Source organism: Xanthomonas sp. DAR33341 (genome assembly GCF_003992815.1).
Classification (GTDB): domain Bacteria; phylum Pseudomonadota; class Gammaproteobacteria; order Xanthomonadales; family Xanthomonadaceae; genus Xanthomonas; species Xanthomonas cissicola.
The window spans coordinates 115343-173013 of the sequence record NZ_QEYV01000034.1 but is presented as its reverse complement, the minus strand read 5'-3'; the positions used below and the strand labels follow the sequence as shown (position 1 = coordinate 173013).

The following is a 57671-nucleotide window of genomic DNA, read 5'->3' as shown; positions in this document are numbered from 1 at the left end:
GATTTCGATCGGATGACAGAATGCGGCGGCAATGTGTCAGTTCGAAGAAACCGATGACACAGACCGACACACGGCGCCACACGACAAAATGCGAACGCCCGCCATGCAATGCACAGCGGGCGTTTGCGGCACCTGGCACCTGCAGCCCAGATCAGAAGCGCGCTGTCACACTGATGTCATAGCTGATACCGGGCTGGTAGGTGTATAGGTCGACCCGGTTGCTCGCCACCTTCTGATACTCCTGGTACTTGGTCTTGAGCAGGTTGCGCGCGGCAAAATTCACCGACACCGTATCGCCCGACCACGTCAGTCCCTTCTTGATCACCAAATCCAGTGAGGTGCCCGGCCTGTCGATGTAATCCGGCTGCCCGGGGCGACCACGCGCGGACACCCGCTCGCCCACGTAGTTGGCGATCAGTGTCGCCTGGCTATGGGTGCTTTCGCTTTCCACGCCGATCTGCAGGTTGGCGATGTCATCCGACTGGCCCTGCAATGCCGAGCCATCGCGAACGAACAAGGTCGCCTGCACCGGTGCGCTGAAGCCGAACGGCTGCACCGTATCGCCAGCGTTGGCACTTACCTTGGACTTGGTGCGCGTGTAATTGCCGGACACGAACAGGCGCTTGTCGCCCCACCAGTCGGCAGCGATCGGCAGCTCCAGATACTTCTTGGCCTCCAGCTCCACGCCGTACAGCGTGGCCTTGGGCGCATTGATGAAGCTCTGCACGATGCCGCCGCCGGGGGCGTCGTTGACGATGGCTTCGATCGGCTTGTCGATGTTCTTGTAGAACGCGCCGATGGTGACGTACTGGCCCGGTTCGAAGAACCATTCGTAGCGTGCATCCAGATTGACCAGCTCGCTATCGACCAAGAACGGGTTACCGAAGAACTGACGGTCGATGTCCGGGTCCAGATACTGCTGCGGCGCCATTTCTCGAAACTGCGGGCGCGCGATGGTCTTGGAAGCGCCAAAGCGCAGCTGCCGGTTCTCGGCAAAATTCCAGGTCACCGTGGCCGACGGCAGCGCATAGCTGTTGTGCAACGGCGCCACGCCGTCCTGGCGCGTGCCGCTGAAGATGTCGTACGGATGCACCGCCTGGGTGGCGTTTTCGTAACGTACGCCCGCCGTGGCGCGCAGAGTCGGCACGATCTCGCCCTCCGCCTGCAGATACGCTGCCTTGACCTTCAAGGTCGCCTCGTAGGCAGCCGCACCGAAACTGCCGGTGGTTTCGCGCAGGCGCAGCAGATCGTTGCTGAGGTTGTAATCGGAGAACAGATAATCCACGCGCTGATACTGGTTCAGGAACGGCAGCGGGCCGTCCAGCGCCAGGAAGCGGAATTCGCGGCTCCACGCGCTGCGGTCGTTGTCCAGATAGGCCAGCCCGCCCTTGACGGTGAGGTCGTGTTCCATCGGCAAGCGCCAGGTGACATCCACGCCGCCGCTGGCCACGGTGTCGTCGACCTTGCTGAAGCGCGTGTAGTTCTGCACCCGTGAGGCGTCGTGCGCCCAGTAGCCGTCCAGCCGCTCGTAACGAATGCCGGTTTCGTAAGGCACATCGCGGCTGGCGTTGGCCACTGCAGCGCGCCATTCGATCTTCAGGTCGTCGTATTCGCCGAACGCGTGCGTGCCGCGCAGCTGATTGTTGATCAACTGCCGCGCGTACCACTCGGTGTTGTCGTCGCGCACGTCGAAACCTGCCAGTTCGTCGCGTCCGGCGCGGCTGCGCGCCACCTTCAAGGTGTCGTGCACGTATAGCGTGGTCCAGCCGATGGTATGCCGGCCATATTCCCAGCCCAGCCCCAGCATGCCGTTGCTGCGCACGTTGTTGCGGGTGGTGGCGAAGTCGTAATTGGAATTGAACTCGACGCTGTCGCCGACGAAGATGCCGTCCTGCTGCTTGCCGGTACGCGTGCGCCATTCGTTGTCGTAGCTGGCCACCGCGATGATGCCCAGCTTGGCCTCGCCCACGTCCATGCTGTAGCCGGCGCTGCCGCCGACATTGACGTCCGGAGCGATGCTATCCTTTTCCTGCAGTAGATACAGGTTGGCATCGTTCAAGCTGCGCCCGATGCGACGGATGTCCTCGCGCGAAAAGCTGCCCAGATCGACCCGACGACCGGTCCTGATCGCATCGCGCAAGGCAGCAGGCTGCTTGCGGGTGCCATCATCAACGCCCCACTCGTCATCGTCGGAGCCGTAATAGGTCAGGCCTTTTTCGCCGGTGCTGACGCTGTTGGCGCCGCCACCCACGGTCAACGACAGGAACGGCTTGTCGGGGATCTCCATCGATTGCAGATCGATCACGCCGCCGCCGAATTCGCCCGGATAATCGGCCGAATAGGTCTTTTGCACGGTCACGCTGGCCAGCACGTCGCTGGGGAACAGGTCCAGCGGCACCACGCGCTGCATCGGCTCGGGGCTGGGCAGCGGCGAACCGTTGAACAACGCAGACGAATAGCGCTCGCCCAGGCCGCGCACATACACATACTTGCCGCGCGACAGGCTCAGCCCGGTGACACGCGTCAGCGCCACCGCGGCGCTGCTGTCGCCGGTGCGCTCCATGTCTTCGCGCGTCACGAACGAGGCAACTTCGGAGGTTTGCAGCATCGGCTCGGGAATGTAGTCGCCACGCACCACGACCTGGTCGAGTTGCTTGGGCACACTGGTACCGGCCGCGCTGGACGTACCGCTGCCGGTATCGGCGTCGCTGGCGGTCGACTGCGCCATGGCGGCGCCGGACATCAGCAAGGTAGAAATGGAAAGAGACAGGCCCGTCCGCGAAAGACGGGCAACAGCAGAGGTTCGCATCGTGGGAGCCCTGGCAACAGAAAGATGAAGCTGGACGCATCGCACGGCGACCGATGGCCGCCGTGCGATGCCATGCCTCAGCAGGGACGGTCGGCGGTCAGTCCGCAGGTCCAGCCCTGCCACCAGGTGTCGTTGGCATCGCGCACGCCACCGATGTAGTTCACCTGCTGGAAGAAGCTGCTCACCCCGTTCAAGCCCTGAAACGCCGGCACTGCGTTTTCATTGGCGCCATTGACGAAGGTGTTCTGCAAGGTGGACACGCCATTGGCGACATTGTTGGTACCGGCCGCAAACTGGCTGGCGGCACGCGCGTCGCTGCCGAAGGCCGTCGGGCAGGCGAAGAACACCGAGTTGAAGGTACCGAGCGTGTCGGTATCGGCCAGGTTGAAGCACACCAGGCCATCGCCGGTGCCGCCGGCAGGACGGGTCACCACCGAGTTGTAGAACGCGGCCTGCGTGCCCTGGTTGAGCATGATCGCCGCACCGGCGCGCGCATTGCCCACGTAGGTGAAATTGGCCACCTTCGGGCGCGAATACGGCTGGCGACGCAGGCTGCTCCACTCGTTCATGCGATCGCCGCCACTGGCACGCTGCACCACGATGCCGAACTGCAGTGCACCGCTCCAGCCAGCATCGGTATCCAGCGAATCGTCGTCGGCACCGGTGATGACCAGATGGCTACCGTTGACCGTACCGCCGAACCATTCGATGCCGTCGTCGGAGCTGTTGTGGATCTGCACATAATCCAGCTTGGTACCGCTACCCACACCAGCCAGCGTGATGCCCTGCAATTCGTTGTTGGGCGAAATTTCGAAGCCCGAATACATCACGCGCAGGTAGCGCATCGAACCGCTGTTGTCGGTGGCGTTGTTGCCGCCATAGAACGCGTTGGTCCCTTCGACCTGCGCCTGGCATTCCGGCGTACCGGACACGGTGGTGCCCGGGCAGTTGTTGATCGCCGCGCGCCCCAGCACCACGATGCCGCCCCACAGGCCAATGGTATTTGCACTGACCGTGCTCTCCAGCGCCTGACGCGCGGTGAAGACGATCGGCGCAGTCGCGCTGCCTTCGGCAAAGATCTGCGAACCGCGATTGATCACGATGTAGTCGCTCCCGGCCGACCCGAACAGGGTCACGCCCGGCTCGATGGTCAAAACACCCTGCGTACTGCCGGCGGCCGGTGCGGTGGCGTTGCCGCCGCGGTCGGTGCCGACATTGACGCGACCGCTGATCGAATACACGGTGCCCGCGCGCGCCGGCACCACCAGGTTGCCGTTGATGCTTTCCGGCAACTGGCAGGCGCGTAGCGTGTTGTTGGCGATGGTGCCGACGTTGGAAAAACCGCTCGGGCAATCGGCGGCCGGGCCGCTCGGTGCGGGTGCCGGCGTCGGCGCGGGCGTGGGCGCCGGCGTCGGTGTGGGGGCCGGTGCCGGCGGGAATGCGCCTTCCCCTGGCGAGGCGACACGGTCGGCTCCGCCACCACAGGCCGACAGCGCCAGTGCGGTACCAAACGTCATGAGAAGTGTCTTGCTGCTGTTGCGAAAGGCCATGCGGCTGATCTCCAGGTCAACGGGTCCGGTATGAAGAGGAGTCGTCAAGAATTGGTGGCGTTCCGCGCACTGCAGTGGCGAGCACGTTCAAGATCCCCGTCACTTTTATAGAGGGCATCTGTTTCATTTGTCTTACCGCGACACAATTGACATACGAATGCCACACGTCGACATGCACTGTAGAGCGATGACACATACAGATATCCCGACCCCGCTGGCCGACTGGATCGTGGCGCAAGCCGTGGCCGGCCATCCGCCCGAGCAAGCGCTACAGCCGCTCCTGGATCAGGGCTGGAACGAACAGGACGCCATCGATGCGGTCGAGGCACTCGTCCGTGCCCACATCCAACAACACGCGCAAGCAAACGGCTTGCCGATGCCGGTGCGCGTGCCCGCGTTGCAACAGGACACCGATGCATCGCTGCTTGCATTGGGCGACCGCGAGGTACGCGTCTTGGTCAGCCTGTTGCTGCCGCGCGTGGTAGTACTCGGCGGTTTTCTTTCCGACGGTGAATGCGATGCATTGATCGCCTTGGCCCGCCCGCGCCTGGCGCGTTCGCGCACCGTGGACAATGCGAACGGAGAGCACCTGGTGCATGCAGCACGCACCAGCGACAGCATGTGCCTGCGCGTGGGCCAGGATGCGCTGTGCCAACGTATCGAAGCGCGCATCGCGCGCCTGTTCGACTGGCCAGTCGATCACGGCGAAGGGTTGCAGGTACTGCGCTACGCGACCGGTGCCGAATACCGGCCGCACTACGATTACTTCGACCCGGACGCAGTCGGCACCCCGATATTGTTGCAGGCCGGCGGGCAACGCGTCGCCTCGCTGGTGATGTACCTCAATACGCCAGAACGCGGCGGCGCGACGCGTTTTCCTGACGCGCATCTGGATGTCGCTGCGGTCAAGGGCAATGCAGTGTTTTTCAGCTACGACCGCCCGCATCCGATGACGCGCAGCCTGCATGCCGGCGCGCCGGTATTGGCCGGCGAAAAGTGGGTGGCCACAAAGTGGTTACGCGAACGCGCAGTGCGCATGCCCACATAAGCACGGCAACAACGCGCCGGCGGGATCGGCCACGTCCACCGCCAGCGAGGAACGACGCGGCGCCTGCATCGCCTGCTGCGCTGTTGGCTGTTGGCTGTTGGCTGTTGGCTGTTGGCTGTTGGCTGTTGGCTGTTGGCCGTTATCCACGCTGCGAGCGCATCGCCAATACGCAAGCCGCCCACCACGCGTTGCGCCACGAGCTGCCTGCTGACCGCTTCCCAAGCCGCCCTAAAGCACCACACAAATTGAATTTGTCAGCAGATGTTATAACATGTCATTTCTGACACACTTCCACTGGCCCGCAGGTGTTGCCCGCTTCATGAAGATCCGTCCCCTCGTGGCGACTGTCGCCGCTCTGCTCTTTGCTGCCGACGCACGCGCGCAGTCCTCCGATTCGGCACTGACGCTCGGCAAGGTCGACGTCCATCAGCATCACGAAGGCCAGCTCAGTGCGCATCAGGTGCTGACGTCGGTAGATGTCCTGGGCGCCGACCAGATCGAGGACAAGAACGTGTCCTACAGCTGGGAATTGCTCGGGCAGATGCCCGGCATGCAGTTGACCGAAACCCGTCAGGGCGCCGAATCGGGCAAAGTCAGCTTCCGCGCCTTCAACGGCGAGGGCTATCTCAATGCAATCAAGACCCTGATCGACGGCATTCCCAGCAACGTCAACAGCGGCAACCAGCGTTTCATCGACATGCTGTTTCCGCTGGAAATCAGCTACATCGAGGTAGTGCGCGGCACCAACGATCCGCGCTATGGGCTGCACAACATCGGCGGCAACATCAACTTCGGCACCCGCCAGGGCGGCAGCTACACCGATGCCCGCGTTGCCTACGGCAGTTACGCCAGCCGCGATGCGCAGATCGCGATAGGGCGCGAGCACGACGGATTCGCGCAGAACTACTTCATCGGCGCACAGGCATCGGATGGCTATCGTGCGCACGATCGTTCCAGCAAGTATGTGTTGGGCGGCAAGTGGTTCTACGGCAATCTCGACGACGGCATGCGCATCGGCCTGACGGCACGCGCGTACCGCAACCAGGCCGACGAGCCGGGCTTCATGACCGCAGCAGAGCTGCAGACCGACCGTCGCAGCTCGGACCGCCGCAACCGCAATGATGGCGACGACCGCGACATGCAGCAGGCCGGCGTGCACCTGGACCTGAAACTGACCGACGCCCTGTTCCTGGGCAGCAAGCTTTACTACAACCGCTACGAGGACGACCGCCGGGTGACCTTCAGCGACCTGCCCATCGGCAATGCGCCGCGTCAGCGTCGGCGCTGGGACGAAACGCAGGTAGGCATGCTCAACACCCTGACCTGGCGCGCCAACGACTTGCTGACCCTGGAAGGCGGCATCAACTACGAACATCAAGACAATGCGTACCGACGCGAGCGCTTCAACTATGCCGAGCCCACCGACTTCACGGCAGCGCCAGCGCGCATCCAGAACGACGACCGCTATACGTTCGACAATTGGGGCGCCTACGTGCAGGCCATCTATCAGCCGGTCGAGGCACTGAAGCTGGTGCCGGCCTATCGCGTGGACCGCTTCGACGGCGACACACTGCTGCCGGGCGCGGTGCGCGCACCGCTGCAGCGTTACGGCAGCATCGGGCAGCCCAAACTCAGCGTGATCTACGCCCTGACCCCCACCACCAACGTGTATGCCAACTGGGGCCGTACCTTCCAGGTGTTGACCGGCTCCACCGCCCCGGCCTATCTCACCCCGGGGCAAGCCGGCATCCGCCCTTCCACCAACACCGGCGTCGAGCTGGGCATGAAGTTCAGCCCATTTGCAGGCAGCCAGGCGCGCATCGCCGTCTGGCAACAGGATGCGGAAAACGAGGTGTCGAACATGCCGGCCACCGGCACCACCGTCACCTTGGGCAAGACGCGTCGCCGCGGCGTGGATGCGCAGATCAGCGCACAGCTGGGCGATCGATGGACGCTCTGGGCATCGCATGCCTACCAGGAAGCCAGGATCACGCGCGACGACCGTGCCGCCGCGCTTTCGCTGCAAGGCAATGAAGTCATCGCCACGCCCCGCTACATCAGCAACATCGGCGTGGACTACCGCGCGACTGAGGCGTTGCAACTGGGTCTGCAGGGACGCGCCCAGGGCGATTACTACCTCGAGGAGCGCAACGTGGCAGGCAAGTACGGCGGCTTTGCGACGCTCGACCTCACGGCGCGCTATACGATCAACCCGAACTGGAGCGTGGACGTGCAGGTCCGCAATGCCACCGGTCGCGAGTATGCCTACGTGTGGTACGACAGCTTCTTCTGGGCACAGGCGCAGCCCATGTTCTCGCCAGCGGCCGGACGGCAGCTGTATCTCGGGCTGAGAATGAAGCTGTAACGGCAGCGGCAGCGGTGGCGAGGTGCGAATCGCTGGTCCGCAGCGTAGCGGCTGCACAAACCGTCATCGCCAAGCCGGTAACTGGCGCCCCGCCGCGGCCTCGGCATGCTGCCTGGCGCAAGCGGCCCTTGAGCGCGATGCTTTATACCGGTGCGGCAATATGCTGCCAGGTTGACCAGGGCCGCGTCGGCGCCGGGGTCCGTTTACGGCCGTGGGCAGGCGCCTGGCCTGCCGTGGCATCGTTCAATCACCGTCGCCGCCGTCCAAACAGGCGCTGATCGATCCGCAACATCACATATCGCAATGGCGTCCATGCCAGACAGAGCCCGGCGAGAATGCCCAAGGTATCGGCCAATGCATCGTATGGGTCGGCGCTGCGATTGGTGGTCAGCGCGCCTTGCGCGATTTCGATGCCGATGCCCAGCAGCACCAGCCCGAAGGCGGCAAACATCAGTGCGCGCCGGGTCGCAAACAATTGCACCGCTCCCCAGCACAACAACGCGAACGTGATGAAGTGCTCGGCCTTGTCGCTGTTGGACGGCAGCTCCGGAAACTCCGGCGGCGGCCCCAGGCACACGGCAATGACCACAACAATCGCAGCGATCCACAAGCCCACCCACAACCGCGGCCGGTGAAACGGCCGGAGTGCCGAACTCACAACCGCCATGTCAGATCGCCGGACAGGAATGCCGGGGCAAAATCGACATCGCGCGAGAAGCCCATCACCTGGAAGCGCTCGCCCATCTCGCTGGGCAGGGTCAGCCGCTTGATCTGTTCGCGTAGACGCATGCGCCCCACTTCATCGGTGCGCGTATCGGCCTGCGCCAACAATGCGTCCAGCCCATTGCCGAGCAGGAAGCTCGCTTGCGTGCAATACCCGGCCAGCTCGAAACCTGCGCCGGTGCCTGCCTCGGCCAACGCGGTGAAGTCCACCGATGCGGTCAGATCCTGCAAACCCGGCCAACGGTAGAGATCTTCATGCATGCGGTGCCGGTAAAACGCACGCAAGGTGCCGTCCTGGCGCTGCGCACGATAGAACTCGCCGCGCGGGTAACCGTAGTCGACGAACACCATCGCGCCACGCTTCAAGCCGCCGGCTACCGCCTGGATCCAGTACGGCAACTGCGGCAGCAACTCGGAGCGATAGCCATCGGCGAACGGCTGCTCCAGATAGCGCTCCAGGTGACGCACGGCCGCACTCAGCAACGCATCGGCCGGTTGCTCGCCGCGCGCGAAGTGCTGCTGGTCATCCAGCACCACGGTTTCTTCATACACCTGCCCATCGCGCAGTGCGAAGCGCGGCGTGGGCAATGCGTCGATGACTTCGTTGGCGAACAGCACGCCATCCCAATCGTCCGGGAACGGCGCATCCAGCCATTCCACCAGATCGAATACCGGCGGGATCAGACTGCGCCCCAACCGCTCGCGTTGACGCTCGCGCAGGTCGGCGCTGGGCTCCAGGATCGCGTAGCGCTCGGGCAGCGCGTCCAGCTCCAGCAGCCGCTTGAGCGTGACTTCGGCAAACGCACCGCTGCCGCCGCCCACTTCCAGCACCCGCGCCTGCTGCCCGAGCTGCTGCAATACCGGCGCCAACGCGCCGGAAACGGTGGCCGCAAACAACGGCCCCAATTCCGGGGCGGTGACGAAATCGCCGGCCTCGCCGAACTTGCTGGCGCCGGCGCTGTAATAGCCCAGGCCCGGCGCATACAGCGCCAGCTCCATGAAGCGCGAGAACGGAATCGCACCGCCGGCGGCCTGGATCTCGGCGCGCACATGCGCAGCCAGCCGGTCGCTGTGGGCCAGCGCGTCCGGATCGGGTGTGGGAAGGTCGGCGTGCATGCGGGCACCGGTTGCGGGGACAATGCACAGGATAGCCGAGCCCTCCGCAACGCCGAGCGAGTACGCCATGACAGACAGTTCCAAGGTGGTGTTGATCACCGGTGCAGCCCGCCGCATCGGCGCGCAGATCGCCACCACGCTGCACGCTGCCGGCTACTGCGTTGCGCTGCATGCACACCGCTCCGCCGAGATGCTGGACGCACGCGTGGCCGAACTGTGCCGGCAGCGTGCCGGCAGCGCGCACGCCTTGCACGCCGATCTGCGGCTGCCCGATGCACCTGCGCAATTGGTGGCCGGCTGCCTTGCCGCCTTCGGTCGTCTGGATGGCGTGGTCAACAACGCCTCGGCGTTCTACCCCACCGCCATCGGTGAGGCCACTGCGGCGCAGTGGGACGACTTGTTTGCGGTCAATGCACGCGCGCCGTTCTTCATCGCGCAAGCCGCCGCCGCACAGTTGCGCCAGCGGCGCGGGGCCATCGTCAACCTCACCGATCTGCACGCGCAGCAGCCGATGCGCAACCACCCGCTATACGGCGCCTCCAAGAGCGCGCTGGAAATGCTGACCCGTTCGCTGGCGCTGGAACTGGCGCCGCACGTGCGTGTCAACGCGGTCGCACCTGGCGCCATCCTGTGGCCGGAAGAAGGCAAATCCGCCGACGCCAAGCATGCGCTGCTCGCGCGCACGCCGCTGGCGCGCATCGGCACGCCGGAGGAAATCGCCGAAGCGGTGCGCTGGTTGCTGGACGACGCCAGCTTCGTCACCGGGCATACCCTGCACGTCGATGGCGGCCGCCAGCTCAGTTGAACGATGCGTCCGGGGCCTGCGCGCTTTCGCTGCGTGGCAACGATATCCCTGTCATGCACGTGAGCCCGGCTGCCGCCTCGGCGCGTGCGGCACTGCCAGACAGTCCGCACGCCGTCGCGCTAGGTGCATGTTTGCTCGGCCGCGTTCAACCGCGCTGCCAGAACAGCGCTATTGCGTGACGCTCAACTCCGGCGCAGCCGCATCCAGCTCCACCGTGGCAAACGCGCTGCCGTACTGCGGATGCGCCTGCCACAGGGTTGCCAATGTCTGCCCGCTCAGCGGGTCGATGAAGTCCGGCGCGATGTCGGCCAGCGGCTTGAGCACGAATGCATGTTTGAGTTCGGGCCGCGGGATGCGCAGATGCCCGGGGCCTTCGACGATACGGTCGCCGAAGAACACCACGTCCAGATCCAGGGTGCGGTCGCTGAAACGCGGGCCGCTGCGATCGCGCCCATGCGCATCTTCCAGCGCATGCAGCCAGTGATCCAGCGCGTCCAGATCCAGATCGGTCTGCAATACCGCCGCATTGTTGACGAAGTCCGGCCCATCGAAGCCCACCGCGGGCGTGCGGTACGCGGGTGACACGACAACCTGGCCGAAGCGCGCGCGCAGGGCGGCGACAGCCAAGCGCAGGTAGTGGGTCGGCTGGACGTTGCTGCCGAGGCTGAGAAGCACGGTGGTCATACGTTATTCGCGCATGCGGCCGGCGTGGACGTCAACTGTTGCAATCGCGTTGCACCGTCGACGCATGCGCCGGCTGCGCGCAAACGTGATCTCAGGCCACTTCCAGCGCATGCGAAACGGCGCGGAACACCCGGCGCATTTCCAGCGGCTTGCGCAGCACATGCACCGGCAGATCCGATGGGAAATGCGCACGCTGCAGCGGCGCACCGACATCTTCCAGCACGATCGCCGGGCCCTGGTACCCCAGCTCCTGCATGCTCAACAGCACGCTCACTGCCGAGAGCAGGATGATGTCGCTGTCGATGATCACCAGATCCGGCATCGCGTGCTGCTGCACCAGTTGCAGCGCCGCGGCGCCATCGCTGGCCAGCTGCGGCTGATAGCCCTGGCTGGAGAGCGCATTGCCCAGCAGCGATAGGCGCGTGGCCTCGCCATCCACCAGCAAAATGCGCTGCCCATGGCCAAGCGGCAGCGGCAGTTCGGCTTCCGTCACCGCCGTCGACACCGCACGCATCGGCACGATCATGTCAAAGCGCGTCCCTTCGCCCAGCCGGCTATCGACCACGATGCTGCCGCCATAGCTTTCGATGATGCGCTTGCACGAAATCAGTCCCAACCCGGTGCCATCGGCCTTGGTGGTGAAGAAAGGACTGAACAAGCGCGCGCGGGTTTCATCGCTCATGCCCACGCCGGTGTCGGCCACGCTCATGCGCACGCGCGAGGCATCGTAGCGATCGGCTGCCAGGATCAGTCTGCCGCCCTCGGGCATCGCCTGGATCGCGTTCAAGCCAAGGTTGAGCAGGCATTGCTGCAATTCGGTGTAGTTGGCCTCGATGGTCAGATCCGCGGCGATGGTGTCCATCTGCAGGCGTACCCCATCGGGGAGGCTGCTCTTGAGCAGCATCTGCACGGCCTGGAACAGATTGGCGATGGAGACCTGCTCGCGCGGCTTGTTGGAACCGCGCACGAACGAGAGCATCGACTCGGCCATCTCATGCCCGCGCCGGCCGCATTCGGCCACCACGTTGGCCAGCTGACGCAGCTGCGGGTCGTCGGTGCGCCCGGCCAGCAGGTCGGGCACGATCAACAACGGTTGCAGGATATTGCGCAGGTCGTGACTCAAACCGGCCGCGAGCATCGCCAGGCTTTCCAGACGTTGCGCGCGCATCAGCTCGCTTTCCACGCGCTGGCGTTCCAGATCCGCACGCGCCTCGCGGATCGCGCGGATCACCGCGCTCGGCAAGCGCGTCGGGTTGTGCTTGATGATGTAGTCGTTGGCGCCATCCTGCAGCGCCTTGACCGCGGTCTCCTCACCCATGGTGCCGGAGACGAAGATGAAGGGTGTGGCACCGTTCTGGCGCACCAGGCGCAGCGCCTGGTGTCCGGAAAAGCCCGGCATGCTCAGGTCCGACAGCACGATGTCCGGCTGGAAGTCGTCCAGCGCGGCGCGCAGCGACGGCTCGCTGTCCACGCGCTCGAATGCCGCATCCAGCCCGGCCTCGAGCAACTGATCGGACAACAGCTCGGCGTCTTCCGGTGAATCTTCCACCAGAAGGATCTTCAGCTGCTCCAGGTTGCCCCCCTCATGCGGCATGGTTCAGTCCAGCTCCGGTGCCTGGTTGATGACCGCCCAGAACGTGCCGAGCGTCTTGACCGCGTTGAAGAACTGATCCACATCCACCGGCTTGACCACATAGGCATTCACGCCCAGGTCCCAGCTGCGGGCCAGATCGCTTTCTTCGCGCGAGGACGACAGGATCACTACCGGCAGGCGCTTGAGCGTCTCGTCGCTGCGCACCTGCTTGAGCACTTCCAGCCCGTCCAGGCGCGGCATCTTGATGTCCAGCAGCAGCACGGCCGGCAGGCCTTCCTCGCGGTCGGCGAACATGCCACGGCGCAGCAGGTAGTCCATGGCTTCCACGCCGTCTTCGACGTGCACGATGGGATTGGCAAGGCGGGCTTCGCGCAAGGCGTCGACCGCCATCTCCGCATCGGCCGGGCTGTCTTCTGCCAGAAGAATGGTACGGATGGCGGTCATGCAGTGAACTCTTGGTTGGGCGCTTCAAGCGCAGGAGGTAACACGAAATAAAACGTGGCGCCTTCGTCGACGGCGCCTTCGGCCCATATCCGGCCGCCGTGACGGGTCAACACCCGCCGCACGCTGGCCAGGCCGATGCCGGTCCCAGCGTATTCGCTGGCCTTGTGCAAACGTTGGAACACGCCGAACAATTTTCCGCTGTATTCCATATCGAAACCGGCACCATTGTCGCGCACGCTGAACTGGTGGCCGCCGTCGGACATCGGCGTGTAGCTGACCTCGATTTTGGCCACCTCGCGCTTGGCGCTGTACTTGACTGCATTGCCAAGCAGGTTCATCCACAGCTGGCGCATCATGTTTTCGTCGGCAACCAGCACCGGCAGTGGTGCGATATGCCATTCCACCCGGTGGCCGGTGTTCTCGCTCTGCACGTTGGAATCCAGAATCGCACGCGTTTCGGCCACCAGCGATTGCATGTCCACCGCCTGCAGGCGCAGCGCACCGCGGCCCAGGCGCGAATACACCAGCAGATCGTCGATCAGCGAGGCCATGCGCCGCGCCGAGCTGCTGATCACTTCCATGTAATGGCGCGACTTCTCGTCGGCCGTATCGCCCAGATGACGCGCCAGCTTGTCGGAGAATCCGGCCACATGCCGCAACGGTGCGCGCAGATCGTGCGAGACCGAATAGCTGAAGGCTTCCAGTTCGCGGTTGACTTCCGAGACCTGCTCCACTTTGCCCTCCATCTGCCGGTTGAGCTCATGGATGCGCAACTGCGCGGTCTTCTGCAGGCTGATGTCGCTCACCGTCATCAGCACCACGTCTTCGTCGGTGGTGTCGGGCAGCGGCATGCGGCGTGCATTGATCAACATGGTGCGCAGCACGCCGTCGGCGGCGCGCTGCTCGTGTTCGTAATCCCACAACTCGCGTCCACGCAACAACACGTCCGCCAGACGCTGGTGGATCTGCGCATCGCGCCAGACGCCCCCGCCCACATCTTCCAGCGCCATCAATTCGTTGCCGCGCTCTTCCAGGCCATACAGGTCGGCGAAGGCAGGGTTATGCAACACGATGCGCTGGCTGGCATCCAGCAGCACGATCGGCTCGCGCACGGTTTGCAGCACCGAGCTGGCGCGGCCATTGGCGCGCAGGTATTCCTGCTCGGCCGCCAACCGGCGGCGGATCTGCCGCTGCAGCAGCCAGGTCACCGTGCCCAGCAACAGCAACTGCACCGCCAGCGCCGCCCAGCTCAACACCGCGTAATGCATGCGCTCGGTTTCGGCGCGCGCATTGCGCAGGTCAAGTAAGCGTCCCTCGGCGCTTTGCAGGTCATCGATCAGCACACGGATCGGGTTGTTCAGGGTCATGTCGTTGATCAGCGCGCGGATTTGCTCCGGCGCGGTGGTCACCGCAATGCGCTCGGCCAATAGCAGACGCCGTTCGATGGTGCTCTGGATGCGCCCCATGCGTACTTGCTGGGCGGGGTTGTCTTTGGTCAGAAAAATCAGCCGCTGCACCGCGGCCTGAGCCTCGCTACGCCCGCGCCGCATCCGTTCCAGCAGCGCCGGGCGCTCGACCCCGTGCGAGCGCATCAGCGCTGCCGATTCGGCGTTGCGCATTGCCGCTTCCAAGCGTTGCGCGTTTTCCAGCACTTGCTGGCTATGCGAGACCCAGGTCGCGGCCTGGTTGGCGTTGCGGGCCATCTGCTGCAGCAACAACGAGGGCACCACCACAATCAGGAACACGGCAACCGCCAATAGAGGCAGGCGCCAGCGATCCCATTTGTCTGCTTGGACCGTTGTTTGCATTGCTGGACCGAATTCGCTCGCTGCAGGGGGCCTAAGACTGATCGGCATTGTCTCCGATCACGCAGCTTGCCAGATTAATGATTCAGAGAAATCATGTCCGTCTGTGACATAGCTGAATGGGCATAGCATACGTATAGCATGCGTGAAAACGGCGCGAGCGCGTTGCCGACTATCGGCAGACTGGACGGTTCTTCGAAACGAAAAAGGCGCACTCCGTGGAGTGCGCCTGGTGCTCGGGTCGCCGCCTCGCCTCGGCGGCCCGGCATTCGCAGCAGCTGCGCTTACTTCTTCGCAGCGGTGACCTTCAGGCCGGTCGACTTGACGCTCTTGACGCCCTCGATGCCCTTGGCAACGGCAACGGCCTTGTCATGCTCGGCCTGGGTGGCGACCGCACCGGTCAGGGTCACGATGCCGTTCTTGGTCTCGACCTTCACGTCGGTACCGGAGACGTTGTCGGTGGCCAGCAGGTCGGCCTTGACCTTGGTAGTGATCCAGGTGTCGGTGACCGGCTTCTTGGACTCGTTCATGCCGGCAGCATGATCCTTGTGGTCGGCATGTTCCTGCGGTGCCGCAAATGCCTGCGACGCGCCGAGGGTCAGACCGAGCGACAGCGACAGAGCCAGCAACTTGCGCGCATGCGTCATGTTCTTCATACCAAGCACCTCCTGTTGAATGTGGGCGCAGCTTGCGGTGGCGCTCGTCGAGCAGACGTGACCGTTGCATGCAGAGGTTGTGAACCCTGCGCACACGGGCAGGTGCAATACCATGCCGGCTCCCTCCGTCGTTGCGATGAACCGTTTTCAATGCCCAAACTGTTCAATCTGGCCGTCGTCGGCTATGGCTATGTCGGCCGCACCTTTCATGCACCGCTGATCGCAAGCACCCCCGGCCTGCAGTTGCACAGCGTGGTGTCGTCCAAGCCGCAACAGCCACAGGCCGATTTCCCCGGCGTCACCGTGGTGGCCGACCTCGACAGTGCGCTGGCCGATCCCGCACTGGATGCCGTGGTGCTGGCTACCCCGAACCATACCCATGCGCCCTTCGCGCTGGAGGCCCTGGCCGCCGGCAAGCATGTGCTGGTGGACAAGCCGTTCGCGCTGGATGCGACGCAGGCGCAACAGATGGTCGATGCCGCCAACGCCGCGGGACGCATCATCAGCGTGTTCCAGAATCGCCGCTGGGATGCGGACTTTCTCACCGTGCGCCGGCTGATCGAAGAAGGCCAGCTGGGCGAGGTGGTGGAATTTCATTCGCACTTCGACCGCTATCGCCCGCAGGTACGCGACCGTTGGCGCGAGAGCGATAGCCCCGGTGCCGGACTGTGGTACGACCTGGGCCCGCATCTGCTCGATCAGGCGATGCAGTTGTTCGGTATGCCGCAGGGCATTGCCGCGGATCTGCAACGTCAGCGCGACCAGGCACGCAGCGTCGATTATTTCCATGTCACCCTGCACTACCCCCGGCTGCGCGTGATTCTGCACGCCGGGTCGCTGGTGGCCGATGGGAGCCTGCGCTTCGCCGTGCACGGCACGCGTGGCAGTTACCTCAAGCACGGCCTGGATACGCAAGAAGACCAGCTGCGCGCGGGCCGTCGGCCCGGCACGGTCGGTTGGGGCGTGGACCCCTTGCCAGGCACGCTCACCCGCGTCGATGACGAAGGCCGCGTCCACACCCATCAGCCCGATAACCTGCCGGGCGACTACCGGCAGTGCTACGCCGCCTTTCGCGACGCACTGGCAGGCACCGGCCCGGCGCCGGTCAGCAGCAGCGATGCGGTGCAGCTGATGCAGCTGGTGGACCTTGCGCAACGCGGCGCTGCGGACGGCCGAGTGCAGTGGCTGGATGCCGCGCGCGGCTGATCACGCTGAGACGGTTCTGTACTTCCAACAGTGCGCGCCGCGATCCGGCGCGCACAGCCATCGCATCCCAGCCCTTACGCGTCCTTGCTACCGATCGTCGGCGCTGCCGAGGTCGTGGTCATCACCGCGTGGCCGCCGAACTGATTGCGCATCGCCGCGAGCAGCTTGTCGGTAAACGAATCCTTATCGCGCGAGCGCAGCCGCTCCATCAGCGACAACGTGATGACCGGTGCAGAGACTTCCAGATCGATCGCTTCGGCAACCGTCCAGCGGCCTTCGCCAGAATCGGCCACGAACGGCGCGATGCCGGCCATGGTCGGGTTATGCGTCAACGCGTCGGCCGTCAGATCCAGCAACCACGAACGCACCACGCTGCCATCGCGCCAGATTTCGGCAACCTGGTGCAGATCCAACGCAAAATCGGCCTTGTGCTGCATCAGCGCGAAGCCTTCCGCGTAGGCCTGCATCATTCCGTATTCGATGCCGTTGTGGACCATCTTGGTGAAGTGGCCTGCACCGCTCGGGCCAACCCGTCCCCAGCCCTTGTCCGGCGCCGGCGCGAGCGTTGCCAGGATCGGATGCAACCCCGTCACCGCCGCTTCGTCGCCACCCACCATCAGGCTATAGCCTTCCTGCAGACCCCAGATGCCACCGCTGGTGCCGCAATCGACAAACGCGATGCCACTGGCCTGCAGCAATGCCGCACGCCGCTGCGAATCCTTGTAGTACGAATTGCCGCCATCGATGACGATGTCGCCGGCCTGCAGCAAGGGCAGCAGCTGCGCCAGCGTGTCATCGACGATCTTGCCGGCCGGCACCATCAACCACACCACGCGCGGGCGCGGCAGTGCGGACACCAGCGCTGCCAGCGCATCGGCGGTGACGATGCCCTTGGCTTGCGCGCTGGTGCGCGCGTTCGCGCCCGGATCGTAGCCATGCACGCGATGCCCACCATTGACCAAGCGCTCGGCCATGTTGGCGCCCATGCGGCCCAGTCCCACCATACCCAGTTCCATAATCGCTCCTCATGATCTGATCAGTGCAGGGTGCCACGCTCGGCGTACGCTGGCGTGGCGGAATTCTCAATGGATTGTTCCGCGACGGTGGCGGCGCTGCACTGCTGCAGCTGCCAGTCGATCCATCGCCAGTACAAGGTGGTGCGCACATTGTGCAACGTCAGGTCGATGGCGTACGGCGTGCGCGGGTTACGGTCGAGCAGGCGTGCCACGTGGTAGCCGATCGGCTTGGTGCCTTTTGGATGCACATAGACCAGAAAGCCTTGGTAGAACGGGTCATCCAGCAGCGTCTGCAGCTGCAGCAGCTGTGCCTGCTGCTGTGGGTCGAGCGTGGCGCGCAACGCTGCATCGCGCTCGTAAAGCAGGCGTTCGAAGCGGCGCTCGCCAGGCCCGCGCAACTGTTTGGCCAACTCCCAGATCTGCCGGTTGCGCGCGTCGTAGTACGCAAAGCCACCGTGCTGCGCCAGCGCCTGCGCGGCTGCATCGCTGACATCCACGACCACGAAATTTTCGGCCTGATTGTGGATGTCATCCAGGTAGGACTTATCGAACACATGCGCGATGAAGCCAGGTGCGCCGACGAACGCCTGCCGCCCGAGCTGAGAGGTTTTCACCGCCTTGCCGTCGGCGAAGAATTCGCCGGCATGCGCACCGAGCAGGATGCTGTCGGTGTTGTGCAAGGTCAGGAACGTGCCGATCGACAATTCGCCAGGCGTAAATACCTCATCGAACCCGGCATCGCCGAACAGCTCGCGCTGGGTAGCGAGCTGAGCCACCTGTCGGCCTACGCCGCACTCGGAACGCACCTGGCCACGGTAGAACGCATCCAACGCCTGCGCATTGCTGCCGCGCGGCTGATACCCGCGACCGAAACTGCGAAAACCGCTCCAGCCCTGCGCGGCTGCGCCACGCCAGCCGAATCCGACCCAGCCCAGCTGCAGCGCCGAGAAGCGGTAGCGCGGGTTGTTCTGCAATTGCGTTACCGCGCGGCGGGTGGCTGCACCGAGTTCGAACGCATAGGCGCAGTGCGTGGCTGCATCGTCCAGCACGGCGGTGAGCGCTGCGCCGCGCTGTTGCGTGTCCCAATCGGCCGGAAGCGTCAGCTGCAGATCGCCGGCGGCCTGCGCCTGCGCAAGCGTGCCGCGCACGCAAGGTGCGCCGCGCTGGACCAACGGCGCGCTCACCGCGGCGCGATGGATGGTCCATCCCAGCCGTCGCAGCAGGGCTTCCACGCAATCTGCGCTGGCGGCGCGGGCGGTCTGGCTCGGCGCAGCGTCGGCGACCTGCAGCAGCTGCCCCGCCAGCAAGCCGCTTGCACATACCAGCGCAGCAAGTCGGCGCAGGCGCGCATGCCGTGGCGGCATCGGCGCCGCTGGTGAGCGCGATGACGCACTGCGCTGCGCGCGGACAACCCTCATCGATGGCATAGGCAATGAATCGTCCGCACGACGCCACTCTCAAACGTAGAAAGCCCCGGCATGGCCGGGGCTCGCAGGATTCAATTCAGCTCAATCGCTGCACCAGACTCAGCGACGTTCGCAGACGCGCTCGACTTGGCGATTGCCGTTGGCCTGCTGGCGATTGCCCTGGATGGTGCGGCCTGCCGCACCGCCCGCCACGGCGCCTGCCACGGTCGCCAGCTTCTTGCCGTTACCGCCGCCAACCTGGTTGCCCAGCAGGCCACCGATTGCAGCGCCGGCCAGCGTGCCGCCGATGCGGTTCGGGTCGGTCGAGTTCTTTTGCACTTCGACATTGCGGCAGCGCACGCGGGTGCCGTCATTGAACCTGCGACCCTCGTCCGCTTCGGTATAGCGCTGCTGATGCGAATAGTTTTGAGCCTGTGCGAAGGTGCTCGTCGCCATCAGGCCGATCAGGGACATACCCAACAGGGAGGTGCGCATTTTCATCGTTGTTCTCCACGTTTCTCGCCCGCTCGGCGAGGCATGGGCCCACTCTGGCCGCTGGCTCGAGAACATAACGTGAAGCGCACACCTGGCTATTCAGGCTTTGGCGCGAAGCGTGAACACGCCATCACGGCTGCGTGGCGGGCTCGGTTTGCGGCACCTGCGCCGGTGCTGGTGGGGGGTCTTGCGCTTCGACCGGCAATGGCGCAACCGGCGGCTGCGCGACCGTTGTGGGAGCGGCTGCAGCGGGCGCAGGCGATGCGGGCGTCGAAGAGTTCGCTGCAGGCGTTGCGGGCACTGCGGCTGCCGGCGCTGGTATGGCCGCATGAGCAGGTGCGGGCGCAGGCGCTGCACTCACCGCAGCAGGTACGGCTTCGGTGACCTTGGGGAGATACGAATTCAGGCGTTCGAAAAAGCGCTTGTAGAACGCCGCATCCTGCACCGTGGTACTGGATACGCGCACCAGCGAATCGCCGCTGCTGCCGACCGGCAACGACAACGAGCCCAGCACGCCGACGCCCACGCTGGCCGAGGTGGAGCTCTTCTTCAGTGCGTAACGGTCCTGCAACGCACTGACGAACACCTGCGCCTTGCCGCCCTCCTGGCTGGCGCAGGAAATGCGCAGATTGAGTTGTTCGCTCTGGTCGGCTTCCTTGAGCTGGAAGTTCTTGCTGCCTTCCACCGCGGCGGCATCTGCGCGCGTGACCGCGTAGCCCTGACTCAACAGCACGCGCCGCGCCGCCTCGCAGGCTTGCGGCGAACTGGCCGCCACGCTGCGCGAATAGGTGTCGTCGGAATTGAACGACTCGCGCATCAGCATCGTGTCGCCCTTGCTGCCGCCGCAGCCAGCCAGGGTTGCCAGCGCGCCAAGCAGTGCGCCGCGCGCGATCAGGGAAGAACAAGACATAGAGAGATTCCGGCATCCAAAACCGGCACAGAGCATAGCGGCAACCCATGTGCGCGCGGCGTCGCGTTGCCGGGTCAGGGCAACGGCGGTTCATCCACTGGCAGTTGCAGGTCTATCTGCAGGCGGCGGCCATCGGCACCGATGCGCTCGGCGCGCAGGTAACGGTGCGCACGCACCACCGCCAGTGCCACCGGCGCACGGCACGGTTCGCCCCACAGGCTCAACGCGAAGCCCTGTTGCTGCAGCCAGAGGGTAAGGCGGTCCCACAGCGCTTGTTCGCCATGCAGCATCAGGTCCAGATCGGCCGGACCGTCGGGCACCAGGGTCGGCGACGCCAGCCAGCGCGCGTAGCTGCCATGCACCACCACCGGCAGGCCCTGTGCCTGCACCGCCTGCAGCAATTGCGCGGCCTGCTGCAGATCCAGCCGGGCACGACAATGCTGAAAGATCAGCGCGTATTCGTGGCTGCGATTGCTCTGTGTCTCGGCATGCGCCAGCGCGGCGGCCGGACGCCGATAGCACAGCACCCGCTCCTCGCGCAGGGTGAACAGGCTGGCCAGGATGCGGCCCAGATCCCAGGCCTGCGGGATCACGCGGCCGCCGACCACCACGTTCTGCACCATCGCCACGCCCACGCCGTCGGGCCGCATCTGCTTGCGCAGCGCATGGAAGACCGCACGCATGCCGGTCAGATAGCTGGCGTAATCGCTGCTTGCGTAAAGCTGCCCAGGCAGCACGTCGCCACGCCAGTGGCAGCCGAAATACGGCACGTTGGTCAGACACAGGTCGATCGGCCCTGCCGGCGCGTTAACGGCCAGGCTGCCGACCACCACCGGCGCCTCCACCGCATGCCGCTGCAGACGCGCACGTGCCAACTGCGCGCGTGCCGGATCGATTTCCATGCCATGCGCGTTGCGGCCTTCCAGCGCGGCCGCCAGCAAGCTGCTGCCAAAGCCACAGAACGGGTCGAACACCTGCTCGCCCGGCCGGCTGAAATGGCGCACAAACGGGCGCATCTGATTGACCCAACCACAATCGCGCCCGCCGAGCGGGTCGGCCGCGCGCAGATCGTCGGGCAGCGCCCAGGCGGCATCGTCCGGGACCGGCGTCCACCAACTGCGCTGATCGAACTCATCCATCGATGGGTTCCCACAAAACATCGGCATCCGGGTCCCAGCCCGCACAGAGACGGCCGTTGGCGAAGAACACCAGCTTGTACAGATCGCCGGTCGCGTGACGCGCATGCATCGCGGCGTAGTCGGCGCTTTCGAAGACCACCTGCAAGCCCGCCCGATCGCGCAGCCGCACATTCCAGAAGTAATAGCCTTCGGTGAGGCCATCGGGTTGCCAGCGCGACCACCAGGGCTGCTGCATGCACTCGGCCAGCAACGTGTCCACGCCGACGCGGTGCGCGCCGATGTAGCGCAGCGTGCCGTTGCTGCGATAGGCATCGTCCAACCGCGACAATTCCCGAAAGATCACCTGGCTGGCGCCACAGCTGCGCGCCCACGCGATGTACTGCGCAATGGCGTCGGCATTGTCCACGCCACCGCGCTGCACGATGCAGACCAAACGCAGCGGCAACCGTGCTGCCAGCCGCCGTGCCGTCTGCACGAAGGTCGCCACATCTGCGATTGGCTCATCCGGGCGGAAACGCATGATCGCGTCGTTGCGCTCCTGCAACGGATGATGACGCGACAGCTCGACCCACGACAGCCCGAAGGCAACCAACGCCTCGATCAACCGCGCACCGTCCGCACGCGCCAGCCCTGCGCCATTGCTGTACAGCACGCGCTGCTCGATGCGCGGGCCGTTCGGCGTGGTTGCCAGCGTCTGCAGCAAGGTCTGCAGCCACGCTGCATCGTCGGTCATTTCCAGACCCGACAACGAATACGACAGCGGCACATCGCGCAGCAACTGCAAGACAGCGCTCAACTGCTGGAAATACGCAGGCCCAGGTCGCAACGTCGCTGCCGCGCGACCGCCCCGGTGCTGCCGCAGATTTTCCGAACAGAACCCGCAGCGCGCCGAACACGGCCGCACCGAGGCATACGGGGTAAAGGTGATCGGCAGCGCCGCGCGATACGTGCGCCCGCCGATGCGCAGCGTATACCAGCGGCTGGCGTCGTCCTGCAGCGGCACACGCCGCTGCAGGTGGGGTGCTGCGGCGCGCAGACGCGCCAACAGCGCTGAAGCAGGCAACAAGGAGATGTCGTCGATGGAAGCGTGCATGGCGAGTCCTGCGCGCCGCGCGTCAGCGACGAGCAGCGTCGGCACGCGCGCGCACCTGCTCCAGCGTCCACTCCTGTTGCGACACGCCGTTTTCCCACACCGTGACCAGCGCGTCTTCGCTGTCCGGGTAGGTGTCGACCTCATCGAGCAACGCGCTGCGGTAGCTGCCATCTTGGCGATTGCGCAGCAAGGTCAGGCGACCGCGCTTGCTCTGCTTGCCCTGGTCGGTGATCGGGTCCTTGTAGACGTCGACCCACTGCCCGTCCACGCGCACCGCCGAGCACTTCAACGCAAACTTCTGCGTGTCGCGGTCCACCTTCTGCAGCAACGCACCGCCCATGCCGAAGGCAACGTTATCGGCGGCATAGCCGGCGGCGGTGATGCGTTCCAGGATCGCGCGCAGCGAGGTGGGGTTGATGCCATCGCCCTGGATCACCCGCACATGGTTGAGCACCTTGTAGCCCTTGCCATTGAGCTGATGGCCGAACGCTTCGTCCAGCAACAGCAGGCACTGCTCGACCACGTCCACCGGGTCGCCCGAATCCGGACGAATCACCACCGTCGCGCCGGAGGCGATCACTTCCTCGCGCAAGGTAGTGCCCCAATGTTCGCGAATGGCACGGTAGATGTCGTAGCTGTCCGACACCACCGCCACGATCGAACCCGGGCGCGCGAACTGCCGCAGCATGTTGCGATACGCATCCACCTCGCGCTCGCGGCCCCAGCTGGTGATGGTGCTGTGCTCGGCAGCGGGAATCGAATACCCGGCCACCGGCGTGTGGTAATGCGCACGCGCCAGCAGCAACGCCGACAAGGTGTCGGTACCGAGAAAATTCACCAGATGCGCGGCACCGCCCAATGCGGCCGAGCCAAGACTGGACACGCCACGCGCGCCAAAATCGTGCAGTTTGAAAGGCAGCTGTCCTTCCGGATCGTCGCTGGTGCGCTCCAGGTAGTCGCGCACGATCTGCTTCACCTGCCAGCTCACCGTGGCCACCGTCACCGGGTACCACACGCGCAGCAACAAGGTTTCCAGATACGACGGCACCCAGAACGCCTTGGCGTCGGTGGACTCGATGGTCATCAGCACGTTGTGCGTTGGCACCACGGCGCCCTCGGGCACCGCGCGGATGCGGATCGGCAACTGACCGCCAAGCCGGTCGACGATATCGCGCCAGCCTGCCTCGTTGAACGGCTCGCCATGCGCAACCAGCAAGTCTTTCGCATCGTCGATGTCGGCGTGCGTCACCGGCCGGTTGATCGCGTCCTTCAGGAGCGACTGCAGACCGAAGAACACGGTCTGCTCGTAGAGCCCACCGCGCGATTCGACGTAGAAAAACGACGCATCGGTGCCGGGCGGATATTGCAGCCAGTGGCTGGCCTTGTAGCTATCGGTGTTGAGCAGCAGGTTATCGAGGTAATGCATGACGGAAGCTCCTTCGCGTCGAATGAACCGGCGGTCTGTCCGCCGGCGGGAGGTCACGGTTCAAGCGGTCACGGCATGTGCGCCCCTGGTGGTATCGCGGCAGCACGTCGTCGTTTGCGCGCGTCAGCCACGGCCCAGGAAGAATTCAAGAATGTGCAGGTGGTCTTCGTACAGGCGCGGGCCCATCGCCATCACTTCGGCGATCGGAATCCAGCGCGCCTTGTCGGCATCGTCGCCGCCGCGCACCGCAGGCAACTCCCCGGCCGGAAACTCGAAATGGAACGCATGGGTAATGGTGCGTCCGCGCTGACTGCGCTCGGGATGATCGAAGACCTGCCTGCCACGCAACGAGCCCTTGAGCACCGGCACCGGCAACTTGAGCCGGGTTTCCTCGCGCAACTCGCGCAGGCAGCAATCCAGCAGCCCTTCCTCCTGGCCGACGAAACCGCCAGGCAACGCCCATAATCCCTTGCCCGGTTCGGCGCGACGCCGCACCAGCAGCACATGGCCCGAATGCACCACCACCGCATCGGTGGTCACGAATGTCGGCGGATATGGCGCGTCTTTCCACGCGGCGCGGTATTGCTCGATGAAGCGGTATTCGGCCACCAGCTGCGCGTAGCTGGGCGAGTTGCGCCGGAAGGCCTCCAGCATGTCGTAGACGGGCGCCGGCACATTGCCGCGCAGCATCAACAAGCCACCGTGGAAACCGATGTCGCCGGCTTCGAACAGATAGCGGCGCAATTCGGTGGCCGACAGCGTTGCGGTATGTTGCACGTCCTCCAGCGGCCACTGCGGAAACTCACGCAGGTAGTAGCTGCTGGCATCCTTGTCCATGCCGATCAGGCCGATGTTCGCATCCAGCGTGCCGCCATCGGCGTGCACCGCTTCGGCAACCTGCCGCTGCACTTCGGCGATCCACAGGCTTTCGTTGTACAGATGGTCGCGTAGCGGGCGCACGAGCAACCGCGCGGTTTCGCCCGGCAACGCAGATTCGATCATCACCGCACGTTCGGCGACAGTCCAAGGATTGCGAATGGTGCGGGGCGTGTCGGCCGAGCCGATCAGCACGATGAGCTTTTTCGCCTTGCCCAGCGCGTGGCGGGCGACGGCGGCGTGGCCGTTATGAAAGGGCTCGAAACGCCCGATAAACACGAGATAGTCGTACGGTGTTGCCATGAGAATCCCTCACGGTTGAGTGGTGAGCTGGCGGTCTGTCCGCCGGCTTGGTGAAATGCTACGCCGATGCACGACGGCGTCAAGCGGCCGCTTGCCTGTGCATCGGTGATCGTCGCCGTGACGCAGCGGTCATCATCTCTGGCTAGACTCGGCGCTCTTGCTTCTTCGAGGAATTTCCCTGCATGCCACGCTCCATCGCGCAGGTGCTGCGCTGCCTTCTGGCAATCGGTGCACTGTCGTGCATCGCCCTACCCGCGCTGGCTGGCACGCCGGTGGCACCACTGCGGGTCATGTCGTTCAACGTGCGCGTGCCGGCCGATACCGATGGCGACAAACGCTGGCAAGTGCGTCGCGCTGCCATGGTCGCCTTGATCAAACAGACGCATCCCGATGTGTTCGGCACGCAGGAACTGGTGAGCGAACAGGCGGCCTTTCTGGCCGAACAGTTGCCCGACTACCGCTGGTTCGGCCAGGGCCGGCGCGGCGATGACAGCGACGAGCACATGGGCGTGTTCTACGACGCGCGCGTCCTGGAGTTGGTGGAGTCGGGCGACTTCTGGCTGTCCGACACGCCCGAACGCGCCGGCAGCATCACCTGGGGCAATGTACTGCCACGCATGGCCACGTGGGCGCTGTTCGAGCGCCGCAGCGACAAACGCCGCTTTTACCTGTTCAATACGCACTTTCCGTATCGCGATGAGGACGAGCCCGCCCGCGAGCGCAGCGCGCGCCTGATCCTGTCGCGCATCGCGCAGTTGCCTGCCACGATCCCGGTGGTGCTGACCGGCGACTTCAACAGCGATCCGGACAAGATCACCTACCCCACGCTGACCGCAGTACTTCGCGATGCGCGCGCACAGGCCAGCAAGCGCAGCGGGCCGGAAAATACCTTCCAGGATTTCACCACGCACCCGACCCGGCGCATCGACTGGATCCTGTATCGCGGATTGCGTCCTTCCCGCTTTGCGACACTGGACGATCGTCCCGGCGGCATTCTGCCGTCGGACCATTACCCAGTGATGGCCGAGTTCGAGTGGCCACGCTGAAAACACGGACGTGCAAGAGCCGTTGGCCGGCAGCCAGGCGCGGGCCGGCTGTGACACGGCCACCCGATGCCCGCAGCGCTGCGGTCATCAAGCCGGATGAATGCCGGCATGCGTGGCGCTGGCCTGCAGCCATTCCAGCAAGGCCTGCAGGGTGACCGAGGGGGCGTCGCGCCAGATGATGGACAGCTCGCGCCGCGCCCAGGGTTCCTCCAGCGGCACCGCCGCCAGCTGCTGCCTGACACTGGAGCACGCCAGCGCCGCGTGCGGCACGATGGCCACGCCCACGCCGCGTGCCAGCATGCGGCACAGCGTTTCGAGACCCGGCACGCGCGCACGGATGCGCAGCTGTACGCCGGACCGGGCCAGATGCGTCCGCAGGTGGCGCTGCAAGGCGTTGTCGGCCGATAACGCCAGCAGCTGCATCGGCGCGATATCGGCCAGACGCAGGCTGCCTGCGCCGGCAAGCGGATGGCTGGCGGCCACCGCGACCACCAGGCGATCCTGTCGGAACGGACGCCGTTGCAGGCCGGTGAAGTCGGCATGCCCGGCCACTACGGCAAGGTCGGCACGTTCATCGCGCACGGCATCGGCAGCCTCCTCGCTGCCCCATTCGGCCAGGGTCAGGTCCACCCGCGGATGGGCCAGCAAAAAATCCGCAACGCACTCGGGTAGCCATTCGGAGAGTGCGGCGGTGTTCGCAGCCAATCGCAGGGTGACCTGTCCACCGAGTCCGTAATCGCCAAGCTCGCTGCGCATGGCCTGTTCCTGACGTGCCAATGCCCGTGCATGCCGCAGCAGGACCTGGCCGGCGGCGGTGAGCGTCACGCCTCGCCGACCACGCTCGAACAGGGCCGCGCCGATCTGCAGCTCCAGCGCGCGAATACGCGCACTGGTAGCCGCCAGCGACAGCGCCGCGCGGTCGGCGCCGGCAGTGATGCTGCCGGTGTCGGCCACCGCAACAAAGATCCGCAAGTCGGTGAATTCCACCTGCATCTGCACCTCCAGCCTTCGGCGTGGCCGAAGTCTGCCTCAAACAAAGACAGCTTGCCGGACACCGCTGCCGCACCGATCCTGACCGCCATGAATGAAGACGTTTCGCAACTTGGCATGGTCGCCGCTGTGTTCCTGCTTGCCGGCGCGGTCAAAGGCGTCGCCGGCATGGGGCTGCCAACCGTGGCAATGGGCCTGTTGGGACTGTGGCTGCCGCCCAGCCAAGCCGCCGCGCTGCTGGTGCTGCCTTCGTTGGTGACGAACCTGCAGCAGGCCTGGGGGCCAGCTGCGACCCTGCTGTTGCGACGTCTGTGGCCGGTGCTGGCCATGGTGGTGGTGGGCACCTGGTTGAGTGCCGGATTGATGATTGGCGGTCATCCGCGCTACCTGCGCGGCGCGCTTGGGGTCCTGCTGGTCGCCTATGCCCTGCTTGGGCTTGCCCGCCGGCAATGGACCCTGCCGCCACGTCACGAACGCTGGGGCAGCCCGCTGATCGGCCTGGTCGGTGGCCTGCTCAATGGCGCCACCGGCGTGCTGGTCCTCCCGGTGGTGCCGTACCTGTCTGCACTTGGCCTGCCACGCGACCTGTTGATCCGCGCACTGGCCGCGTGCTTCGGCACGGCAACGCTTGCGCTGGCGGCGGCGCTGGTCTGGCATGGTGGGGTGCCGCTCTCGGCCGGCCTGCCATCGCTGCTGGCGCTGCTGCCCACCGCACTGGGAGTGTGGGCCGGCACGAAGCTGCGACGCCGCATCTCTCCCGAGGCATTCCGCCGGATATTTTTCGGCACCTTGCTGCTGCTCGGCCTGCAGGCCCGCTGGCAGGCGGTCGCTTGAGACGCTGCCAGCAGCCACGGTATTGCCAACATGAAAACGCCACCGGCAAGCGGTGGCGTCCATGCAGTCGAACGGCAGCGTGGCTCAGTCTGCCCAACGTCCCGGGGAGGTCGACTTCGGCAGCACCTGCGCCGACAAGGGCTTGTCCTGCGACAGCAAGCCCAGCGCATCCGCAAGGATGGCCGCCGATTCATGCAGCAGCGGATCCGGGCGCTTTTCGGCCGCTTTTTCGCGTGCAGTGTCCTTGACGATGTCGCGCTCGTTACCGGTCAGGCCGTCGTCGCTGTCTTCGGCAAGCGGATCCAGCGGCAGGCCGAGTTGCTTGCGAATCTGCTGGCGATCCTTGCGCTGCTGATCCTGCTTCTGTCGCTCGGCAACGCGCTCGGCCTCATTCAACGAAATGTACTTCTTGGCCTTTTCGTCGCGGAACTGCTTGACGTCTTCTTCCCACCACTGGAACTCCTTGTCGCTGGCAATCCGCGCAGTGTGCAGAGCCTGCAACTTGGGCAGCAATGCCGCGAAGTTGCCGTACTGGGTATGCGGGGCAGCGGCGATACGCGTCCACGGCAATGCATTGTCGTAGGTGCTCTCACCGAACTCGGTGGCATCCACGCTTGCCGGGAAAGCGATATCCGGCACCACACCCTTGTGCTGGGTGCTGGAGCCGCTGACGCGGAAGAACTGCGCGATCGTCAGCTTGACCTGCCCATACCGCTGCCCTTCGGCAGCAGGCCAGCGATCCAGGTCGACGATGTTCTGCACGGTGCCCTTGCCGAAGCTGGTTTCGCCGATCACCAGACCGCGGCCGTAATCCTGTATCGCACCGGCAAAGATCTCCGATGCCGACGCCGAGCCGCGGTTGATCAAGACAGCCAGCGGGCCGTCCCAGGCGACCTTGGGGTCGCTGTCGCCATTGACGGTGACGCGGCCGCCGGATTCGCGGACCTGCACGACCGGCCCTTGCTCGATGAACAAGCCGGTCAGTTCGATCGCCTCGTCGAGCGAACCACCGCCGTTATTGCGCAGGTCCAGCACCACGCCATCGACCTTGTCGGTCTTGAAGCCGGCCAGCAGTTTGGCGACGTCGCGCGTGGCCGAGGCGTAGTCGGCTGCATTGCGACGGCGGCCTTCGAAATCCTGGTAGAAGCCCGGCAGCTTGATGATGCCGATGCGGCGCTGCGGCTCGCTGCCGGTGGCCGGCAAGGTGATGGTTTCGCCCTTGGCAGCCTGCTCGGCCAGACGCACCTTCTGACGGGTCAGGGTCACCGTGCGGTGCTTGCCATCGATGCCCGACTCGGCCGGGATGTACTCCAGGCGCACCTGGGTATCCTTGCTGCCGCGGATCTTGGCCACCACGTCGTCGATGCGCCAGCCGATCACATCTTCGATCGCGCCACTCTTGGCCTGCCCAACGCCGACGATGCGATCGCCCGGCTTGAGCGTGCCATCCACCGCCGCCGGACCGCCCGGGATCACCTCGCGGATCACCACCATGTCGTCCTGTTTCTGCAGCTGCGCGCCAATGCCTTCCAACGACAGCGACATCTGCTGGTTGAACGTCTCGGCAGTGCGCGGGGTGAAGTAATCGGTGTGCGGGTCGACGGCGTTGGTATAGGCGTTGACGAAGAACTGGAACACGTCTTCGCCCTTGAGCTGCTTGACCGAATCGGCCAGCGCCAGATACCGCTTGTCCAGCGTCTTGCGGATGTCGTCGGGCTTCTTGCCGGCCAGTTTCAGGCGCAGCCAATCGTTCATCACCGACTGGCGCCACAGCACGTCCAACTGCTTGTCGTCCGCAGCCCACGGCACGTCCTTGCGGTCGTACTCGAACTTGTCGTTACCGCTGAAATCGAAGTCCTGCTTGAGCAGGTCGCGCGCGTACTTGACGCGCTGATCGACGCGCTTCTTGTAGACCGAGAACACCTGGAACGCCGGCTCCAGGTTGCCGCCGCGCAACGCGTCGCCAACACCGGCCTGGAGGGGCGCGAAGCTGTCGATATCGGCCTGGGTGAAGAACTGTTTGCCGCCATCCAGCGTTTCCAGATAGCGCTTGAACACGTCCTTGGACATCGCCTCGTCCAGCGTGCGCGGCCGGTAGGCATAGCGGCTGTCGGAGAGCAGGCCGTACACGAGTTTGGTGGCCGTCGCCTGATCGGGCGTGGCAGCGGCCGGCAGCGCAGTGTCGGCGCGTGCGAGCAAAGCCATCGGAGTGGTCAACACCAGCGCCAGCAGGCCGGCCTTCATGCACGAAGAAACGTTGTAGGTCATCGAATGGCTCTCGGCACGGGGCCGATGAAAGAGAGGCGGTTAACGGATCAGACAGCATGACAGTGCCGAAAGTTGCTGGCGTTGTCATCCGCTGGCTGAATCAGCCTAGCGCCGGGCCCGTAGCGGATTGTGAACGAGACCGTAGCTTGCGGCTGCACGCCGCACGGGCCAGAGACGGCGACAGCCCCGCGCGATGCACGGGGCTGTCGTCGATCGGCATTGCGATGGCCGGCCGAAGAACGTCGCGACTTGTCGAGTCAGTGCTCTACTGGCAACACGCGAGACCGGCAGGCATTGAGCGCACCAGCATCGCGGTGCTGCTGCGGGCACCGGTGCCCACCCGCCGCGGCACTCGTCCGATCGCCTGTTGCCGACTCAGGCGGCGACGCCGGCGCCTGCGGCCTGACGATCGGCGTGGTACGAGGAACGCACCATCGGGCCGGAGGCAACATGACTGAAGCCCAGCGCATTGCCGTAGTCTTCCAGCGCCTTGTATTCCTCCGGCGTCCAGTAACGCATCACCGGATGATGGTGCGGCGTCGGCTGCAGATACTGACCGATGGTGATCATGTCCACATCGTGCGCGCGCAGGTCGCGCAGCGTAGCCTGCACCTGCTCCATCGTCTCGCCCAGGCCCAGCATGATGCCGGACTTGGTGGCGATGGACGGATGCTGCGCCTTGAAGCGCTGCAACAGCGTCAGCGACCACTGGTAGTCCGCGCCGGGGCGCACATTCGGGTAGAGGTCCGGCACGGTTTCGATGTTGTGGTTGAACACGTCCGGCGGGCTCAGCGCCAGGATCTCCAGCGCGCGGTCCATGCGGCCCTTGCCGCGGAAGTCCGGGGTCAGGATTTCGATACGCGTGTTGGGCGAGCTGGTCCGGATCGCCGAGATGCAGTCGACGAAATGCTGCGCGCCACCGTCGCGCAGGTCGTCACGATCCACGCTGGTCACCACCACGTACTTCAGGCCCATGTCGGCAACAGTGGCGGCCAGGCTGGCAGGTTCGCTCGCGTCGGGCGGCTTTGGCCGGCCATGCGCCACGTCGCAGAACGAGCAGCGCCGCGTGCACACCTCGCCCAAAATCATGAAGGTCGCGGTGCCGTGGCTGAAGCACTCGTGGATGTTCGGGCAGCTGGCTTCTTCGCACACCGTGACCAGGCGGTTTTCGCGCAGCTTGGCCTTGAGGTTCTGTACCGCATTGCCAGACGGAATCCGCACCCGGATCCACGACGGTTTCCGCAGCACCGGCGCATCCACAAACTGCACCGGCGAGCGGTTGATCTTGTCGCCACCGATCTGCTTGACGCCAGTCTGCAGCGGCGCAGGCGCGGCGGTGTCGCCGGAGACGACCTGCAAGGGAATGGAACGGGCGATAGGCTGGGTCATGACGATACGGGGGCGCTCAGGCCGGAAGCGAAAGGTCGGGCAATGCGGAAGTGGGCTGCAGCACGAGGCCGAACTGGCGCGCCAGCTGGTCGAGCAGCACCGCCTTGACGGCGTCCATCCCGGAGGGGCCGCCCAAGTCTAGCACCGAGGTCACCTGCAGACCCTGGTAGCCACACGGGTTGATGCGGTGGAACGGTTGCAGGTCCATCGCAACGTTGAACGACAACCCGTGGAAGGTGCAGCCACGCCGCACCCGGATCCCAAGCGCGGCGATCTTGGCCCCGCCCACATACACGCCAGGAGCACCGTCGCGGCGCTCGGCCACGATGTTCCACTCGTCCAGCGTATCGATCAGCGCCTGTTCGATCTTGCACACGTAGTCGCGCACGCCGATCTTCAGCCGGCGCAGGTCCAGCAACGGGTACACCACCAATTGGCCAGGGCCGTGATACGTGACCTGCCCGCCGCGGTCGACCTGTAGCACCGGGATCTCGCCCGGTGCCAGCACATGTTCGGGTTTGCCCGCCTGACCCAACGTAAATACCGGCGCATGCTCGACCACCCAGATCTCATCGGCGGTGTACTCTTCGCGCGCATCGGTGAAACGCTGCATTGCACGCCACACAGGCGCGTAGTCTTGCTGGCCGAGGTCGCGTAATTGCGCAGGCAGGCCAGCCATGGAGCTGCTCACAGGCTCGGCCGCTACAGCGTCCACTTCACTTCCGGATGATCGCGCAGCGCCTGGTGTGCGGCCTCGAACTGCTCGCGGCTTTGGGCACGGAAGCCAATCTTGACCGAAACATACTTTCCGCTGGAAGAATGCTTCCAGCTCACGCTCTCCTGCAGCAGCTCCACGCCGGTGGCGGCAAGCAGGCGCGGAAGCTCGGTTTCCAGCCCACGCTCAGCCGTGCCCATGGCGCTGAGCTCGAAGGTGCCGGGAAACTGAAAGCCGTGATCGGGGTTGTCGGTGCTGATATCCATCCGCCCATTATCGGGCCGGCGATGGGCAAACCCAAGCCCGCGCAACCGATCGACGCGCCTGGCTCGTCTGTGGTGCCATGCAATCGGCACCGAACCTTCCAAGAGGTAACGCAACTAGGCTGCTTAACCGAACTTGGCAACGCGGTCGCGAGCCGAAGCGGCAGAGGCTGCAGTCGCGACCAGACACTTCACACGGCGCAACACAAGACGCAGGCATTTTTCCGATTCCAGCTCCCCTCTCCAGGCCCTCCATGCTTCGACCGCGCGCGTTGTCTGCTGCCTTGCTGCTTTCTCTTTCCGGGCTGTCGCTGCCGGCCCTGGCGGCGGATCAGTGCGATTCCAGCCGCCTTGGGCGCACGCCGCCTGCGGTGAACTTCCGTGTCGATAACGACCTGTTCGGCGGCGAAGATCAGGACCAGGGGTATTCCAACGGTGCGGTGCTGACGCTGGTGTCGCCGAACCTGGTCGATTACACCGACGACCCGTGCCTGCCGCGGACTGCGCGGTGGGTCAACAGCTATCTGGAGCGGCTACACCCGGGCGAATTCGATCAGCAAAACATGGTGTTCTCGATCGGCCAGGCGATCTTCACCCCGACCGATTACACCCGCCGCGACGTCATCCCGGACGACCGCCCGTATGCGGGCATCCTGCTGGCGAGCTTCGGCTACAACGCGCGTAACGATGCGCACCTGCGCACCACGCAGCTGCAGGTCGGCATTGTCGGTCCGTGGGCGCTTGCGAAGGAAGCGCAGGATGCGATCCACGATGCGCTCGGGGACGAGAAATTCCAGGGCTGGGACAACCAGCTGCACAACGAGCCGCTGATCAACCTGGTGCACGAGCGCATGCATCGCTGGCCGGCCGATGCCAGCGGCAATGCCGGTGGATTCGGCTGGGACTTCATTTCGCATTGGGGCGGCGCGGTCGGCAACATGGCCACGCATTTGAATGCCGGCGGCGAGGCCCGCTTCGGCTGGAAACTGCCGGACGACTTCGGCAGCACCCCGACCCGCCCGGCGGGCGAAAACACCGCCCCCAGCCGGCTCGGGCGCGCCAGCGGTTGGTCCGGCCACCTGTTCGTCACCACCGACGCGCGCTGGGTAATCCGCGACATCACGCTGGACGGCAACACCTTCCGCAACAGCCACAGCGTGGACAAGCGCCCGTTCGTCGGCGATGTGGGCTACGGCCTGGCGGTGATGTACGGCCGCTGGAAATTCGCCCTTGCCCGCTACCACCGCACCCGCGAATTCGACACCCAGCGCGAAACGCCGGTGTATGGCAGTTTTACGATTAGCCGGATGCTTTGACGGCGAATCGGGAATCGGGAATCGCAAAAGCCAAGGCTGTGCCTGGCGTCTAACCATTCCCGACTCTCAATTCCCGATTCCAAAAAAAATGCCGGCTTTCGCCGGCATTTTCTTTACTCCGATTCCCACCACATCCAGAACGCGTCCCAGAGGCGCTTGAAGAATCCGCCCTCTTCAACGGCGTTGATGGCGACCAGCGGGGCCTGGGCGATGACCTTGCCGTCCAGGCTGACCTTCACGGTGCCAACCTGCTGGCCCTGCTTGATCGGCGCCTGCAGGTTCTTGGGCACTTCCATGCTGGGCTTGAGGTCGTTGTAGCGGCCGCGCTGCAGGCTGACCAGCAGCGGCTGTGCCACGCCGAGCTGCACTTCGTCCTGCTGCCCCTTCCAGACCTTCTGCTTGGTGACGACCTTGCCGGGCGCGTACAGGCTGTGGGTTTCGAAGAAGCGGAAGCCCCAGTTGAGCAGCGCCAGGCTATCGGTGGCACGCTGTTCTTCGGAGCTGTCGCCCATGACCACGGCGATCAAACGCTGATCGCCGCGCTTGGCCGAGCTCAGCAGGCAGTAGCCGGCTTCGGAAGTGTGGCCGGTCTTGATGCCGTCCACGGCCGGGTCGCGCCACAGCAGCCGGTTACGGTTGCTCTGCTTGATGGTGCCGACCTGAAATTCCTTGATCTTGTTGTAGGCGTAGGTTTCCGGGTAATCGCGCACCATCGCGCGGCCCAGCAGGGCCAGGTCGTAGGCGGTGGAGTGATGCCCTTCGGCGCTCAGGCCGTGCGCGTTGACGAAATACGAATCCTTCATGCCGATCTTGGCGGCGTAGCTGTTCATCAGCGAGGCGAAGGCTTCTTCGCTGCCGGCCACATGCTCGGCCAGCGCGATGGCGGCATCGTTGCCGGACTGGATCGCCATGCCCTTTTCCATGTCTTCCAGACGCGCCGTCTGGTTGACCGGGAAGCCGCTGTAGCTGCCGTCGGTGCCCGCACCGCCTTCGCGCCAGGCGCGTTCGCTCATCATGACCTGGTCGTCGCGCTTGACCTTGCCGTTCTTGATCTCGGCGGCGACCACGTAGGAGGTCATCACCTTGGTGATGCTGGCCGGCGCCAGTTGCTGGTGGATGTTTTCACCGGCCAGCACCTGCCCGGTGGCGTAGTCCATCAGGATCCAGGACTTGGACACGGCCGGTGCGGGCGCCGGCGGCACCGGCAAGGCGACCGGGGCGGCAGCCACGGCAGGAGTCGGCTGCGGCGCAGGTGTCTGGGCGCAGACCAGGCCGAAGGCGAACGTGGCCACGGCAGCGGCGGCGAAGCGGAATTTCATTGAAGAACGACTCCTGACGGGCCCGAACGCCGGGCAATGCGAAATTGTAAGACGCCACGGCGATCAGGGCGACGCGTTGCACGATGCGCGCGCTTGCGCAGTTCAGCGATGGCGGCCGTACGGACGCTTGTGGTGCCTCAGGCGAGCTGCCGGAAGCGGCATGCACAGGTGCAGGCATCGCTTGCAGCGTCCAACGAGGCGACGCTGGTGCGCAGGCGCTGGCTGGATGCAGACGACGCGAGGGGCCGCGACGCGCATGCCGAAGCCGACCTCGGCCGCATCCGCCTTGCAGATGCGCGATATTGGCCGCCAATTGGGGGGCTCAGCCGTTCCCGGTAACGCCGATGCAGCCAACGCGCAAGCAGCGGGTGCGCTCACGCTCGATCAGCGACGCGGTGACCGACCCGTGCGCATTAATTGGCCACGATCTGCGGACGACCAAAACCGAGTCCGGCGATACGCTGGGCAATCTCCGACGCATTTGCATGGTCGCGCGCATTCACGCGTAGCCGCCACAGCGTGCGCCCGCCACTGACGATGTCGCTGACGCTGGCACCGGCAATCCCCGCCGAGGCCAGTTGCGACAGTGCGCGATTGGCGTTTTCGCGGCTGGCGAAACTGGCGACCTGCAGCAGGATGTCGCCGAGTGCGGCTTCGGCCACGCTGGGTGCCTTGGCGGGCGCTGGCTCGGCCTTGAGCGGGCGCGAGGCAGTGCTTTCGGACGGCTTGACCGCCGCAACCGCGACTGGCGGCGCCGCGGCGGGTACGGCGGCAGACACTGACGCGGCCGGTCGCGGGGCCGCAGCGGCCGGCTTGCCGGTGGCCACACGCACGCCCTGCGCCTTCATCCAGGCATCGAAGTTGTCGGCATTGCCGGGTTGGCGCGAGTCGGCGACGCGGTAACGCCAACGCTCGCCAGCCGCAGCGACCGGCGCGCTGCCAGTGGGAGCTGTGGTGGACGCAATCACCGCGGTGCCGGTGCCGGCACCGGTGGCGACCGCACGCGGCGGCACGGTGCGCGTGGGCAAGCGCTGCACCAGGCCATCGATCTGACTGGCGCCGGCAGCCGGCCGCGCCGTGGCCACGGCGGTATTCACCGGTGCCTGGCCACTGCGGCGCTTGGCGAGCAGATTGCCGTTGTCGGCTTCGGTGAGGCCGCGGACTTCGACATTGCCGGTGCCCTTGCCGGTGATGCCCAACTTCACCGCCGCGGCGTAGCTCAGATCGATCACGCGGCCGTCGTGGAATGGGCCGCGGTCGTTGACGCGCACCACCACCGACTGGCCGGTGTCGGTATTGGTGACCAGCGCAAAGCTGGGCAGCGGCAAGGTCTTGTGCGCGGCGGTGAAGGCGTACATGTCGTACACCTCCTTGTTGGAGGTCAGCCGGCCATGGAACTTGTTGCCGTAGTACGAGGCGGTGCCGCGTTCGACATAGTCGCCCGGGTTGTCCATCACCACATAGCGCTTGCCCAGCACTTCATACGGCGAACGGTTCCCCACCGCCGAGCGCGGCTCGTTGGTGACCAGTGGCTCGGGGATGCAGGCCACGTTGGGCACATGATCGGGCGTGGAGTCTTTCACGCCAGGCTTGTACAAGCCGCCAGCGGTGTAGTCGCCGCGCGTGGACGGGTCTTCCTTGGCGGCCGCATACGGCGAGGTGGACGGGCAACCGGTGGCGACATACGCCGGACCCTTGCCTTCGACCTTCACACCCTTGATCGCACCGCTGCCGTTGCCGCCGGCAGTTTTCTTCGGTGCGCTGCTACAGGCCGCCAGGCCAAGCATCAGCGCCATCGGGATCAGCCACTTGGGGCCTGCAATGCTGTTCATGCCGGGGGTAACTCCTTGCCGGCGATGGCCTCGGACAGCTGGAACACGGCCATCGCATACATCTTGGAAATGTTGTAACGGGTGATCGCATAAAAGTTCTGGAAGCCCAGCCAGTACTGCTTGCCGTTGGCGTCGTCCAGGCTGATCGGGGTGGCGGTGCTGCCGGCCACCACCGGTGCGCTCGGGTGATAGCCGCGCGCCGACAGCTCGGACAGCGTGTACACCGGCGACCAGTCGGTGGGATTGAATTCTTCGTGCCCAGCGGCCAGCGTGGCCGGCACCGCGACCTGCCCGCCACGCACCCAGCCGCCCTTCTTGACGAAGTAGTTGGCGATCGAGGCGAACACGTCGTTGTAGTCGGTGAACAAATTGCGCTTGCCGTCGGCATCGCCGTCCACGCCGAACTGGCGATAGCTGGACGGCATGAACTGGCCCATGCCCATTGCGCCGGCATAGCTGCCGATCAGGGTGGTGACGTCGAGTTGCTCTTCCTTGCCGAGCGCGAACAACTGGGCGAGTTCGTCGCGGAAAAACAGTTCGCGGCGCACTTCGCGCTCGAGCTTGGCCGGGTCGCCGCTGCGCGGATAGCGGAACGCCAGCGTGTACAACGCGTCCAGCACGCGGTATTTGCCGGCGTTGCTGCCGTAGCTGGTTTCCACCCCGATGATGGCGACGATCACCTGTGCCGGCACACCGGTGGCCGCTTCGACCTTGCTCAGCTCGGCGCGATGTTCGGCGAGAAACTTGCGGCCGCCGTCGATACGCGCCTGGGTGATGAACATCGGCCGGTATTCGTTCCACGGCTTGACCCGTTCGGCCGGGCGCGACATCGCAGTGACAATGGCGTCCTTGAATTGCGCCTGCGCCAGCACCGCTTCGATCTGCGCGGCATCGATGCCGTACTTGGCCGAGGTGTCGCGCACGAAGTTGGCGCGGGCGATCTCGAACGGGACCGGGGTCAGGTCGACTGGCGGAAGCGCAGGCGCCTCGGCGGCGGCGCTTGCGGGCGGGGTTGGCGCAACCGGTGGCTTGGCCGGCGGCGCGCTGGCGGCCGGTGGCGGGGACGGAGGGCTGGGCTGGGTCGCGCAGGCGACAAGGCCGAGGGTGAGCAGGCAGGTCAGGGTGCGTCGAATCATCGGCCGAGGGTAACAGACATCAGATGAACTTCTGGCAATAAGGCCATGAAACGAAAAGACTTTAGTCAAAGTCAAGCCTGCCGCGTGTGCGGCAGGGGATTCGGGATGGCGAGATTGGGGAGCCGGTGGTGCCTGCGGGTGGAAGGTTCCGGTCCGCGGCGGTGGTGATGTGTGGCGCCGCAGCCCTATCTGCCATGCTGAAAGACGTACGTTCGCGGGCGAGGCACCAGCGGGTCTGGCGCGGCGACTGACGGCCGCGCCAGCGAGATCACAGCGCGGGGAAGCGCGGTGCGCCCGAGCAGGTGGGCACCGCACCGCCGACCTGCACGGTGCCGGTGGTGACGCCAGTCCCCGACGGCGTGACGGCGCTGTTGCTCAGCCCGATCTGTGCGTTGCTGGCGCTGATCGACGCGTCGCTGTGCGCCACGTCGGCCAACACCAGATCCAGCGGTGTCTGCGCATCGAAGCCTTTCAGGATCCAGCCCTTGCCGCCGGCGTCGTTGCCGGTTTTGAGCCCATCGACCACGATCTGGCTGAAGGTCGGTTTGGTACCGCTGGTTGCGGCGGCGTAGAACGGGTTGATCACCAACGGGCTGCTGACGCCGTACAGGCAGGTGTTGCGATAGGTAATCAGACTGACCGGACCACCCTTGGCGAGGCTGGTCTTGATGCGCAGGCCGCTGTTGTCGGTGCTGCGGTTGCCCAGATCGTCGGTGGACACCAGCGCATTATTGTCGACCAGCACATTGCTGACGCCGGACATCACTTCGCTGCCGATCGAGATGCCGTGGGTGCCGTAGCAGCGCGAGTTGCGCACGGTGATGTTCGCCGACCTGGAGGCGATGGTCTTGATCGCCACGCAGTCGTCGCCGCCCATCACATCGCTGTCGTGGATGGTGGCGTTGACCACGCTGTCCAGATCCAGGCCGTCGGTATTGGGGCTGGTGGCCGGCGACTTCACCCGCACGCCCCAGATGGTCAGGCCGTCGACGATATGCGCGAAGAAATGGAAATACGCCGCGTTGATCAGGTTGATGTTGTAGAGCGTGAATGCCGTGGCGTTCTGCACCTTGATCAGGTCGGGGCTGTTCTGCACCTGGCCGGCGTTCTTGGCGTTTTCGCCGAATTCCCACCAGGTGGTGCTCTTGCCGAGCATGGCCAGGTCGCCGCGCCCGTCGATGGTGCCCTGGCGCCCGCCGGAGCGCATGCCCATCACGCCCGCGTTCGCGCCTTTGATGCCGATCAACGGCAGGCAGCTGCCGCTCTTGGAAGCGGCGCTGCCGCAGCCGCTGCCGTAATCGGCCGGGTTGCGCGAGCCGTACACGGTGACGCCCTGATCGACGACCAGGGTGACGCCAGCGGGAATCGTCAGCGGCCCGGTCAGGAAGGCGTCGCCGCTGCCGCTGGTGAGCAACACTGCGCCGTTCTTGCACGCAGTGAGTGCCGCCTGGATGGTTCTGGTATCGGGCGGCGCGCTTTCCAGCGCCGCCTCGAACAAGCGACCGTTCGGCGTCTGGCTGGCCTTCAACGCGGGCTGGCAGAGGGAGGGAATCGCAGGTTGCGCGACAGCGCGCGCATCGCCGGTGGCGAACGCGACGGCACCGGCTTGCGCGGCCAGTGTGAGACAAACGCCGCCGATGGCGGCGGCTAGCAGTTTCATGGAAGAGATCACCCGAAAGAGGAATGGCGCGTGCTGCCGGAGCGACGCGACGCGGCCGCTGCTGCGATAGCGGCGTGGCGGACTCTACGGAGCAGCGCCTGCGTGCGCAGACCGCGAGCGAACCGGGCGCCGTGCCAACGAAGCGGCACCGCGCCGCTGTGTCGTCATTGCAATGGCGTGCGCAAAACTAACGCGCAACCTGCGGCGTTTTCATCGCAACGCCGCACCCACTGCGCTCACGCTGAAAAAATGTGCGCGTCATTGCTGACGCGTGGCATTCATCGCTGCGCGCTACACGCCGCGCCAACCAACACGCATCAGTAACCGTGCACCGGGCGATGCGACTTCACTGCCATGACCAAGCCCAGCCCGGCCAGCAGCGATACCGCCGAGGTACCGCCGTAACTCATCAGCGGCATCGGCACGCCCACCACCGGCAGCAGGCCGGAGATCATGCCGCCGTTGACCAGTACGTAGACGAAGAACGCCAGGCCGGTGGCGCCGGCGACCAGGCGCGAATAAGTGTCGCGCGCCTGCGAGGCGATCCACAGGCAGCGGCCGATGACGATCAGGTACAGGGTCAGCACGGTGGCCACGCCGATCCAGCCGAATTCTTCGCTGAGCACGGAGAACGCAAAGTCGGTGGTCTGTTCGGGGATGAAGTTCAGGTGCGATTGCGAGCCCAGACCCCAGCCCTTGCCGTTCAACCCGCCCGAGCCAATCGCGATCTTGGACTGGATGATGTTCCAGCCCGCGCCAAGCGCATCGTTCTCGGGGTTGAGGAACATCATGATGCGGTCCTTCTGGTACGGCCGCAGCAGCCAGAACCATGCCACCGGCGCAGCCGCAGACACCCCACCCACACCGACGGCCACCCACCACCACGGCAGGCCGGCCAGCAGCAGCACGAACACGCCGCTGGCAGCGATCAACACGCCGGTGCCGAAGTCCGGCTGCAACATGATCAGCGCGGTGGGCACGCCGATGATCACGCCGGTCACCAGCACGGTGGAAATGCGCGGCGGCAGCGGCATGCGGTGCAGATACCAGGCCGCCATCATCGGCAAGCTGATCTTGAGCAGCTCTGCCGGCTGCAGGTAGAACACTTTCAGATCCAGCCACTGCCGGCCGTATTTACCGGTGCCCAGGGCGAAGACCGCCAGCAGCGGCAGCATCGACAAGCCGTACACCCACGGCGTCCAGGCGCGCAGGCGCAGTACCGACATGCGCGAGATGCCCCACATCGCCGCCGACCCGATGATGAAGCGGATGCCCTGCGCCAGCATCAGGTGCTCGCCATTGGCAGTGCCGCCGGCGCTCTTGAGCACCGACAGGCCGATGGCCATCAGGCCGCCCAGCGCCAGGCACAGCACCCAGTCCAGGCTGCGCGTAAAGCGCGCGGCCATGTCCGCCAACCAGCGCAGGATGTCGCTCAATGGTCGGTCTCCTGCACCGCGTCCGGCACATCCGGCACCACCGGTTGCGCGGGGATGTTGGGGTCCAGCGCAACGGCGCTCTGGCCGATCACCACCGGCAACTCGTCCAGCGTGGCAGCGGCGGCATCGCCGGCGGCACGCGCGTCGGTGACCCCGGCCTCGAACTGATTGACGCCCACGGCGGTCACGCCCAGCTCGCTGTCCAGCGGCTCCAGACCGGCGGGCATCTTGCCCAGCAGCCAGGCATCGAAGATCTTGCGTGCGATCGGCGCCGCCGAGCTGGTGCCGAAACCGCCGCCTTCCACCGCCACCGCCACCGCGATGACCGGGTTGTCGGCCGGCGCGAAGCCGACGAACAGGCCGCGGTGACGCAGGTGCAACGGTAGGCTGCGCGGATCCACTGCCGCCACGCCCTTGCGGCTGACCACCTGCGCGGTGCCGGTCTTGCCCGCCATCTGGTACGGCGCGCCAGGGGTGATGGCGTAGCCGGTGCCGCCGGGCCGCATGGTGTCCATCATGCCTTCGCGCACCACCTGCAGATGCGCCGGGTTCTGGCTGAGCGGCTTGCCTGGCGGCTGGATCATCGGCTCCCAGGGGTGATCGAAACCGGTGCGTTCTTCCAGCACCAGATGCGGGCGCAGCAGCAGGCCACTGGCGATCGCCGAGACGCCGCGCACCAGCTGCAGCGGTGTCACCTTCCAGTCGCCCTGGCCGATGGCGATGTTGACCGTGTCGCCGGGGTACCAGCGCTCCTTGCGCGTCTTGTACTTGTAGGCCGGCGACGGCAGGATGCCGCCGATTTCGCCCAGCAGATCCACACCGGTGGGTTGGCCAAAGCCGTACTCGCCCATGTAGTGGTCGAAGCGCTCGATGCCCATGTCCACCGCCAGGCGGTAGTAATAGGTATTGACCGACTGGGCGATCGACTTGCGCAGGTCGGTCCAGCCATGTCCGCCGCGGTGCGAATCGCCCCAACCGCGACTGACGCCGGGCAGGTAGAACATGCCGGTGGACAGCACCCGGTCTTCCGGCCGGCGCAGGCCGCTGTCCAGACCGGCCAACGCGATCAGCGGCTTGAGCGTGGAGCCCGGCGCCACGCCCCCCAGCACCAGCCGGTTGAACTGCGGACGCGAGGGGTTGTCGTTGAGCATCTTGAAATCGGTATGCGAGATGCCGTTGACGAACAGATTGGGGTCGTAGCTGGGCAGGCTGACCATGCCCAGGATCTCGCCGGTGCGCGGGTCCATCGCGATGGCCGCCCCTTCGTGCTCGCCGAAGGCGGCCACCATCGCGCGCTGCAGGTCGGCGTCTACCGACAGGCGCAGATCCGCACCCGACTGCGGCGCGACCCGGCCGACGGTGCGGATGGCCCGCCCCTGCACGTTGGTTTCGACCTGCTCGTAACCGACCTGCCCGCGCAGATCCTGCTCGTAGTAGCGCTCCAGCCCGGATTTGCCCATGTGGGTGAGCGCAGCATTGCCCTCGCCCAGCACCGCCAGGTCTTTTTCGTCGATCCGGCCCACATAGCCGATGATGTGCGCGAACAACGGGCCGTAGGGATAACGCCGGGTCAGATACGGCTCCAGCTCCACACCGGGGAAGCGCCAGCGCTCCACCGCAAAGCGCGCCATCTCTTCATCGCTCATGCGCAGCTTGAGCGTCACCGGCAGGAAGCTGCGGCGCGCGCGGCGCTCGCGGTTGAAGCGCTCCAGATCCTCCGGCGCGATCGGGATCACCTTGCCCAACGCGTCCAGCATGGCGTTCATGTCGGCGACCTTGTCGGGGGTCACGTCCAGACGGAAGGCCGGCACGTTCTCGGCCAGCAGCCGGCCGGTGCGGTCGTAGATCATGCCGCGCCCGGGCACCACCGGCTTGGGCTTGATGCGGTTGGCCTCCGAACGGGTGGCGTAGACCTCGTGGTCGAGCACCTGCAGCTTGAAATACCAGCCGCCCAGGCCGACCAGGCAGATCACCACCATCGCAAAGCCCAGCACCGCGCGGCGGCGGAACTGTTCGGCCTCCGCATGCGGATTCTTCGGATGACGGCGCCCGTGCATGGCTTATTTCTTGCCCCGCTTGCCCAGCCGCACCGCATCCAGCACCACGAACAGCGGCGGCCACAAGGCCATGCCCAGCAGCGGCGCCCACCAGTAGCTCCACGGCAGGGTCGGCTCGCCCACGGCCAGATGCACTGCCGAAGACACGATGCGGTCGTTGAGCAGCAGCCCGCCGATTGCCAGCGCCTGTTGCGAGACCGGGAAAAACCGCATGCGCGCGCGGAAGCGCTGCAGGATGAAGGTCATGATCACCAGCCGCAGCGCCTGTTCGCCGAGCAGCCCGCCATACAGCAGGTCGGCCAGCACGCCGGCCACGAAGGCCAGGCCCAGCCCGACCCGATCTGGCTCCTCGATGACCCAGTACGCCAGCACCAACGCCAGCCAGTACGGCCGCAGCGGCTGCACCACCATCGGCAACGGCAGCAGGCCCAGGACCAGCGCAATGAAGATGCTCGCCGGCAGGATCCAGGTGTTGCGCATGCGGGTCATCGGTCCGTCTCCGGCGGAGACGGACGGGAATCGGGAATCGGGAATCGGGAATCGTTAGGCGCGGCGCTCTGCGTTGGCGGGGCGTTGCGGTTGCTTGCCCCCGATTGTCCAGTCGCTGCCGCCCGCGTGCCCTGCTGCGGTGAAGCCGGGCGGGCATCGGAATTCTGGTTTTCGTTCACGTCCGATGTGGATGGACGGGCGGACACGTTGGCCTGGCGGATGGATGCGGCCGCACCGGACGGCTGTACGCCAGGCGCGGCAGATGCCGGCGCGGGCTGCGCGCGCGGTGCGACGCCGGCTGCGGTCGCGGCGCCCGATGACGCAGCCGGCGGGCGTGCCGCATCGATCGCCGCATTGGAAGCGCCGCCCGTCGGAGTGCCCGGCGTTCTGCTCACCGGCGCGGTCGCCGGCGCAGCAGCAAGCGCCGCGTTGCTGTTGCTGTTGCTGTTGCTGTTGCTGTTGCCATTCCCAATTCCCGATTCCCCATTCCCCATTCCAGGCACCAACCGCAACGGCTTGCCGGCACGCAGCAGCAACACATCGCGGCCGCGATCGAGCTTGGCGGCCGGGGTCAGTTCGCCGACCAGGAAGGCGTGGGTATCGTCGGGATGCAACTCGGAGACCTTGCCGACCGGGAAGCCGGCCGGGAAGCGGCCGCCCAGGCCCGAGGTGACGATTTCATCGCCCACCTGCACGCCGGCACTGAGCGGGATGTCGCGCAGTTCCAGGCGGTCGCCGCGCCCGTAGACGATCAGCCGCACGCCATTGCGCGCCACGCTGACCGGCACTGCGTGGTCGGGGTCGGTGAGCAGCAACACGGTGGAATGCAGCGGGGTGACTTCGATCACCTGCCCCATCAGGCCGCCGGCATCGATCACCGCCTGGCCCAGCAGCACCCCTTCGCGGCTACCGGCGTCCAGCAGCAAGCGTTGGCGCGTCGGATCCAGATCGATGTTCAGGATCGGCGCCAATTGCACATCCAGTCCGCGGCGCTCGGCCACGTTGAGCAGTTCGCGCAGTTGCGCGTTATCCAGGGCCGCGGTTTGCAACCGGGTCAGGCGCGCATTGGCGACCAGCAGTTGGTTGCGCAGATCCCGGGTCTCTTCCACCAGTTGCGCATGCGTTGCGGCGTTGTCGCGCACCTGCGAGCCGATGCGTCCCGGCAGCCCGGCCACCGCCCAGATCGGCTGGATCAGCAGATTGGCCTGCATGCGCACCTGGCTGAGCCAACCACCGCGGCTATCGAGCGCAATCAGCACGATCGCCAGCACCAGATAGACCAGCAGGCGCAGCGTGGAGGTGACTTCGCCCGGACGGGAGGCGACGGGAGGACCGGCGTAGGAGGGCACTGTCAGGGCCGGGAATGGGGAGTCGGGAATGGGGAATCGGGGAGCAGGTGGCTGCCCACGCGACGGGTAAGGCGAGAACTCACATTGGCGGGATCACGATGCAACCACTCAGGGCCGTAGGCAGGAACCGCTCTCACGATTCCCCTTTCCCGATTCCCGATTCCCGAGCGCTTCACTCCGGCGCGAAGAACTCGTTGCCATGCATGTCCACCAGCTCCAGCGCCCGGCCGCCACCGCGGGCCACGCAGGTGAGCGGGTCGTCGGCCACCTGCACGTGCAGGCCGGTTTCTTCGGAGATGAGCCGGTCCAGATCGCGCAGCAGCGCGCCGCCACCGGTGAGCACGATGCCGCGCTCGGCGACGTCGGCGCACAGTTCCGGCGGTGTCTGCTCCAGCGCCAGCTTCACTGCCGAGACGATGCCCGACAACGGCTCGTGCAGCGCTTCGAGCACTTCGTTGGAATTGATCTTGATCATCTTCGGCACGCCCTCGGCGAGGTTGCGGCCGGAGATTTCCATCTCCTGCACCTCGTCCTGCGGGTAGGCGCAGCCGATCTGCAGCTTGATGCGCTCGGCCGTGGCCTCACCGATCAGCATGCCGTGGTTACGGCGCACGTAATTGGTGATCGACTCGTCGAACCGGTCGCCACCCACACGTACCGACTGCGAATACACGATGCCGTTGAGCGAGATCACCGCCACCTCGGTGGTGCCGCCGCCGATGTCGATGACCATCGAACCGCGCGCCTCGGTCACCGGCATGCCGGCACCGATCGCCGCGGCCATCGGCTCTTCGATCAGATAGACGTCGCGCGCACCGGCCTCTTCCGCGGATTCCTTGATGGCGCGGCGCTCGACCTGCGTGGAGCCAGCCGGCACGCACACCAGCACGCGTGGGCTGGGGCGCAGGAAGCGCGATTTGTGCACCTTCTTGATGAAGTGCTTCAGCATCGCTTCGGTGTAGGTGAAGTCGGCGATGACGCCGTCCTTCATCGGGCGAATCGTGGTGATGTGGCCGGGGGTACGGCCGAGCATCTGCTTGGCCTCCGCACCGACGGCGGCGACCGAGCGCGTGCCGCCGATCGCGCGATCCTGACGCACCGCAACCACCGACGGCTCGTTCAGCACGATGCCCTGTCCGCGCACGTAGATCAGCGTATTGGCCGTGCCCAAATCGATGGACAGGTCGTTGGAGAACATGCCGCGGAGTTTCTTGAACATCGAGGGAGTCGTTCCTGGGTAAGTCGCGTGCCCGCCGCCAGACTGGCGAAATTTTGGGCAGAAAACGAAGTCGGCTAGCCTAGCAATCCCCCCCGGGGTGAGCAAGGAAAAATCGGCGATTTCGCCCCCGTTTTCATGTGCCGGTCACGCCGGCCATGGCATGCGGTTCTGGCTCTGATCGGCCGCAGCCGTTACCCTTTGCGCCGCGGCGCACGCGCCGTCCCGCTGCCATGCCCGGCAATTGGCGGGTTTTCCCAACGCAAAGGCCCGACTCGATGTCCGCACTGATCTGTGGTTCCCTCGCCTACGACACCATCATGGTGTTTCCGGACCAGTTCAAGAACCACATCCTGCCGGACAAGGTGCATATCCTGAATGTGTCGTTCCTGGTGCCGCGCATGCGCCGCGAGTTCGGCGGCTGCGCCGGCAACATCGCCTACAACCTGCATCTGCTCGGTGGCGCGCCGATCCCGATGGGCACCGTCGGCCAGGATTTCGGCCCGTACCGCGAACACTTCGAAACGCTGGGCATCGACCTGTCGCGGGTGAAGATCATCGACGACCTGTTCACCCCGCAGGCCTTCATCACCACCGACCACGATAACAACCAGATCACCGCCTTCCATCCGGGCGCGATGATGCGCAGCTACGAAAACCACGTGAAGGATGTGCCGGGCGTGACCCTGGGCCTGGTCGGCCCGGACGGGCGCGAAGGCATGATCCAGAACGCGGAAGAGTTCGCTGCTGCTGGCATTCCTTTCATCTTCGACCCTGGCCAGGCGATGCCGCTGTTCAACGGCCCGGAGCTGCGCCAGTTCATCGAGCAGGCCCAGTACGTGGTGGTCAACGACTACGAGTCGAACCTGTTGCAGGAGCGCACCGGCTGGGACGAAAAAGACATCGTCTCGCGCGTGCAGGCCTACATCACCACCCAGGGCCCGAAGGGCGCGCTGGTGCATACCCCGGAAAAAACCTACGACATTCCGCCGGCGCACGAGCGGCGCGTGGTCGACCCGACCGGCTGCGGCGACGCGTTCCGCGCTGGCCTGATCTACGGCATCCAGGGTGGCTACGACTGGTTGACGATCGGCCGCATGGGCAACCTGATGGGCGCACTGAAAGTGGAACACCCCGGCACCCAGAACCAGCGCTTCGACTTCGCCGAGTTCAACGACCAGTTCAAGCAGCAGTTCGGCTACGCGTTGTAAGCCTGGGATTAGGAAGTCGGATTGGGGAGTCGCAAAGCAGCAATCCTGCGTTTTGAGGCCACGAAGAACCGCGCGATCGCGCGGTTTTTTCGTTTTGGCCGAGGCGCAAAAGGAGCCACCCCAGCCAAGCCGCTCTTGCCAATCCCTACTCCCCAACCCCCAATCTCCAATCCCGGCGTTTGCTGCACCGCGGTTTGAGCCTCGCCCCGGTTTATGCGTCACTGCCGCTCTGGCCCCGGGTAGGGACCGAGGAAGCGCCACGTGTCGGAAGTGACTGTCGCCAACCTCCTGCAGGCCACGCCTGGGCCCTCGTCCGCTGCCGAGGCCGAATCCGCGTTGCTGGCACGGATGCGCCGCTTCCGCCAGATCGAACCACTGCCGCCAGCGCTGGCGCGCTCGTGGCAGCGCTGCCTGGACGAGTATGGGCTGAGTCCGGATGCGTCCCCGTCGCCGATGGTCCACGACGGCAGCGGGCTGCGCGAGCGCCAGCAGCGTCTCGAGGAAGTGCTGCGCATCGCCAAGGTGGAGATGGAGAACCTCTACGAACAGATCGCAGGTGGCGGCTACGCCGTGGTGTTCGCCGACGCCGAGGCGACCTTGCTGCACAGCGTGCACGACCCGGCATTGCTGCGCGAATTCCGCCAGACCGGGTTGTTCTGCGGCGCCAGCTGGGCCGAGCGCTACCAGGGCACCAACGGTATCGGCACCTGCGCGGTGGAGCGCAGCGCGCTCGGCGTGCACCGCGGCGAGCATTACCTGGCCCGGCACCTGCCGCTGTCGTGCAGCGGTGCGCCCATCCTCGACCCGCACGGGCAATTGCTGGCGGTGCTGGATGCGTCCACACCGGATGCGCGCGACACCAGGCTGGTACAACGCCATACCAGCGCGCTGGTGCGCATGTCGGCGGCACAGATCGCACGTTCGTATTTCCTGGCGCAGTACCGGCACGCGTGGATCCTGCGCTTCCACAGCCGCCCGGAGTTCGCCGGCCTGTTGCACGAGGCGCTGATGGCGATCGGCGCCGACGGCTGCGTGCTGGCCGTCAACGAAGCGGCACTGGAACAGCTCGGCAAGGGCGACCGCAGCCTGCTGGTCGGGCGCGACATCTCGCAGGTGATGCAGCTGGACTTCGACACCGTGGAGCAGCGTGCGCGCAACGATGCCAGCACGCTGTGGTCGATCCGCTGCGCCTGCCACGGACGCCGCTTCTTCGCCCTGGCGCAGCCGCCGCGCCGCAACGTGGTTGCTGGCGGCGCGCAGGCCACCACCGCCGACGATGACCAGGCGGCTTACGCACGCGAACACGTCGGCTCCGATCCGCGCATGCGCCACAACCTGGACAACGCGCTGAAGCTGGTCGCGCATCGCGTGTCGATCCTGCTATGTGGCGCCACCGGCACCGGCAAGGAGGAGTTCGCCAAGGCGGTGCACCGCGGCTCGCCATGGGCGGCGCGGCCGTTCGTGGCGGTGAACTGTGCGGCGATCCCCGAGGCGCTGATCGAGAGCGAACTGTTCGGCTACGCACGCGGTGCGTTCACCGATGCCGCGCGCGAAGGCCGCCACGGCAAGTTGCTGCAGGCCAGCGGAGGCACCTTATTCCTGGACGAGATCGGCGACATGCCGCTGCCGCTGCAGACGCGGCTGCTGCGCGTGCTCGAAGAACAGAGCGTGACCCCGCTGGGCAGCGGCCGTGCGATGCCGCTGGAACTGCACGTGATCAGCGCCAGCCACCGCGACCTGGCGCAGATGGTGGCCGCCGGCGAATTCCGCGAGGACCTGTACTACCGCCTCAATGGCGTGGTGCTGCACCTGCCGCCGCTACGCGAACGCAGCGACAAGGCCGAGCTGATTCGCACGCTGCTGCGCGAAGAAAACGGCGAGCAAGGCGTGCGCATCAGCGAAGAGGCGCTGCACAAGCTGCTCAGCTACGCCTGGCCGGGTAACTTGCGCCAACTGCGCAACGTGCTGCGCACGGCGGCCGTGCTGTGCAGTGACGAGGTGATTCGCTTGCCGAATCTGCCGCAGGAGATCGTCGACGCCGGCAGCGCACCCTGCCTGGTCGATGGACGAGCGGTCGCGGCCGACGATATGTCTGGCCGCGTGGCATTGGATCAGGCCGAGCGGCTGGTGCTGCAGCAACAACTCGAACGCCACCGCTGGAATGTCAGCCGCACCGCCGATGCCCTGGGCATCAGTCGCAACACGCTGTACCGCAAGCTGCGCAAGCATGGGCTGGAGACGGGATGAATGGGGAATCGGGAATCGGGAATGGAGAAAAGCAGTTCGCTGACGCTCTACGATTCCCCATTCCCGATTCCCCATTCCCGTAGTCAAAGCGCCCAACGCAACCCAATCAAATACTGTCGCGGCACACCAGGTGCGAGAAAGCGTGCCGGGCCGGTTTCCACTGGCGCATCCTGCGGACGTGCGAGTTCGCCGTCGGGAAACACGTCTTCGGCCACGGCGGCATAGGTGGCGTAGTGGCGGTCGAAGACGTTGTCGATCCGGGCGAACAGCGACACCCGCGCGTTGATGGTCCAGCGCGCCTGCAGGTCGACCAGGGCATAGCCGGCGCTGCCGATGTCGAGGCGCTCGGGTGCGGTCTGGCCTTCTTCGGCATTGTCGACCTGGCCATCTTCGTTGCCGCTGGCCACCCGCCCGGAGACCGCACGCACGCCTACGCCCAGCGTCAGCGCATCGCGCTGCCACGCCATCCCGAGCTTGAGGTTGTGCCGCGGTAGCGCGGCGATCCGCAGGCCCGGCCGCAGCGCGATCACGCGCTCGCCGGACAGCAATTGGCCACCGCTGCGGTAAGTGGCATCCAGGTAGCTGTAGCCGGCCCACCACTGCCAATCGCCGCTGCGCAGATGCAGTGCCGCGTCCACGCCCTGATAGCGCGTGCGGCCGACATTGTCGAAGTAGCCCGATTGCGTATCCGGTGCGCGTAGAAACAGAATGTCGTCGCGATTGTCGGCGCGGTAGACCGACAGCGTGGCGTTGCGGTCGGCCGACGGCGTCCAGCGCGCGCCCAGTTCGTAGGTGCGCGAGATGATCTGCTCCAGCCGCGGATCGGCCTGCAGGCCGGTCGGCAACCGACAGGGCTGGGTGGGATCGGCGCAGTCCAATTCGATGGCGGTCGGTGCACGGCTGTTCTGCGCGACCGAGCCGTACAGCGTCAGCCCCGAATCGAGCCGATGCGTAAGGCCCAACGACGGGTTGGCCTTGGCATAGACGAAGCGCTCGCGTGGGCGGTCGCCGTCGTCGGCGGTGGAAAGAATGTTGTCCACCACCACACGATTCCAGCGCACTGCAGCGGTGAGATGGGTCGCATTGCTCAGCGCCCAGGTGTCGGCGAGGAACATGCCCAGCGTCTCGGTGCTGCCGCGTACACCGGAGAAGAAGGCGCGTTCGGCATCGGGATCGGGATCGGCAGCGACCGAGCGGTCGGGCTGCACCCAGCCATCGCGGGCGAACTGCCGGTAACGCACATGGCCGCGATCGAAGGTGACACCCGCCGTGAGCGCGTGCGCGCCCCGCTGCATGCTCAGGTTGAGCGCGACGCCCTGTGCTTGCTGACGCATCTGGGTGGTGTTGAGCGCGCCGGTGTGCAACGTGTCGGCATCGGTGCGGGCGACATCGCACTCGGCATCCAGTGCGCTGCCATCGGCCGCGTAACCGGACGCGCATTCTTCGACGAATTCCTCGTAGTCCTGCCCGACGTCGCCATTGACGGTGTCGCGCCGCCCCACCCGCGAGTAAGCCAGCGCGTGCAGCGCAGTGTCTGCATCGAAACGATGGTCCAGCTGCACGGTCAATAAGGTGTTGCGATTGCGGGTGAGATCGGGCGAGGTATACACCGAACGCCGATCGGCGCGATACAAGCCGGGCTCTGGCCCCTCGTCGGTATACCGCGTGTCCGGCAGCAGGCCATTGCCGATCAGACGGCTGCGCCCGTGCAGCAGCGACAGGCTCCAGTCGGTCTGCTCGCCTTGCTTACCGACCTTGCCGAACACGGTGCCAAGCCGGCCTTCGGAGGCAGCACGCCAGCCGTTTTCGTCGAAGCCGGTCACCGCAACGAAGCCATGCCAGCCGTCGGCGCCGGCGACGCCATAACCGGCATCCAGCCGCTTGCGCGCGCCGCTGCCGATACTCAATTCGCCCTGTACTCCCGGTGCGGTCAGCCCCGACGCGGTAGACAGCACCACCGCGCCGCCCAGCGTGTTCGGCCCGAACAACGGGTTGGAACCCGGCATCAGCGTCACCGCGGTGATCGCCGCTTCGGGCAGCATGTCCCAACTGACGATATCGGCGAACGGTTCGTTGAACCGTACGCCATCCAGATACACCGACACCCCTTGCGAAGCGCCCGGCAAGGCAGAAGCGCGAAAGCCGTGGAAGGTGAGATCGTTCTGGAACGCGCTGCCCTGCACGTCGTTGCCGTCCACGCCGACGAAGCGCCGCTGCAGCAGATCGCTCAGGTTGTTGCTGCGCCCACGCGACAGCTCGGCGTTGCTTGCCGACTGCACCATGTACGGCAATTGCGCCGCATCGATGGTGGTGCCGGGGATCGGCGTGGCGGTGACCTCGATACGGTCCAACCAGGTGACTTGCGGTGCTTCCGCTGCAACGGCCAATGCGCTGCGTGCGAGCAGGGTCATGGCCCATGCGCCTGCCAATCCCGTGCGATGCAGCGTCGCTGTCCTGCATCTGCCTGCTGCCATGTGCATCTCCTTCAATACGCCACGATGGATTTGATGCCGCGCGCCGCACGCAGATCCGTCAACGCCTGGTTGATGTCATCCAGCGCCAGCGTGCGCGTGATCAACGGCGCCAGCTGGATATCGCCGTGCAGATAGCGTTCGACGTAACCGGGTAGCTCGCTGCGGCCTTTGACGCCGCCGAAGGCGCTGCCGCGCCACACCCGCCCGGTGACCAATTGAAACGGGCGCGTGCTGATTTCCTGCGTGTCGTCGGCCATGCCCAGGATGACGCTCTCGCCCCAGCCCTTGTGGCAACACTCCAGCGCCGCCCGCATCGCGCCGACATCGCCGACGCATTCGAAACTGTGGTCGGCGCCGCCATCGGTCAGGTCCACGATCACCTGCTGGATCGGCGCACCGTAGTCGCGCGGATCCAGGCAATCGGTGGCGCCCAGCGTACGTGCCAGTGCGAATTTCGCAGGGTCGATGTCCACCGCGATGATGCGGCCGGCCTGCGCCAGCAGCGCGCCCTGTATCACCGACAATCCGATGCCGCCCAGCCCGAACACCGCCACGCAATCGCCCGGCCGCACATGCGTGCTGTTGAGCACCGCACCGACGCCGGTGGTGACCGTGCAGCCGAGCAGGCAGGCCTGCTCCAGCGGCGCCTCCGGATGGATGCGTGCGACTGCAATCTCCGGCAATACGGTGTATTCGGAAAACGTGCTGGTGCCCATGTGATGCAGGATCGGCCGCCCATGCAACGAAAACCGGCTGCTGCCGTCAGGCATCAGGCCACGTTCCTGGCTGCTGCGAATCGCCTGGCACAAATTTGTACGGCCGGAACGGCAGAATTTGCACACGCCGCATTCGGGCATATACAGCGGAATCACGTGATCGCCGGGCCGCACGCTGGTGACGCCGATCCCGACGTCTTCGACAACCCCGGCGCCCTCCTGCCCCAGGATCGCCGGAGAGCTGCCGGCATGGCCATGCGCCAACGCATGCGCATCGCCCTGGCAAATGCCGGTGGCGACCAGGCGCACCAGCACCTCGCCGGGACGCGGCGGCTGCAGGTCTACTTCTTCGATGGTCAACGGCTGGTGCGGACCCCAGGCCACCGCAGCGCGTGTCTTCATCCGGCCTCCCTGACGCCGTCGGCCTGCCGGCCGCTCAGCGCGCGATGATCACGCCCCACGGCAGCTCGCCCACGGGGATCTGTTTGAGTTCGCGCAAGCTGGCGGTGTCGATCACGCTCACGCTGTTGGATCGCCCGTTGGCGACATAGAGCTTGTCGCCGGCAGGCGTCAACGCCGGATTCCACGGACGCTGCCCAACCGGAATCTCGGCCAGCGCGCGCGCGGTATTGAGATCGATCACGCTGACCGTGCCGGCGCCGCCGTTGGACGCATACAGCCGCGTGCCATCGGCCGACAGCGCGACGCCGGCGGTGCGCACGCCGGCCGGCAGACTGGCGCGACGCTGACGCGTCTGCAGGTCGATCACGTCCACCACGTTGGCGGTTTCCTGCGCGATGTACACGCTGTGCCCGTCGGGTGCGAACGTCATGCCGCGCGGATGACCGCTGGTGGCCACCACACCGCGCGATCGATGGGTGGCCAGTTCGATCATGTCCATGTCGTTGGAGCCTTCATTGCTGGTGAGCAACCACTTGCCATCCGGGGTGTAGGCGCAATGCTCCGGCGCCTGCCCGCGCGTGGCGATCACCTGCTGCACGGCGAGTTGCGCCGCGTCGATCAGCATCACCTGATTCTGGCCTTCCACGCATACCGCCAATTGCTTGCCGTCCGGCGACAACGCGATGCCTTCGGCGTTCTCGCCGATGTCCACGCTGCGCAACACCGCATCTCTTTCGCTATCCAGTTCGACCAACCTGTGGTGCTCGGCATCGATCAGGTACAGATGCCCTTGCGGGCCGGGCAATAGCTGCTGCAAGCGCTTGCCGAGCCGGCCCTGCGCGCTGAGCGTGCGCACCACCGTGTCGGTGTGCGTATCGATCACCGAAACGGTGCCACTGCGTTGATTGGGCACATACGCAAGCACCGGCGGCGTTGCCGGCGCCGGCGCCGGTGTTGCGTTGCCGCTCGCCGCAGGTGCGGTGGTGGAGGCCGGCGTGACGGCATCGCGCTGGCAGCCCGCCAGCAGCAACGCACCCAACATCCCTGCTGCACACATGCGCGACCAGCGAGCAGGCGCTGAGCTCATTGCGCCTTGCCCGCGGTCTTGTTGATCGAGTGGATGAAGGCGAGCAACTTTTCGGTATCGCCGGGCTTGAGTACCGGTGCGAACGGCGGCATCTGCCCCACCACCTTTTCGTGCCCGATACGGGTCTTGCCGTGGGTGATCATGGCCGCGGTGCCTTCGCTGATCAGCGTGCGCAAGGTGTCGTCGTCGCTGCCATACACCCAGATGTCGTTGGTCAACGGCGGGCACATGCCACCGCCACCGGTACCGCCGTGACAGGCATTGCAGCCGGCCGAAAAATAGATCTTCTTGCCTTCGGCGACCAGCTCGGGCGTGACCTTGACCTCGGGTCCCTTGGGAATCGGCACGATCGTGGCAGGTGGCGCGGCCGGCGTTGCCGGATCCGGGGCTGGCCCCGCTGCGGGGTTGGGCATTGCTGCGGGTGCAGCTGCAGTTGCGGCCGCAGGCGCTGCGCTGCCGGCGGCTGGCGCAGGCGCCGGTGCGCTGGCGGCCGCCGGTGGCGGGGGCGGTGCATCGGCGGCCGATGCCGGCGGTGCCTCCTTGCCGCATGCCGCCAGCACGACGCTGAACATCAACGCGCACAGCGGTGCGCGGACAAGACGATCGAAACAACCCTTGGTGGACGTGCGCATGAACGAACCTTTCTGATCGGAGGGAACACCGCGCACCCCGTGCACGCGGCGGGTGACGCAGTCATTCGCGCGCTGGGCGCCTGGCCTTGGTGAGCAGCGTGGCCAGTGGGGTGTCGCCACGTGCCTGCGCCAGATCTGCGGCGGTCTTGCCGTCGCGGTTACGTACAGACGGGTCGGCGCCCGCAACCAGCAACCGTTTGGCGACCGCCTCGCGTCCGGCCGCTGCGGCCAGCATCAGCGCGGTGACACCAGCCTGATTGGCGTGACCGACCTCGGCGCCGCGTGCGAGCACGGCATCGAGAATGGCCGGGTCGTCGCGCGCCACGGCAAACATCACCGGGGTGAATCCGGTGGGATTGGCGCGCCGCACATTCGCGCCCTTGTCCAGCAACGCCTGCACCACCGCGACATCGGCATACGACACCGCAAGATCCAGTGCGCTCCAGCCATCGCTGGACACGGTATCCACCGGCGCGCGCTTGGCCAGCAGCCTGCTGACGCTGTCCGCATCGTTGGCCCAGGCCGCCTTCATCAGCGCGGTCCAGCCGCTGGCGTCGCGGGCGTCCAGGCGTGCGCCGGCATCCAGCAGCAGGCCGACCAGATCCGGCTGCTGGTTGCGGATGGCCTGGTGCAGCGGCGGCTCGCCCAGCAGGTTGGGGTGATTGGCATCGGCGCCATGGCGTAGCAGCCATGCCGCACGCACGGCATCGCCGGCATCCAGCGCATGCGCCAGTTCCTGATTCGGGTCGGCACCGTCGGCGATGCGTAATTGCAGCTGCGCCAGCTCCTGCGATGAGGCCGCCGGGCTGGGCGCAGTGGATGCCGGTGTGGGCGTGACATACGGCCCATGCGATGCCAGCTCGCCGGCTACCACGCAGTCACGACAGCGCACCAGCGGCACGTGATACCTGCGCAGGATTTCCGCGATCTTGGCCGCGCTTTGCTGCAACGCCGTGTTCAATGCATCACGCAGGTCGGCATTCTTGCGCGACACCGCCCAGGCCATCGAATACTCCAGTACCGCATCGTCGATGGTGTTCAAGGGCACCAGACCCAGGCCGCTGCGCTGCGCGTAATACCCGGCGACCGGGCCCCAGGATTCGGCCGCATCCAGCGTGTTGGCGGCGACCCGTTCGACCAGCTTGCCGGGGTGTTCTTCCGGTGCGGTGGCCGAGTCGTAGAACAGGTATTGCACCTCACCGCTGATGCCGTGCTCGTACAGCGCCTGACGCGCAGGCGAGCTCTGGAACACGCCCAGGCGCAGCTTTTTCAACGCCGGGTCGTCCAGCGAGGTCGGCCTCAACGACAAGCCTTGACGTGTGACCAGCACATACGCCGAGCGATAGACCGGGCGCGTGGTCAGCCCCTGCTCGAAATCGCTGTTGAGGTCCATCAGTACATCGCAGCGGCCCGCATTGATGGTGCTACGCGCCAGGCCGCGCTGGTAATAGGTGCGCCACTCGTATTCCAGGCGCCGGCCCATGGCATCGGCAACCACCTGCGCGATCTTGTTCTGGAAGCCTTCGCCGGCCTTGTTGGACAACGGCATGTTGCCCGGGTCTGCGCACACGCGCAGGACGTGCGGATCTGGCGTAGGTGGCGGCGCGGATGCCGCGGAAGGCGTGGTTGCCGGCGCAGCGGTGGATGCAGGCGCCGCAGCGGACGCCGCAGCGGAATGAGAAGCGCGAGCCGTCGGTGAGGACGGCTCGCGTGTGCAGCCTGCGGCGACGAGTCCGAGGCTGCACAGCACCAGCACCTGCTGCAGGTGCCGGGTGATGCCGCGCACCCCGGCAGCAAGCTGCCGAGGTGCGCGCCCAACGCCTTGCGTGCAGGTCATCGTGCCGTCTTCGCTGCTGCATTGGCGGTGCCGCCGCCTGCGGTGGCAGTGGCAGTGGCAGTGGCAGTGGCAGTGGCAGTGGCAGTCACGGTCTTGCCGGCGCCATCGATACGGAAGCTGTGGACCATGCCGCCGAGCGGGATCTTGTCGAAGCCCGCACCGAACGCCAGCCCCGCCGCACCCAGTGCGCCATACGGATCGGACGGATCCAGGCCTGCAGTGACCGGCAAGCCGATCCACCCGCCGATACCGGAGAACACCGCCACGTACTGATGGCCGTT

General features: G+C 65.8%; 46 protein-coding genes (1 of these 46 cut by a window edge). 9 read left to right on the top strand and 37 right to left on the bottom strand.

Annotated elements, in window-relative coordinates; genetic code table 11:
• Nucleotides 1-151: 151 nt before the first annotated feature.
• Together EO156_RS17000 and EO156_RS16995 are read right to left on the bottom strand one after the other, a co-directional pair.
• Entirely contained in the window at nt 152-2809 is a 2658-nt protein-coding gene (locus tag EO156_RS17000; RefSeq protein WP_016849410.1) for a TonB-dependent receptor, read from the bottom strand.
• Between the two features lie 77 nt (nt 2810-2886).
• Entirely contained in the window at nt 2887-4359 is a 1473-nt protein-coding gene (locus EO156_RS16995) for a hypothetical protein (protein WP_033482877.1), read from the bottom strand.
• A gap of 187 nt (nt 4360-4546) precedes the next feature.
• Here EO156_RS16995 and EO156_RS16990 point away from each other — a divergent pair, with 187 nt between their 5' ends.
• Both EO156_RS16990 and EO156_RS16980 read left to right on the top strand, forming a co-directional pair.
• A complete protein-coding gene (locus EO156_RS16990) occupies nt 4547-5407 on the top strand; it encodes a 2OG-Fe(II) oxygenase (RefSeq protein WP_016851484.1) in 861 nt (286 codons plus the stop codon).
• Nucleotides 5408-5726: 319 nt separating this feature from the next.
• Nucleotides 5727-7772 (top strand): TonB-dependent receptor, encoded by a 2046-nt coding sequence (locus EO156_RS16980; RefSeq protein ID WP_029828047.1) that lies wholly within the window; start codon nt 5727-5729, stop codon nt 7770-7772.
• Between the two features lie 247 nt (nt 7773-8019).
• Here EO156_RS16980 and EO156_RS16975 read toward each other — a convergent pair whose 3' ends face one another.
• The gene (locus EO156_RS16975; protein WP_026007298.1) at nt 8020-8439 is read right to left on the bottom strand and encodes a VanZ family protein; all 420 of its coding nucleotides are present in this window, start codon (nt 8437-8439) and stop codon (nt 8020-8022) included.
• On the bottom strand, nt 8427-9680 hold the full coding sequence (locus EO156_RS16970; protein ID WP_016851480.1) for a class I SAM-dependent methyltransferase: 1254 nt from the start codon (nt 9678-9680) through the stop codon (nt 8427-8429). Before EO156_RS16970 ends, EO156_RS16975 begins: the two co-directional genes overlap by 13 nt.
• On the opposite strand from EO156_RS16970, the gene EO156_RS16965 reads away from it, so the two are divergent.
• Nucleotides 9679-10416, top strand: coding sequence for a pteridine reductase (locus tag EO156_RS16965; protein ID WP_016851479.1), 738 nt, complete (start codon nt 9679-9681; stop codon nt 10414-10416). The two genes, EO156_RS16970 and EO156_RS16965, sit on opposite strands and share 2 nt — an antisense overlap.
• 168 nt (nt 10417-10584) lie before the next feature.
• Here the strand turns inward: EO156_RS16965 and folK are convergent, their stop codons facing one another.
• From folK to EO156_RS16940, 5 genes are all read right to left on the bottom strand, one after another.
• On the bottom strand, nt 10585-11100 hold the full coding sequence (folK, locus tag EO156_RS16960; RefSeq protein WP_003482682.1) for a 2-amino-4-hydroxy-6-hydroxymethyldihydropteridine diphosphokinase: 516 nt from the start codon (nt 11098-11100) through the stop codon (nt 10585-10587).
• A gap of 91 nt (nt 11101-11191) precedes the next feature.
• Nucleotides 11192-12694 (bottom strand): response regulator, encoded by a 1503-nt coding sequence (locus tag EO156_RS16955; protein WP_003482683.1) that lies wholly within the window; start codon nt 12692-12694, stop codon nt 11192-11194.
• A gap of 3 nt (nt 12695-12697) precedes the next feature.
• Nucleotides 12698-13138 carry a response regulator gene (locus tag EO156_RS16950; RefSeq protein WP_003482689.1) on the bottom strand — a complete coding sequence of 147 codons (441 nt, stop codon included), beginning with the start codon at nt 13136-13138 and terminating at the stop codon, nt 12698-12700.
• Nucleotides 13135-14946: an ATP-binding protein gene (locus EO156_RS16945; RefSeq protein ID WP_016851478.1), complete on the bottom strand. Its 1812-nt coding sequence runs from the start codon at nt 14944-14946 to the stop codon at nt 13135-13137. The genes EO156_RS16950 and EO156_RS16945 overlap by 4 nt, the downstream gene beginning before the upstream one ends.
• Before the next feature lie 281 nt (nt 14947-15227).
• Nucleotides 15228-15599 carry a BON domain-containing protein gene (locus tag EO156_RS16940; protein WP_008572114.1) on the bottom strand — a complete coding sequence of 124 codons (372 nt, stop codon included), beginning with the start codon at nt 15597-15599 and terminating at the stop codon, nt 15228-15230.
• Between the two features lie 150 nt (nt 15600-15749).
• Between EO156_RS16940 and EO156_RS16935 the strand changes: the two genes are divergently transcribed.
• Complete coding sequence (locus tag EO156_RS16935) at nt 15750-16805, top strand: oxidoreductase (RefSeq protein WP_003482693.1); 1056 nt, start codon at nt 15750-15752, stop codon at nt 16803-16805.
• A gap of 74 nt (nt 16806-16879) precedes the next feature.
• On the opposite strand, the gene gnd is transcribed toward EO156_RS16935, so the two are convergent.
• From gnd to EO156_RS16895, 8 genes are all read right to left on the bottom strand, one after another.
• Nucleotides 16880-17821, bottom strand: coding sequence for a phosphogluconate dehydrogenase (NAD(+)-dependent, decarboxylating) (gene gnd / locus EO156_RS16930; RefSeq protein WP_016851477.1), 942 nt, complete (start codon nt 17819-17821; stop codon nt 16880-16882).
• A gap of 20 nt (nt 17822-17841) precedes the next feature.
• Nucleotides 17842-19185: a hypothetical protein gene (locus EO156_RS16925; protein WP_016851476.1), complete on the bottom strand. Its 1344-nt coding sequence runs from the start codon at nt 19183-19185 to the stop codon at nt 17842-17844.
• Between the two features lie 162 nt (nt 19186-19347).
• Nucleotides 19348-19728: a glycine zipper 2TM domain-containing protein gene (locus tag EO156_RS16920; RefSeq protein WP_005911143.1), complete on the bottom strand. Its 381-nt coding sequence runs from the start codon at nt 19726-19728 to the stop codon at nt 19348-19350.
• 124 nt (nt 19729-19852) lie between these two features.
• Nucleotides 19853-20632, bottom strand: a complete 780-nt coding sequence (locus EO156_RS16915; protein WP_016851475.1) for a DUF2242 domain-containing protein — start codon at nt 20630-20632, stop codon at nt 19853-19855.
• Between the two features lie 74 nt (nt 20633-20706).
• Nucleotides 20707-21771: a DNA methyltransferase gene (locus tag EO156_RS16910; protein WP_016851474.1), complete on the bottom strand. Its 1065-nt coding sequence runs from the start codon at nt 21769-21771 to the stop codon at nt 20707-20709.
• Nucleotides 21764-22864 carry a hypothetical protein gene (locus EO156_RS16905; RefSeq protein ID WP_011050472.1) on the bottom strand — a complete coding sequence of 367 codons (1101 nt, stop codon included), beginning with the start codon at nt 22862-22864 and terminating at the stop codon, nt 21764-21766. Before EO156_RS16905 ends, EO156_RS16910 begins: the two co-directional genes overlap by 8 nt.
• Before the next feature lie 22 nt (nt 22865-22886).
• Nucleotides 22887-24290, bottom strand: coding sequence for a nicotinate phosphoribosyltransferase (locus EO156_RS16900; protein ID WP_029828042.1), 1404 nt, complete (start codon nt 24288-24290; stop codon nt 22887-22889).
• 123 nt (nt 24291-24413) lie between these two features.
• On the bottom strand, nt 24414-25469 hold the full coding sequence (locus EO156_RS16895) for a bifunctional nicotinamide-nucleotide adenylyltransferase/Nudix hydroxylase (protein ID WP_003482707.1): 1056 nt from the start codon (nt 25467-25469) through the stop codon (nt 24414-24416).
• Nucleotides 25470-25651: 182 nt separating this feature from the next.
• Here EO156_RS16895 and EO156_RS16890 point away from each other — a divergent pair, with 182 nt between their 5' ends.
• Nucleotides 25652-26515 carry an endonuclease/exonuclease/phosphatase family protein gene (locus tag EO156_RS16890; RefSeq protein ID WP_016851472.1) on the top strand — a complete coding sequence of 288 codons (864 nt, stop codon included), beginning with the start codon at nt 25652-25654 and terminating at the stop codon, nt 26513-26515.
• Between the two features lie 87 nt (nt 26516-26602).
• Here the strand turns inward: EO156_RS16890 and EO156_RS16885 are convergent, their stop codons facing one another.
• On the bottom strand, nt 26603-27514 hold the full coding sequence (locus tag EO156_RS16885; protein ID WP_026007296.1) for a LysR substrate-binding domain-containing protein: 912 nt from the start codon (nt 27512-27514) through the stop codon (nt 26603-26605).
• A gap of 81 nt (nt 27515-27595) precedes the next feature.
• Between EO156_RS16885 and EO156_RS16880 the strand changes: the two genes are divergently transcribed.
• Nucleotides 27596-28339, top strand: a complete 744-nt coding sequence (locus EO156_RS16880) for a sulfite exporter TauE/SafE family protein (RefSeq protein ID WP_026007295.1) — start codon at nt 27596-27598, stop codon at nt 28337-28339.
• Between the two features lie 84 nt (nt 28340-28423).
• Here the strand turns inward: EO156_RS16880 and EO156_RS16875 are convergent, their stop codons facing one another.
• From EO156_RS16875 to EO156_RS16860, 4 genes are all read right to left on the bottom strand, one after another.
• Nucleotides 28424-30583, bottom strand: a complete 2160-nt coding sequence (locus tag EO156_RS16875) for a carboxy terminal-processing peptidase (protein ID WP_016851469.1) — start codon at nt 30581-30583, stop codon at nt 28424-28426.
• Between the two features lie 399 nt (nt 30584-30982).
• Complete coding sequence (lipA, locus tag EO156_RS16870) at nt 30983-31996, bottom strand: lipoyl synthase (protein ID WP_003482719.1); 1014 nt, start codon at nt 31994-31996, stop codon at nt 30983-30985.
• A 16-nt stretch (nt 31997-32012) separates the two neighbouring features.
• On the bottom strand, nt 32013-32711 hold the full coding sequence (lipB, locus tag EO156_RS16865; protein WP_011050466.1) for a lipoyl(octanoyl) transferase LipB: 699 nt from the start codon (nt 32709-32711) through the stop codon (nt 32013-32015).
• Entirely contained in the window at nt 32699-32977 is a 279-nt protein-coding gene (locus EO156_RS16860) for a YbeD family protein (protein WP_003482721.1), read from the bottom strand. The genes lipB and EO156_RS16860 overlap by 13 nt, the downstream gene beginning before the upstream one ends.
• 251 nt (nt 32978-33228) lie before the next feature.
• Here EO156_RS16860 and EO156_RS16855 point away from each other — a divergent pair, with 251 nt between their 5' ends.
• Nucleotides 33229-34290, top strand: coding sequence for a lipid A deacylase LpxR family protein (locus EO156_RS16855; RefSeq protein ID WP_005911164.1), 1062 nt, complete (start codon nt 33229-33231; stop codon nt 34288-34290).
• A 113-nt stretch (nt 34291-34403) separates the two neighbouring features.
• On the opposite strand, the gene EO156_RS16850 is transcribed toward EO156_RS16855, so the two are convergent.
• The 9 genes from EO156_RS16850 to EO156_RS16805 all read right to left on the bottom strand — a co-directional run bounded on the left by EO156_RS16850 (nt 34404) and on the right by EO156_RS16805 (nt 46787).
• Nucleotides 34404-35609, bottom strand: a complete 1206-nt coding sequence (locus EO156_RS16850; protein WP_011050465.1) for a D-alanyl-D-alanine carboxypeptidase family protein — start codon at nt 35607-35609, stop codon at nt 34404-34406.
• A 413-nt stretch (nt 35610-36022) separates the two neighbouring features.
• Entirely contained in the window at nt 36023-37441 is a 1419-nt protein-coding gene (locus tag EO156_RS16840) for a septal ring lytic transglycosylase RlpA family protein (protein WP_029828039.1), read from the bottom strand.
• Nucleotides 37438-38577, bottom strand: a complete 1140-nt coding sequence (gene mltB / locus EO156_RS16835) for a lytic murein transglycosylase B (protein ID WP_029829731.1) — start codon at nt 38575-38577, stop codon at nt 37438-37440. The genes EO156_RS16840 and mltB overlap by 4 nt, the downstream gene beginning before the upstream one ends.
• A gap of 268 nt (nt 38578-38845) precedes the next feature.
• On the bottom strand, nt 38846-40237 hold the full coding sequence (locus EO156_RS16830; protein ID WP_016850431.1) for a glycosyl hydrolase family 28 protein: 1392 nt from the start codon (nt 40235-40237) through the stop codon (nt 38846-38848).
• Between the two features lie 317 nt (nt 40238-40554).
• Nucleotides 40555-41673, bottom strand: coding sequence for a rod shape-determining protein RodA (rodA, locus tag EO156_RS16825; protein WP_011050462.1), 1119 nt, complete (start codon nt 41671-41673; stop codon nt 40555-40557).
• Complete coding sequence (gene mrdA / locus EO156_RS16820; RefSeq protein ID WP_005911180.1) at nt 41670-43730, bottom strand: penicillin-binding protein 2; 2061 nt, start codon at nt 43728-43730, stop codon at nt 41670-41672. The genes rodA and mrdA overlap by 4 nt, the downstream gene beginning before the upstream one ends.
• A 3-nt stretch (nt 43731-43733) precedes the next feature.
• Nucleotides 43734-44219: a rod shape-determining protein MreD gene (mreD, locus tag EO156_RS16815; RefSeq protein ID WP_005911183.1), complete on the bottom strand. Its 486-nt coding sequence runs from the start codon at nt 44217-44219 to the stop codon at nt 43734-43736.
• On the bottom strand, nt 44216-45568 hold the full coding sequence (gene mreC, locus EO156_RS16810; RefSeq protein ID WP_029828036.1) for a rod shape-determining protein MreC: 1353 nt from the start codon (nt 45566-45568) through the stop codon (nt 44216-44218). The genes mreD and mreC overlap by 4 nt, the downstream gene beginning before the upstream one ends.
• Nucleotides 45569-45740: 172 nt before the next feature.
• Complete coding sequence (locus EO156_RS16805) at nt 45741-46787, bottom strand: rod shape-determining protein (protein WP_003482734.1); 1047 nt, start codon at nt 46785-46787, stop codon at nt 45741-45743.
• A gap of 275 nt (nt 46788-47062) precedes the next feature.
• On the opposite strand from EO156_RS16805, the gene EO156_RS16800 reads away from it, so the two are divergent.
• Nucleotides 47063-47995 carry a carbohydrate kinase family protein gene (locus EO156_RS16800; RefSeq protein WP_003482735.1) on the top strand — a complete coding sequence of 311 codons (933 nt, stop codon included), beginning with the start codon at nt 47063-47065 and terminating at the stop codon, nt 47993-47995.
• Nucleotides 47996-48256: 261 nt separating this feature from the next.
• Nucleotides 48257-50242, top strand: coding sequence for a sigma-54-dependent Fis family transcriptional regulator (locus EO156_RS16795; RefSeq protein ID WP_016849934.1), 1986 nt, complete (start codon nt 48257-48259; stop codon nt 50240-50242).
• An 83-nt stretch (nt 50243-50325) separates the two neighbouring features.
• On the opposite strand, the gene EO156_RS16790 is transcribed toward EO156_RS16795, so the two are convergent.
• The 6 genes in view from EO156_RS16790 to EO156_RS16765 are tightly spaced (at most 34 nt apart) and all read right to left on the bottom strand, a layout consistent with a single transcriptional unit that may run on beyond the window.
• Nucleotides 50326-52716: a TonB-dependent receptor gene (locus tag EO156_RS16790; RefSeq protein WP_016849935.1), complete on the bottom strand. Its 2391-nt coding sequence runs from the start codon at nt 52714-52716 to the stop codon at nt 50326-50328.
• Nucleotides 52717-52727: 11 nt separating this feature from the next.
• Nucleotides 52728-53834 (bottom strand): S-(hydroxymethyl)glutathione dehydrogenase/class III alcohol dehydrogenase, encoded by a 1107-nt coding sequence (locus EO156_RS16785; protein WP_016849936.1) that lies wholly within the window; start codon nt 53832-53834, stop codon nt 52728-52730.
• A 34-nt stretch (nt 53835-53868) separates the two neighbouring features.
• The gene (locus EO156_RS16780) at nt 53869-54921 is read right to left on the bottom strand and encodes a beta-propeller fold lactonase family protein (protein ID WP_016849937.1); all 1053 of its coding nucleotides are present in this window, start codon (nt 54919-54921) and stop codon (nt 53869-53871) included.
• Nucleotides 54918-55589 carry a c-type cytochrome gene (locus EO156_RS16775; RefSeq protein WP_029828033.1) on the bottom strand — a complete coding sequence of 224 codons (672 nt, stop codon included), beginning with the start codon at nt 55587-55589 and terminating at the stop codon, nt 54918-54920. The genes EO156_RS16780 and EO156_RS16775 overlap by 4 nt, the downstream gene beginning before the upstream one ends.
• Before the next feature lie 25 nt (nt 55590-55614).
• On the bottom strand, nt 55615-57390 hold the full coding sequence (locus EO156_RS16770; protein ID WP_026007308.1) for a quinoprotein dehydrogenase-associated putative ABC transporter substrate-binding protein: 1776 nt from the start codon (nt 57388-57390) through the stop codon (nt 55615-55617).
• Nucleotides 57387-57671, bottom strand: the final stretch of a protein-coding gene (locus EO156_RS16765; RefSeq protein WP_078585829.1) for a methanol/ethanol family PQQ-dependent dehydrogenase. The gene runs 1764 nt beyond the window's last position; 285 of the gene's 2049 nt are visible here — the last part of the coding sequence; its start codon lies off the right edge, out of view — the gene reads right to left on this strand; the stop codon is at nt 57387-57389. The genes EO156_RS16770 and EO156_RS16765 overlap by 4 nt, the downstream gene beginning before the upstream one ends.

Bases quoted from the DNA above. Each gene is read 5' to 3' on its own strand.
- mrdA (WP_005911180.1), bottom strand. From the start codon at position 43,730: ATGCACGGGCGCCGTCATCCGAAGAATCCGCATGCGGAGGCCGAACAG.
- EO156_RS16800 (WP_003482735.1), top strand. From the start codon at position 47,063: ATGTCCGCACTGATCTGTGGTTCCCTCGCCTACGACACCATCATGGTG.
- EO156_RS16780 (WP_016849937.1), bottom strand. From the start codon at position 54,921: ATGAGCTCAGCGCCTGCTCGCTGGTCGCGCATGTGTGCAGCAGGGATG.
- mreD (WP_005911183.1), bottom strand. From the start codon at position 44,219: ATGACCCGCATGCGCAACACCTGGATCCTGCCGGCGAGCATCTTCATT.
- EO156_RS16785 (WP_016849936.1), bottom strand. From the start codon at position 53,834: ATGAAGACACGCGCTGCGGTGGCCTGGGGTCCGCACCAGCCGTTGACC.
- EO156_RS16770 (WP_026007308.1), bottom strand. From the start codon at position 57,390: ATGACCTGCACGCAAGGCGTTGGGCGCGCACCTCGGCAGCTTGCTGCC.
- EO156_RS16875 (WP_016851469.1), bottom strand. From the start codon at position 30,583: ATGAAGGCCGGCCTGCTGGCGCTGGTGTTGACCACTCCGATGGCTTTG.
- folK (WP_003482682.1), bottom strand. From the start codon at position 11,100: ATGACCACCGTGCTTCTCAGCCTCGGCAGCAACGTCCAGCCGACCCAC.
- EO156_RS16860 (WP_003482721.1), bottom strand. From the start codon at position 32,977: ATGGATATCAGCACCGACAACCCCGATCACGGCTTTCAGTTTCCCGGC.
- EO156_RS16980 (WP_029828047.1), top strand. From the start codon at position 5,727: ATGAAGATCCGTCCCCTCGTGGCGACTGTCGCCGCTCTGCTCTTTGCT.
- EO156_RS16895 (WP_003482707.1), bottom strand. From the start codon at position 25,469: ATGGCAACACCGTACGACTATCTCGTGTTTATCGGGCGTTTCGAGCCC.
- gnd (WP_016851477.1), bottom strand. From the start codon at position 17,821: ATGGAACTGGGTATGGTGGGACTGGGCCGCATGGGCGCCAACATGGCC.
- lipA (WP_003482719.1), bottom strand. From the start codon at position 31,996: ATGACCCAGCCTATCGCCCGTTCCATTCCCTTGCAGGTCGTCTCCGGC.
- EO156_RS16880 (WP_026007295.1), top strand. From the start codon at position 27,596: ATGAATGAAGACGTTTCGCAACTTGGCATGGTCGCCGCTGTGTTCCTG.
- EO156_RS16955 (WP_003482683.1), bottom strand. From the start codon at position 12,694: ATGCCGCATGAGGGGGGCAACCTGGAGCAGCTGAAGATCCTTCTGGTG.
- EO156_RS16855 (WP_005911164.1), top strand. From the start codon at position 33,229: ATGCTTCGACCGCGCGCGTTGTCTGCTGCCTTGCTGCTTTCTCTTTCC.
- EO156_RS16940 (WP_008572114.1), bottom strand. From the start codon at position 15,599: ATGAAGAACATGACGCATGCGCGCAAGTTGCTGGCTCTGTCGCTGTCG.
- EO156_RS16935 (WP_003482693.1), top strand. From the start codon at position 15,750: ATGCCCAAACTGTTCAATCTGGCCGTCGTCGGCTATGGCTATGTCGGC.
- EO156_RS17000 (WP_016849410.1), bottom strand. From the start codon at position 2,809: ATGCGAACCTCTGCTGTTGCCCGTCTTTCGCGGACGGGCCTGTCTCTT.
- EO156_RS16995 (WP_033482877.1), bottom strand. From the start codon at position 4,359: ATGGCCTTTCGCAACAGCAGCAAGACACTTCTCATGACGTTTGGTACC.
- EO156_RS16920 (WP_005911143.1), bottom strand. From the start codon at position 19,728: ATGAAAATGCGCACCTCCCTGTTGGGTATGTCCCTGATCGGCCTGATG.
- EO156_RS16905 (WP_011050472.1), bottom strand. From the start codon at position 22,864: ATGCACGCTTCCATCGACGACATCTCCTTGTTGCCTGCTTCAGCGCTG.
- EO156_RS16840 (WP_029828039.1), bottom strand. From the start codon at position 37,441: ATGAACAGCATTGCAGGCCCCAAGTGGCTGATCCCGATGGCGCTGATG.
- EO156_RS16990 (WP_016851484.1), top strand. From the start codon at position 4,547: ATGACACATACAGATATCCCGACCCCGCTGGCCGACTGGATCGTGGCG.
- EO156_RS16900 (WP_029828042.1), bottom strand. From the start codon at position 24,290: ATGCATTACCTCGATAACCTGCTGCTCAACACCGATAGCTACAAGGCC.
- EO156_RS16970 (WP_016851480.1), bottom strand. From the start codon at position 9,680: ATGGCGTACTCGCTCGGCGTTGCGGAGGGCTCGGCTATCCTGTGCATT.
- EO156_RS16950 (WP_003482689.1), bottom strand. From the start codon at position 13,138: ATGACCGCCATCCGTACCATTCTTCTGGCAGAAGACAGCCCGGCCGAT.
- mltB (WP_029829731.1), bottom strand. From the start codon at position 38,577: ATGATTCGACGCACCCTGACCTGCCTGCTCACCCTCGGCCTTGTCGCC.
- EO156_RS16790 (WP_016849935.1), bottom strand. From the start codon at position 52,716: ATGGCAGCAGGCAGATGCAGGACAGCGACGCTGCATCGCACGGGATTG.
- EO156_RS16910 (WP_016851474.1), bottom strand. From the start codon at position 21,771: ATGGATGAGTTCGATCAGCGCAGTTGGTGGACGCCGGTCCCGGACGAT.
- EO156_RS16830 (WP_016850431.1), bottom strand. From the start codon at position 40,237: ATGAAACTGCTAGCCGCCGCCATCGGCGGCGTTTGTCTCACACTGGCC.
- EO156_RS16925 (WP_016851476.1), bottom strand. From the start codon at position 19,185: ATGCCGCCACGGCATGCGCGCCTGCGCCGACTTGCTGCGCTGGTATGT.
- EO156_RS16975 (WP_026007298.1), bottom strand. From the start codon at position 8,439: ATGGCGGTTGTGAGTTCGGCACTCCGGCCGTTTCACCGGCCGCGGTTG.
- EO156_RS16850 (WP_011050465.1), bottom strand. From the start codon at position 35,609: ATGAAATTCCGCTTCGCCGCCGCTGCCGTGGCCACGTTCGCCTTCGGC.
- EO156_RS16945 (WP_016851478.1), bottom strand. From the start codon at position 14,946: ATGCAAACAACGGTCCAAGCAGACAAATGGGATCGCTGGCGCCTGCCT.
- EO156_RS16965 (WP_016851479.1), top strand. From the start codon at position 9,679: ATGACAGACAGTTCCAAGGTGGTGTTGATCACCGGTGCAGCCCGCCGC.
- EO156_RS16890 (WP_016851472.1), top strand. From the start codon at position 25,652: ATGCCACGCTCCATCGCGCAGGTGCTGCGCTGCCTTCTGGCAATCGGT.
- EO156_RS16805 (WP_003482734.1), bottom strand. From the start codon at position 46,787: ATGTTCAAGAAACTCCGCGGCATGTTCTCCAACGACCTGTCCATCGAT.
- EO156_RS16915 (WP_016851475.1), bottom strand. From the start codon at position 20,632: ATGTCTTGTTCTTCCCTGATCGCGCGCGGCGCACTGCTTGGCGCGCTG.